Genomic DNA, 57,671 nt, shown 5'->3' on the forward strand with positions numbered 1-57,671 from the left:
GCTACAGATGTAAAGGCAGTAATGTCATAGTCGAGTAGTACTAATAACCCGTAAGCTTATGTACGATCCTCCGGGGAGTCCGCTCCCCGGAAGGCACTTTCTAATGCATGTTGTTTTCTTTATCCCAGTGTGTCGATAATATAATGTGACCGATATCCGGTCGCGTAACGGCTTAAGGTGGTTATTGCGGCGGGGCTCACCTCTTCCCATCCCGAACAGAGAAGTTAAGCCCGCCTGCGCAGATGGTACTGCAATCTTGTGGGAGAGTATGTCGCTGCCTTTCTTTTGAGAAGTCCTTTACTGAAAAAGTAAAGGACTTTTTTGTTTATGGGTGCAGCGCAGTTCGGCCGAAGGCCTCGGGCCGCTGCCTTTCTTTGGACCCGAGGCCTTGGGCCGAACCGGCGAAGCAAACCCTTCATCAACCGATGAGGGGTTTTTTGTTTTATGTGCCTTTCGGGAATCGGAGTTCCTTATCCGGGATACCGCGTGAGGGATGGCGGCATGTGTTTGAGCTCTTTTTGCCGCACGGTCGCCGCTTTCCACACCAAGTCCGCAGCAAAAAAGCGAGTGCCGACGGTCCGACGGCGGCTCCTCGACTGCGCTCGGAGCCGCAACCGTCTTCTTCCACCGCAAACGCCACCGGAAAAGGCCGCCGGCACGCCCAAATCAAATAAAATCCAATCCTATTTTTTGAAAAAGAGCGGAATTTTCGGGAGAATGGGTTCTTTTTGCTCTCGAGGGTCTTCGGCAAGAAGCCTTTGACCGAACCGGCGAACAAATCTTTTATAAACAGATTAGTAATTGCTGCCTTCATGACTCCCCGAACCGCGAAAAATACAAAGCATTATGGGGGAAGAAGTCTCTACAACGAATATGGGAAAGGAACGGGAGCTCCTCGACTGCGCTCGGAGCCAAAAAAGTGCTTAATCGTTAGATGTTCACTAGTTACATCTCTATAAAGTTTCATTCCTTATAACCAATGGTATAGGTGCAAAAAAAACCGGAGAAATCCGGTTTTCTTATCAATAAAATCTTTCGTTATTTACCCAGAATCAGCACGATCTTATTAAAGTCGGCAGCGGCGTTGATGACCGAGCGATATTCTTCGAAAATCGATAAAGGATAGTGGATTACATTGTAATATTCAATATTGTCGACAGTAATGATATTGTCTTTTAGTTCAAATTTACTTGTAAAGGCAGCTTCAGTTTTTCCATTTACCAATGCTTTATAGTCCATGTTGAACTTCTCAAGATTCTTGATGACCGTTCCTTTAGGTGTAATGATTTTAATAGTGCGCGTGTATGAATGTGGATAATCGATTTCGACAGGCATCAAGCGTTTCGTTTCTTGGTACAGCTCCATTTGCCTGCCTATGACCTGACCGGCCGAAAACAAGTAACTCTCTCCTGCTTTCTTTACCAAATCCTTTCCTTCGAAAGTCACATTCAGGACAAATGGTTTTTTGCCAATAAATTCCGTACCGTCATTTTCGGCAGTCAAGGTCTTGTATTGTGTGTCGACGGTATAGTTTTTAGCGATTTCCTTGAGTAACGTCTTGTAATCTTCTGCCGAACTGAAATCTTTTACGGGCTGGAAATTCATAGCCGAATATCCGCCAAACGAAATACGGTCGGTAATGATAGGATTTGATATATCTTTCGAGAAATCTATCGTAATCTCCATGACATCGTGTGTAATATCTGTACCTGGTACTTCTATGAAATTGATCTCCCCGATTCCGGTGTTCATGCCACCAAAACTTCGACTTTTAATGAACAGACCGTTGTTTGAAGCGAGTTCTGCCGGGAAAAGTGGGATGCGATATTCCACTTCAGTAGGAGTAAGGAATTTCTTTATTGAAGGAAAATAGAACAAAAGCTCGCTGAGATTCTCATAACTTTCGAATTCCTTATCAAATGGGACTTTATAACGGTTCGAGGTCATCACAAGTTGGTTTTCTATATCCATTTTTGAGAAAACGGCCACGTAAACACGCAAGAGATCCACTTGGTTGGCTTGCCGGCTTTTAAGGATGTCCTGGATTTCTTTTTGGTCGTCAATGTACCTGCTGTAATTTATGGTCTTTTTGAGTTTGTTTTCTATATTCCAGATTTGTTCCTGCGGATTCGTGGATTTCGGCATGTCTTTACAGAAATCATCGATAGCCTTGAGTTCCTTTTTACTGTATTCCGGATGCAGTCGATCATAGACGTTAGTGGCGAATTCCTTGAAGTTGTACATGTTCTTTGCACCACTGGCTAGGTTTGAATCAAGTTTGTATCGAAAGAGTTTCATCGCGGAATTCTGATTGGAATAACGCTCGCTGTCATCGAAGGCCGAAAGATTCTCGCCTTTTAGGGTAAGAATAGTGGTTTTGGTGTCGGTTTTTTCTTCTCGCGCTGCTTCGGCAAGACCATTGTAGCTTTTGGTCTTGAAAGTAAGATGACTCGGGAACGAAAGTTCGAAAGTGTTTTTTACGATAGGATATTCGCCTTGCATGTGTACCGTTTTGCCATTGAGCTCCGGAGATTCGGACAACAAGAAAATACGTTCGATCACAGCCCCTTTTTCCAGTCCGTTCACAGCAAAATAATTGTATTTCATCCCGCGCTCCTCATCGACTTCCTCTTTAATGTCGCCGGCATTCAATGTTACCGTTTTCCCGTTTTTGAGGATAACGCGAGCTTTGTTGAGCAAGACACTTTCGTCAAGACGGAATGGAAGGTATATCTTATTGTTGCGCTCTACCGCATCGTCGCTATTCAGGAATGTCTTTTCATGGAATAAATAATATTGTACACCCTTATTCTGTTCGGTGGCGATCTGTACTTTGGTATTGCGCTCCAAGATGACCTCCTTTTCGTTTTTGTATTGTTCGGGAACGTTTATGTAAGCGGCTTTTTCATCCCAATCGTACTTTTTGAGCGCCGAATCCTGTGCATTCGACATTAGGGTCAAAAAAAACGCGAGTAGGGATATGCCTGGTTTAAAAAAGCGGTGGACAATCATTTTTCAAGCAGAGTTAAAGTTTGTGAATAGATGTTTTTGAGTTGTTCGATACTTTGGTTCCATAAAGCGAAATCTTGCTTTTCAAGCAAAAGTTTCTTGGTTTGGATGTCTATAGAGACCGAAACCATTCCAGGCTTTTCAGAATAGGTGAAGCTGGCTGAGAACAGGTTGTTTTCAATTTTGGCATTTTCGGGCAGATGTTTTACAGTTAAGTTCTTCGGCAATTCGATTGTGTAAAATCCTTTATAAGAGGTGAGAAAATCAAATTCATACGAGTATTCGCGTTCGTCTTCAAGCGTGAACTTTTCAAAACGCGGATCCAAGATGAGTCCGATGTACATTTCTTTGTCGATTTTCACGGCATAATCGGCCAGGTCAAAACTATAGTCGATCTGGTAGGGCTTGTCACGTTCGGCAATGTTCGACTCCGTATATTCCTTGAGGTTGAATTTGTTGTTGCCTTTCAGTACGAGGCTCTTGATCATGTCGAAACGCGTTTTGTTCGACGCATCGCCTATTTGTGCCAAGTAGTTGCTGCGCGAATAACCGGAATAGCTCACGTTTCCTTTGCCGATCAACTTGTTTTTATCGATCGTCAGTGTTATTTTTTCGGATGTGTTGTTCGTTTCGGCCGGAACGACGGGAACCGGGATGATCTTATAGGTGTCGCCATCACCTACGAGTGCCTCTTTTCCTTGAATGAACGCCGTAGGAAGCCCGTAAAGTGTTTCGCGGTCGGTCGCGTCGAGGAAAACGAAGTTGCCCTTGTCGTTGAATAGCGCAATCATGTGGTTGTCAACAGCCGGCGTCGAAAGATCCTTATACGAATAAGGAATTTCACGCGTCCCGATCCAGCACACCGAAACGTTCGGGATTCCCGCATAATGGGCCATGCTGGTAATAATGCTCGCCATATCCTTGCAATCGCCGAACTTGCGTTCAAAAACCAAACTGGCTTCGCGCGGGATGAATCCCTCATAACCATTCTCGAATGCTATATATTTGATGTTGTCTTTTACCCAATAGAAAATCTTCTTCATTTTTTCGGCATCGGATGACAAACCCGAAGTGAGGTCGATACTCAGTGATTTAAGCTCGACATCTTCTTTTTTGTTCAAGTCTTTTACAAACGATTGGTAGTATTTGTAAAGCTTGTCGGTGTCATCGAGCACTTCCACTTTGGCACCGTTACACATATAATCTTTTACAAAAAAGTCGATGTGGGGCACGATATGTCTGAAACCCGGTATGTTCGATTCGTATTTGACGGCTTTAGAATCACGCAAAATCCAGCGGTAGACCCATTTGCCTTTTTTTTCGGTTTTAGAGAACTCGATAGAATTGTTGGGATCGTTGAACACGCGATACCCGATATTGATGTCCTTACTTGTTCGGACTTCAAGTACGCATTCTAGCGTAGGCAGGCTGTTTTCGAACATGAAACCCTGCAATAGATACGGATCGAGAAACTCTGTTTTGACGCTGTATACTTTCCGAGCTCCAGGTTGCAGGTTCGGAAAAATCAGTTGGCGTTCCTTGACGTCGTTGTGAAAAACGGAATTTTGACGCGATTGCTTCTCGTTCGATTGTGTCACCTTCATCTTACGTTCTTTGCCTTTGTCGCGAATCACGGAAAACGCATCATATTCCATGAGCTGAACCAACCCAGAATAGGAAAAACTCTCCTCGTTGTTAAGGATGCCATTCTCTGAAAGGATGATAGATTCGTGATAGTTGTCACGGATTACACGCAGTTTTTTCCCGTCGACAAAAATGTCGTACGAGTTTTTGTCTGTAAGGATGAGCTCGTTGGTATCTCCCCATTTCTTTTTATATTCCTCTGTCGACAAATCTTTCTCCTGAGCAAAACAAACTGCGCACAAAAGAGAAAAGATGAAAGCGGGCAGCGCTTTATTTGGTTTCAAGCAGTATGTCTGAATCATAAGTTTTGGTTATTATCGTTCCGTTAGCATACACTTTACACGGACCGTGCAATTCATCGTTCTTTGAAATGGCCGTTAGCCAAGGTTTGCCGTCTTCCTTGAAATACTCCGATAAGCCTTCTTCACGTCCGTCCACGAAATTCTCCTTTTTGTATATTTTTCCGTTCGCATAATAAGCCGTACGGATTCCATTGAGTTGGCCATTGTCGTAAATAGCCTCGAATTCCGGTTTTCCGTCGATTGCGTAAATCATCATTTTTCCGTCAAACTCGCCTTTCTTGAATGTCAGTTCCATTGCGGTTTTTTTGTTCGGATAGGCAGAAATGATCGTGGCCGTTTCTTTTACGACGGGTACTTTTTGGCTAAGTTTTCCCGATGGGTCGAGTGCGATGTAATATTTGAGGATGTCATAATCAAAACCCAATATCAAGATAGGCTCGCCTTTTAAGTTGTAATAGGTCGTTTCTCCTTCGCGGTTCTCATCGAATTGCTTGTAGGTACTCATTTTTGTTCCGTTGTAGAAGTAGTGCGACGAATTACCTGTTTCTTCTCCAAAAACAAAATCGGTTTCGAAGCGTAAAGTGCCCGCGAGATCATAATAACGGTTGAGTCCGTGTTGGACACCGTCGTGGAAATTGAGGTCTACATACAAGTCTCCCGTCGGTCCATATTTTTTATAATGGTTTTGCTTGTCGCCATTCGCATATTCGGCTACTATCCAAGGCTTTCCGGATTTCTCCTTTATGATATAAGCTCCTTGCAACATTCCGTTGACCAAATTGAGTTCGTGCAAGATGTTGCCGCCATAGAATGTGAGTGTCGTTTTTCCTGTTTTGTTTGAATAGTCGAACGAATTTTGCTTTTTTCCCGTTAAATCGAAACTTTCCATGCGTTCCGTAGTTCCTTCGTTGTAAGTGACGATGGAGTTTGGCTGTCCGTTTTGCCAATATTCTACGTTCTTGACCAGTTCACCGTCTTTGTAAAAAGAGACTGAGGAAACCGACCCGTCGGCATAATATGTGGTTGAAGGACCGTTACGTTCGTCCTTGCGGTAAGAAAAGCTTTGGTAGAGTTTCCCGTTTCTGTAAGATTCGTAAATACCCGAAAGGGAATCGTTCACATAATGGCTTATCGACATCGGTCTTCCGTTGCGTTCGTACACGTGTTGTAAACCGGTTTTGGCTCCTTTGTCAAAAATTTCTTTTTCCCTTAAATTTCCGTTGCTGTAGAAGTATTGCCACTGGCCGATTTTTTTACCTTTTTCATATTTACCCAAAGCGGTAGTAACGCCATCGAGGTTTTTAAGGTCATGGCCTTTTTTGGCGATGTCCATCGGTATCGGTTCGGCCTTTCCCGCCTGATACTGTAGCCCCGATTTTATCTGACCGTCCTTGAACAGTTCTTCATAAAATTTGTTTCCGTCGATGTCGAAATAAGTGTAGTTGGCGACTTCTTGCTTGTCATCGTAACGTGTTTCATAAGATTTGTCGCCATTTTCTAAGTAGTGTACGTCGTTTTTGAGGACGCCGTTAGCATAGGTGTAGTCTTCCTTCAATGAGCCGTCCGCATAAAATACTTTGTAGTGCGATTGGATTTTTCCGCCGGAATAATCGGTTTGTGTCTTTACCGATTTCCCATCGAAATATTCGGTATACGAACCTGAGACTTCTCCTGTTTTGTAAAAGGAATCCGAAATCAGTTCTCCTAGCGCATTGAAGGTTTTAAGCGACCCGTCTAATTTTCCCTTTATGTAAGTTGCCTCACTTTTTGTCTTTCCATTTTCGTAAAGACACGTCATTTTGCCGTCGCGTTCGTCGTCTATAAAATTGACTTCGCAGGCTTTTCCTCCATTGACATAATAGGAATTGCTCAATCCGTCCAATTTCCCATTTTTGTAATTCTCGATCGTTTTGATATTCCCATTCGGATAGTAAACCGTACGCTTGCCATCCAATACGCCTTTCGAATAACCTTTTTCTTCATAAAGGTTGCCTTTCTCGTCGTAATATTTTTGTACGCCATCAAGTTCATTGCCAACGAAATTCAATTCGCCTAAAAGGTTGCCGTTGGCATACAGCGATTTGGATTTGCCTTCGGTCAGCCCCTTAACTGTAGCTCCGATGAACGATGACTTGCCGGCTTTAAGATAAATCACCACCTCTTTTTTCTCGCCGAAAACATCTAGCGTCCGTTTTGCGAAAACCGGCCAAAAATCGGTCTCTATGAAATTGGCTTTAAAAGCGCTTATTTTTTTCTTTTGAGAAGTGATCTTGCTGCCAAGTTTCTGCTCCATGCTCAAAAGCATATAGTACGAAAATCCCTCAAACTGATTTTTTCGCGCCATTTCAGAAAGCCAAGGACCATAAGTAGTTTCGAAGAATCCTTCGCCGTATTTGTGCTCGGGAAAATACTCGATGAGTGCTTGCATCTGCCTGGTGATCACATCATCGATTTCAGACTTGACCTTATAGGCGCTTTTCAAAGCGAGTTGATTGCGCAAGATTTCCTGGATCTCGCTAAAATCATCACCTTTTTCCGAGAACACGAGATTGCTTTGGCTAAGGTAGTTCTCTCCGAATTTTGCATTGAGCTTCAGAATAGCCTGTTCTGCACCACCTCCATCGGGGGCAATCACGAGATACGACAACAACGCAAGTGAGCCTTCAACGACATGGCCTTCCTCGAGCGCTATGAGCCCCAAGAGATAATGCGACCCCGCGTGGTTGGGATTCAGCGTGACCGATTTTTTGAGTACATCGATGCTTTTTTGGCGTTCTTGCTTGCGAACATACAGCAACGCCATGTTGTACAATAACGGTCCGGCGTTGGGCGCAAGTTTCTCGCTTTCTTTGAATAGTTGTTCTGCTTTGTCGTATTCCTTGTGGTCACTAAGAAAACTCCCATAGCTCATGAGGAAATCGGTATCGTTGGCCATAAGCCCATCCGCATACGCTTTTTCATAGATTTTGCGTGCTTCGTCTTCTTTTTTCTGGTATGCATACGTCATCGCTTTTTCGTATAACGCATTTTTGTACAAAGGATCGATAGGATTTATCTGCTCGTATTTTCGAATGGCCTCCTCATATTTTTGAGCATCGTGAAGATCGTTTCCTTCGCGAATAAATTGGCTAGAATCGTAAACGAATGAATAGTCGGTTTGGGCAAAGCAAACGAAGCCAAGCCCAAGGAGTAGGGAAGAGAAGTACTTTTTCATGTAATGTTTGGTTGGGGTCAAATATAATTTTTTTGGAAATAACATCAAGCGATGCAAGCCAAAATCGAACAATCAGCCTAATGTGTCTTGCTACGGCAAAAAAGGATTGATAAGCGAATCGATTTTGGTCGAAATGATTTGTTTGTGGTAAGATGTAAAGCGGTCTCGGATTTTAACTTCTTAATATGCTGAATTTTAACCCAAAATCGATATATTTGGACTTCAAATTGTTTCACTCATGAAAAAATGTCTGCTTATAATTGCGCTTTTGGTAGGATTTCAGGGCTTTAGCAAAGAAATTCCGGGGCCATCGGTGTTGTTCAGTATTTCAGAAAAAATATTGACTCAGGCACAGCAATTGATTTTTCCTTCTTTCGAGAAGCCCGTGCAGAAGCCGATGAAAGTGAAACCAATCATCAAGGTGAAATCGAAAGTTCCTTTGAAAGTGGTAGATTCGGCGCCTCAAGAAAAACCAGCCGTTCAGGCTTCAACCGTTAAGGTAAAACGCGACGGTATGTTCATCACTACAGAATAAAAGATATCATATAAATAAAAATCCCGCCTTGTGAGCGGGATTTTTTATGGATTAAAGTTGGAGGTTAGGCCAACATCGTAACCGGATTTTCGATAAACTGTTTAAGCGTCTGTAGGAATTGTGCTCCAGTCGCTCCGTCAACAGTCCTGTGGTCGCAAGCCAACGTCACTTTCATGATGTTTCCGACGACGATCTGTCCGTTTTTCACCACCGGTTGTTCCTTGATCGCGCCTACCGATAAGATAGCGGAGTTCGGTTGGTTGATGATCGACGTGAATTCAGAAATCCCAAACATACCAAGGTTGGAAACGGTAAACGTACTTCCTTCCATCTCGGCTGGTTGTAGTTTTTTGTTTTTCGCGCGTCCAGCAACGTCTTTTACATTCGCGCCGATTTGCGTAAGCGTTTGCTGGTCGGCAAATTTCAATACCGGAACGAGCAAACCGTCCTCAACGGCAACGGCAACACCGATGTTCACGTGATGATGGATCAAAGTCACATCGTCTTTCCACTGCGAATTCACTTTCGGATGCTTTTTAAGCGCCATCGCGCAAGCTTTGATCACCATATCATTGAACGATACTTTGGTGTCTGGCAAACCGTTTATTTGGTTTCTCGCGGCGATCGCATTGTCCATATCCAACTCGATGGTCAGATAGTAGTGTGGCGCCGTGAATTTCGATTCCGACAAACGACGCGCGATAGTCTTGCGCATTTGCGAATTCTTGATTTCTTCGGTATACGTTTCCCCAGCCGGAACAAATGGCTTCACGGCAGCAGTAGCTTCGGCTTTCGGAGCTTCGGCTTGTGGTTGTGCTTGAGTTGCTTGAGCGGCAGGTTGGAAGTTTTCGATATCGGCTTTGACGATACGTCCGTTTTCGCCCGATCCTTTTACCTGTGCGATGTTGATACCTTTTTCCTCGGCGATTTTCTTGGCCAACGGGGAAATAAAGATGCGACGTCCGTCTGAAACCACTTCTACAGGAGCTTCGGTTTTTTCAGAAGAGTCTGCTTTACTTTCAGTTTTGGCTTCTTCTTGCTTATCTGCAGTCGGAGCAGGTGCAGCACCGCCTTTTTTGAAGTTTTCGGCAACTCCGCTTACATCGGTTCCTTCAGGCCCGATAACGGCCAAAAGGCTATCTACAGGAGCGGTTTCGCCTTCTTTCACGCCAACGAAAAGCAAAGTTCCCGCCTGGAAAGATTCGAATTCCATTGTCGCTTTGTCGGTTTCGATTTCGGCAAGGATGTCACCTTCTGAAACTTTATCACCTACTTTTTTAAGCCAGGTCGCAACAGTTCCGTCGGTCATCGTGTCGCTCAAACGAGGCATGGTCACTACGGTAACTCCGGCAGGTAACGATGTACTTGCTGGTTTTGCGTCTTCTTTTTTATCGTCAGATTTGGCTTCGGCCGCAGGCTTGCTTTCCGCTTCGGGCTTAGCTTCTTCTTTTTTCGGTTCTTCGGTTTTTGGAGCTGCAGATGCACCGCCTCCGGCCAAAAGAGCCGAAATATCTTCTCCCTCGTTTCCGATGATGGCCAACATGGCATCTACTGGAGCGGTTTCGCCGGCTTGGATACCGATATGCAACAAGGTGCCGGAATTGAAAGACTCGAATTCCATCGTGGCTTTGTCAGTTTCGATTTCGGCAAGGATATCACCTTCAGAAATCTTATCGCCCACTTTCTTGAGCCAGGTCGCCACAGTTCCCTCGGTCATGGTGTCGCTGAGGCGTGGCATGGTTATAACTGTTGCCATAATTAAAGTCTGTGAGGGATGAATGGATAATTTTCTTGCTCGTAAACCACGTCATAAAGCTGTTGTGCTTCCGGGAACGGAGATTCCTCGGCGAATTTTTCGCATTCGTCAACAAGGGTTTTCACGCGTTCGTCCATAGCTGCGATTTCTTCGTCCGTGGCGTATTTCTGGTCTTTGATCACGTCAAGCACTTGCGTGATCGGGTCGATTTTTTTGTATTCCTCGACCTCCTCTTTCGTGCGGTACAATTGCGCATCGGACATCGAGTGTCCGCGGTAACGGTACGTTTTCATTTCAAGGAAAGTAGGTCCGTCACCACGACGCGCGCGCTCGATGGCTTCGTGCATGGCTTCGGCAACTTTCACCGGATTCATTCCGTCAACCGGTCCGCAAGGCATTTCATAACCCAAACCAAGTTTCCAGATATCGGTGTGGTTTGCGGTTCTTTCAACCGAAGTTCCCATTGCGTAACCGTTGTTCTCTACGATGAAAACCACCGGAAGTTTCCACAGCATCGCCATATTGAACGCTTCGTGCAACGAACCTTGACGCGCCGCTCCGTCTCCGAAATAGGTCAAGGTAACGCCGCCCGTGTTGAAATATTTATCGGCAAAAGCGATTCCGGCACCAACCGGGATTTGTGCCCCGACGATTCCGTGACCGCCGTAAAATCCGTGTTCTTTAGAGAAGATGTGCATTGATCCGCCCATACCTTTTGAAGTTCCCGTAACTTTTCCGAGCAATTCGGCCATTACTTTTTTAGGATCTACGCCCATTCCGATCGGCTGGACGTGGTTGCGGTAAGCGGTGATCATTTTGTCTTTGGACAAGTCCATGGCGTGAAGCGCTCCTGCCAGAACGGCTTCCTGACCATTGTATAGGTGAAGAAATCCTCTTACTTTTTGTTGGATATAAAGCGCTGCGAGTTTGTCTTCGAACTTCCTCCAGAACAGCATATCTTCATACCATCTCAGATATACATCTTTAGTTACTTCTTTCATTTGAAAATTAAGCTAAATGATTAGTGTGTTTGTACTTTCTAAAGTCAACGCAAAAGGTTTCCTCACACGAATTTGCGAAGAGCAAAAATAAGATTTTCCGACCAGTCAGAAAAATTAAAAGAAGTGTAATTTTTTACCTCACAGGAAGTTTTTATCGAATGTGAAAGGAAGTAGGTTTTTTAGCGAATCCGACTTGAAAACGCCTCCCGTTTCGCCCATGAAATAAATCTCGATCGGGCTGTCCTGGCGGATTTCGTATTCGGCGATCGATTGCCTGCAGGCGCCGCATGGCGGAATAGGGGAAGTCGTCGGATTGGTATCCGAAGCAGCCGAAATCGCCATCTTGAGGATTTTCGCATCCGGATAGGTCGCACCTGCGTGGAAAACCGCGACGCGTTCGGCACAAAGCCCCGACGGATAAGCCGCATTTTCCTGGTTCGAACCGATCACGATCTTGCCGTTGTCGAGCGCAATCGCCACACCGACTCGGAAATGCGAATAGGGTGCATAGGCATTCTTTCGTGCTTCAACCGCTTTTGTCATAAGCTCGGCCACGTCTTTCGGAAGTTCGTCGGTCGATTCAAAAGCCTGAAACGATGTTGTAATCTTGATTTCTTTCATCCAAACGGTCTATTATCTTTTCGTCTAATTATAGCGGAAAAAAAATCCAAATCGCCTTTCGGAAATTTGGATTCGTTCATTGTTTTTATGCTGATTCTAGTTTTCTTCCCATTTCTCACCGAAGTTGAAACTAAGCGAGAAACGAAGCGTATTCTCGAGCGGGTTGCGCACTTTCGATGCAGAGAACAGATACGAAACGTCGATCTTTACGATGTTGTATCGGAAACCGGCTCCAAGCGAGAAGAACTTACGCGCGCCTTTTTCCTTGTTTTCGTTGAAATACCCGAGGCGAAACGCAAATGAATCCTGGTAAAGGTATTCGGCACCGACCGAATAGGTGACTTCTTTAAGTTCTTCGCTGAATCCGTCTGGTGCATCGCCGAATGATTGGAAAATACCCGAAACCCAGTTGATGTTGCGGTATTCCTCGTTGTTCGCGATTTCGGCGTTCGTGGCTTCGGTGTTGTCGATCTCACCGTCTCCGTTCGCGTCGAATTTCGCGTAATCGGGAATTTGCGGAGTCGGAACCAAAAGTTTCGTGAATTCCAATCCGACGCCTACTTTGTTGTATTCGTCAAGGATGAAATCGAAGCCTCCGCCGATTCTCATGTTGGCCGGAAGGAAGTTCGCGTTGGTATCGTCTTCAGAAATGTCGTATTTGATCTTAGGGCCCAAGTTCTGGAAGTTGAAACCCAATCTCCAACGGCCGTTGAAGTCGTTATAGGCGATTTCTTCCGATTGGTAATAACCGGAGATGTCGAATGCAAAAGTGCTTGCCGGTTTCACGTCGTTGTTTTCAGACGGAATCTTCAAAGCCGAGCGGATGTAACGGCCGGCGACCGACATGGAAAACCGCTCGCTGAGTTTCAACGCGTAGGCCACGTCCAAAGCCAGTTCGTTAGGCTTTACGACCTGAGCAGGATCGTCGAAGTTCTGACGCAATTCGATTTCACCAAGCGAAAAGTAACGCAAGCTTCCCGCAAAGGCGCTTCGTTCGCTGTATCGGTTGAAGTACGTGACTTGCCCTAATGAAATATCGTTCACCAATTCGGTCAGATATGGTGTATAGTTTACCGAAAAACCTTGCTTGTCCAGCGAGAAAGCGAATTTTGCGGGATTGTATTGCATAGAGAATGCGTCGGGCGAAGTCGCTACGCCTTGGTCGGCCATACCCGCAGAACGCGCATCGGCGGCAATCAAAAGGAACGGAACTCCTGTGGTGATTACCCTGTCGGTCTCTTCAATCTGTGCGGTGGAAATCTGTATGGCGAACAAACAAAGTAAGGAAATAGCAATTTTTCTCATTCTGAATTTTTGAATAGGATTAACAAATATAGTATTTTATTAAAGTATCACAAGTTTCTCGATCTTTTCAGACTTGGTGTTGGTCAGCGTCGATCGCACGGTCAATTTGTAGATGTAGACGCCCTTTCCGATGCGGTCGCCAAAATCGTCTTTTCCGTCCCAGGTCACTTCACGCGACAAAAATCCGTCGGTATTGACGACTTGGTTTTTAGTCCAGACGACTTTTCCGGTAACGGTCATCACCTGAACCTGTACGTCGAGCGGCTCGAACGGTTTGTTGTGCGAAAACCAGAATTGCGTATACGTCGTGAACGGGTTCGGATAATTTAAAACGTTGGTAAGCGTGATTTTATCGTCCCCGACGACCACAAATTGTATTTCGGCCACGATCGGATTGTTGTAAACGTCCCAAGCCTTGAACGTGATCGTGTGCAATCCCTTGGCCAAATTGCGGAACGGATAACGCACTTGTCCTTTTTTATAATTGTCGAGTTCGGCCTCGTAATAATCGTTCATGATGTAAGGATTGGCCTCGTCACCGTCGAGAATCGCGATGATGTCGTGTCCGATGCCACTCGCCGTATTGATACCGTTTTCGTCTTCGAGGAACGCGAGGAATATCGGATTTTCGTTCGTGATACCACCGTTGACGAACGTGCGGTCGTTCATGTAAAGTTGTACGGTCGGGCCGATGTTGTCTTCAGCCGCGCTCGTATTGATTCCGCCGACTTTGATCGTCGTGTCGTAACCCGTTTTGTCCAAAAGGATCTGGTTGCGTTTCGAATAGAAACTGATGCGCCCGTTTCCTAAAGGAATCCTGATGTCGCGAGGCACTACGAATCCGACCTGAAATTGGCCGTTAGCTACGGTCGCGTTTCCTCGGAAAATGGTTTCGCCCAACGTAATGAAGTTCATCACGCTGTTCATATTGTCGTTGTCGAGCGTGGTCCTTTGGATGTTCTTGTCGAAAACCGTTACCGAAATCTCGCCGTTGTAATTCGGCAACGGTGTGTTGAACTCGTCGGTCACTTCACCATTGAGCTTGATATGATCGAGCGACTGGAAATCATCGATCGGGCCTGTTATAGGCGCATCATTTACGGCGGTAAGCCTGATTTGCGGTTTCGGCACGGCAAGCATCATCGCCGGATCTCCCAAAAATGTGATGATATTGGTATTGATCGCGATACCTATCGAGGCCGATTTGGCCTGTCGCAACGCTTCCGCAATAGAAACATACGTGTTCGTGCTGTTGCCGTTTACATACGAAAGCAAATATTCCGATAAAGTATCGTTGAAATCCTGAGCGGCGCCTTGACCGATAGAGCGCACCGTCGTAATCATCGAAACCGCACCTCCTCTAGGATTCCAGAACGTGTATTCGCCCGCCGTCGGACGATACGGATTGTCGAAACGCGAGAATTCGCAAGTGATCGTAATGAAAAGCGGATACTTGTAGCGATTGCTCAAATTCTGTCCGTCTTCCTTGATCCAGACGCGCTCGGCTGAAAGTCCGTCCTCGCCGCCGTGACCTAAATAATTAAAGACAAGCGCTCCTTTTTCGAACGCGTTGAACATGTCCTGGCGCGCTTTCGGGTAACGTGCGCCTCCCGCGGCGGTTTCCTGTTCGTAAGAATCGAGATAGATTTTTTCAAGATTCAGGAAAGGTTTGGCTGCAGCGATGTCTGTAGCGAGTTGATTTTGACGGGTTTGGAGCTGGACGTCGGACTCTTTGTCGGCATCGTCGGAAATCAACACATAATTATTACGCCAGCCACCATAAGATTTAAGATCGTGGTAATCGATGACTTTCATCACCAATTCGTCGGCCTGGGAAGCATCGTTGGCAATGATGCGTCCGACGGCCACATCGATTCCGCCCAAGTCGAGCACGGGAGAGCCGTAAGCATCCAGAAGTCCTTCGTCGTCGTTGAGCATTCCGAAAAAGTCATCGGTCACAAAAGAACGTTCGCCCGTGTCGAAGCTGTAAAGCGCATGGTAGGCGGGAACGACGTTGGTGTTGTTCGGGATGCGGTTTTTGAAATCGAAAGATGCATCGCCGAAAATACAGATGTACTTGAGCCGGTTTGCCGGCGTCGACGGGTTGTTGTAAACGTAATAAGCGAGATTGCGGATGGCCGCGACGTCCTGTTTTCCGGAAGAAAATTCCTGATAGATCATCTCTGTCGTGACGACCTTGACGTTCAAATTTGAATAAGAACGATGGAAGGCAGCCAGTTTTTCGGCCTGCGTACTGAGTTTGGCAGGTGTAATGATAAGATAATCGACGTCGGCGAACTGTCCTTGCTGATTTTTGAAAATCGTCCCTTTAATATCCTGGTTGGCTACTTTGGACTTCGCTTCCTTTTTTGGAGTGTAATAATCGGAATTGTCCAAAACCACATATTTACGCGTGTCACCAAGCGTTGTATTGAATGAAAAAGAACCTTGGGAGGCGTTCGTGAATTTGGTCGCATTATATAGGTCGGTGATGTCCCAGACCTCGGGAATATTGTTGGCGTTCGTAATCTGGTATTGCCCGACCCCAGAAGTGGCCGAATTGTTGGCCGTGAAATGATATTGTTTGTTGTAACCTTTTAAGGTACGTCTTGCTTTTATGATGATGAAATCCAGATAACCAAGCGATCCGGGTACACCATTATTATTATAGGTAAGTTTGATGGTCATTTCCTCAGCGGCGGGAATCGAGGTCGTAAAAGGAGCTTCGACTGCTTGAGTGCTGCTCTCGAAGAAGATTTGCCCGATCGGAATGTTGCCTATGGTCTGTCCGTTCGATTGGACTTCGAAATTGGTTTGAGTGTAAGCCGCGGCGGCGGTCATGATCTGGATCGATGCCGGTGTCGATGTGACCACTCCCGGAAATTTGAATTCGAACTCCTGTTCGTTTTCTATGTTGAACTGCTCGCCGAACCATCTGCGGCCCAAACGCACGACGTTGACTTTGTCTTCTTCGTGATATTGATAATCTTCAAAATCGGTGAAATTCACAGTAGGCGAAGCGGGTTGTGGTGTTTCCTGTATGCGTTTGCCGTTGTCGCCTTTTGCCGTTACATAATAATAGGAGCGATCCGAAAACTGGTTGATGTGTGTTTGGCTGTCGGAATTCCAATTGTCGACGCCTTCCGCATAAAACAGGATGTAATCTCCCGAGTCGAACTGGCCGTCGGATTCGCCGACGAAATTGATCGCGTTTTCCTCGAGGTCGTAAGATGGCGTGTCGGAATTGCGAAGGCGCAGCATTTGTCCGCCATTTCCGTAAATCTTTATTTTGCGAGGATCCACATTGGTATTCATGCCCAAACTTTGCAGGAATCCTTTCGAAATCTTATAAACGCCCGATTTTTCTACATAGAAGCGATACCAGTCACCGGTAGCCAAAACCGAATTGGTGATTGCATTGACGGTATTCGCTGTTTGAGGACGCGAAGTATTTCCCGAAGAAAAAGCGTAATTGAAAGAGACTAGTTTTTTATAAGCGCCGTTTTCCTTAATAATAGGTGAAACTGTAATAATTGCATAATAGGAATCGCGCGCGTTCTTGTTTTGGAGTTTAGTCTTGACCGAAGTCGGGATTGAAGAGGTTTTTAGGTCGCCCAGTCCGCTTGCTGGTAAATTCTCGTAAACAAGATTGGTGATCTGAAGCGACGCGGGATTGACGGGGCCGTTCTGTGCAATGGATAAACTGTAGGTCAATGCCATGGTCGACTTGTCGAAAATCATGTTGCGAACGTCGAATTGCGGTATCCTTGCCTTGTACTCGCCCGAGACATAATCGCTGTTTTCGAGCCAATGCAATGTGGCTGTCCCGCTTTGTTGTGCGACGCAGTAGTTTGATATGAAAACAATTAGGAAGAGTACGGCTTTTTTCATCAGAAATAGTAACGCGCGGAGCCTGCAATTATTACGGAGCGTAAAAATAATTTATTTGAAGGCATCGGATATAATATTTGAATTAAATTTCCGTTTTCAACGATTATGCGGCAGAAAATGTCGACGAAAAGGGATTATTTTTCAAATAGTGTTGCAGTTTAACGATTTGTTGCTATATTGCGCCACGAAATTTACACCTACTAAAGTATGAAAGTAAACAAAATTATGGCTATCAGACTGTTACTCTCCGTAGTAATAGTGGTCGGGTTTGCTTCTTGTAGCAAGAAGGGGAGTTCTAAGAACACTTCGAGCGCTACAGGATGGAAAATCAACGACAAAAAAGGCGGCTTTCAGTACAATTCAAAGTTCAAGAAGCAGGCGACTGCTCCGGGCCTTGTAATGGTTGAAGGCGGGACTTTTACCATGGGTAAAGTTCAAGACGACGTTATGCACGACTGGAACAACTCCCCGAATCAGCAGCACGTACAATCTTTTTACATGGACGAAACTGAGGTTACCAACCTTATGTACATGGAATACCTTGATTGGTTGAAGCGTGTTTTCCCGCCTGACCAAGAAAACTATCAACACATTTACGAGGGTGCTTGCCCCGATACATTGGTTTGGAGAAACCGTTTGGGTTACAACGAAACCATGACCAATAACTATTTGCGTCACCCGGCTTATGCTAACTATCCTGTAGTTGGTGTTAACTGGATCCAGGCTGTTGAATTCAGTAAATGGAGAACAGACCGCGTGAACGAAAAAACGCTTGAAGACCAAAAGTATCTTAAGAAAGACGCGAAATTGGCTTCGACTCCGGAAAGTTCATTCTCTACAGAAACCTATCTTGCCGCTCCAACCAAAACGTATGGTGGAAACGAAGAGCTTGTTTTGAAAAGAGGTGCAAACGGTCGCTCAAAACCGCAAGGGACGAAAGCTGCCGACGGAACTACTTCTGAGCCGAAGAACGTTTACGCTCAAAGAACTTCAGGTCTTATACTTCCTGAGTACCGCCTTCCAACCGAAGCGGAGTGGGAATATGCAGCTGCAGCCGATATCGGACAGCGCGAGTACAACATCTACAAAGGACAAAAGAAATATCCTTGGTCTGGAAGCTACACACGTTCTGGCAAGCGCCAGGTGCGTGGTGACCAATTGGCTAACTTCAAACAAGGAAAAGGTGACTACGGCGGAATCGCTGGTTGGTCAGATGACGGTGCCGATATCACTAACGTAGTGAAATCATACCCGCCGAACGATTTCGGTCTTTACGACATGGCTGGTAACGTGGCCGAGTGGGTTGCCGACGTTTACCGTCCGATCGTTGACGACGAGGTGAGCGACTTCAACTACTACCGTGGTAACGTCTACATGAAAAATAAAATCGGTGAAGATGGCAAAGTAGAAATCGTTTCTACGGAAAACATCAAATACGATACTTTGGCTAACGGTAAAATCATCGCTAGAAATTTCCCTGGAGAGATCGCAAGAGTTGCAGTTGACGAAAAAGAAACGTACCTACGTGTAAACTTCGACAAGAGCGACAACCGTAACTATCGTGATGGTGATCGTCAATCGACTCGCTACTTCGACTTCGGTGCCGAAGATGCTGCAGCCGATAAAGATCCGACCAAAGCTGCCGACAGCCGTAAAATGTATGATTCACCAGATCACAACGTATCTGCCGATAGCTTGGGTAACATGGTGCGTGAGTACGACAAGTCTAACAAAAGAACGACTTTGATCAACGACGACGTGCGTGTGTACAAAGGAGGTTCTTGGAGAGATCGCGCTTACTGGCTTGATCCTGCACAAAGAAGATACTTCCCGCAGGATATGGCGACAGACTACATCGGATTCCGTTGTGCGATGTCTAGAGTCGGTCCGAAATCAGACAAAAAGAAAAGAGCCAGAAATTAATTTTGGTAAATAATACTTCGAAAAGCCCTATTTTAGGGCTTTTCTTTTTTATAGCATGAACATACCCGAAATCCATAAGCTTTTCCTGAGTTGTAACTCCGTCTCGACAGACACACGTAAAATTGCTCCAAACTCAATGTTTTTTGCGATTAAAGGCGAAAGATTTGATGCCAATACCTTTGCGTCCGAAGCGCTTGAAAAAGGAGCGTCATTCGTGATTCTCGACAATTCCGACTATAAGGTTGATCAAAGAACGATCGTGGTTGAGGATACGCTTACGGCTTTACAACAACTCGCGGCCTATCATCGTCTTTACCTCGGAATTCCTATTGTTGGATTGACGGGCAGCAATGGCAAAACGACTACCAAAGAACTGATCAATGCAGTGTTGTCGCAGAAGTTTAAGACTGGCGCAACGGTAGGCAACCTGAACAATCACATCGGTGTCCCGCTTACGTTGCTTTCTTTTACCGGCGAAACCGAACTAGGAATCGTAGAAATGGGCGCGAACCATCAAAAGGAAATCGAATTCTTGTGCGGCATTGCCCAACCTGATTTGGGCTACATCACCAATTTCGGAAAAGCACATCTCGAAGGTTTCGGTGGGACTGAAGGCGTCATCAAAGGCAAGAGTGAATTGTACGATTATCTGAGAGCGAATGCAAAGAAGGCTATCGTCAATGTCGAGGATGACATCCAAAACGATAAGACAGCCGATTTCGACAGGTATACATTTGGTGTCAATACGAAAGCCGATGTGGTTATCGATGACGTTTCGGCCAACCCTTTCGTAATAACAGGTTATAAGGGAGAAACCATCCATTCGCATCTTATCGGTCTTTACAATTCGAACAACATCAATGCCGCTATCTGTATCGGTCAATATTTCGGGATTTCCGCAACAGCGATAAGGGAAGCGATAGAAGGTTACGTTCCCGCCAACAACAGATCGCAAATCATCACAAAAGGCACAAACGAGATCATCCTCGATGCCTATAACGCCAATCCCAGCAGTATGGCGGCTGCCATCGCGAATTTCGTTCAGATCGAAAAGTCTTCCAAAGCCATGATTTTAGGAGATATGTTCGAGCTAGGGCAAGAATCTGCACAAGAACATAAACAATTGGTGCAATCGCTCGAAGGTCGTGGGATTCCGACGTATTTTATCGGAAAGGACTTTTTCCAAAACCGCATTGATAACACCAATCTACATTTTTATCCCGACTTCGACGCTTTTGTGGCTTCCGGCATCATTTCCGGTTTGATCGGTAAAGTCTTGCTCATAAAAGGCTCGCGCGGCATGGCGCTTGAACGATTGCTCGAATATTTGCCCGTTTAGATTCGCATCAAATATCCGGTAAGGTTTTCCTTTTTGGCTAGATTGAGTTTTTTGCGAAGGCGATAACGCGCCAATTCGACGCCTCCGCCCGAAATGTTCATGATTTCCGCGATTTCCTTGGTCGACATGTTCATAAGCAGATAGGTCGATAGATCGAGTTCTCTTGGCGTAATATCGGGATGGATGTCTTTGAGGCGTTTCAGAAAGTCGAAATGCACGTTCCGGATGTGCTTCTCGAGATCGTTCCAGCTTTTGTCGGCGTTGACTTCCTTGATGATGCTCTTGTTGAGTTTGGTAAGTTGGAATTTGGCGGCTTCATCTAGCGTTTCCGTATCAATTTCCCTCATCTTGTGGATGATGCCGTTCAATACTTTATTTTTCTTGACGACTTGTAAAGAATTGTTGACCAGTTCTTTATCTTTTGAAAGAATCTTGATTTTCAATTTTTCGTTCTGCAGCCGTTCGATTTCCTTTTCGAGTTCATATTGTTCCTGACGGATGCGTGCTTCTTTCTCGAGGTAAATCTTGCGTTGTTCGATCGTTTCGAAGTACTTGTTACGCCTAATTTGCAATCGGACGCGTCGTCGGATGAGATAAATCGATAAAACGGCCAAGCTCAGATAAAGGATATAAGCCAGCCAATGTCTGTACCACGGTGGAGAAACCGTAAAGGTAAAAGCCGAAGGCTCCGATAACACGCCATAGGCATTGCGTACTTTAACGAGCATTTCATAGTCGCCCTCTCGCAAGTTCGTATATTCCTTGACCGACATATTTGTCCAATGGCTCCATTTTTCGTCAAAACCTTTAAGCATATACGAATACTCGACGTTTTCAAGGTTGTCATATAAAGGAGAGGAAAAGACGAATTTCACTTTATTCGACCGATATGGGATTTCATAGGCTATTTTTCCTTTGAGATTGGCGACTTGCAACGTGTCTTCGGGATTTGAAAACGTCCTGATAAAAGCTTTCGGACGTTTGTTTTCGGTTCCCGGCAAATTCGAGTCGAAGTGGGCCAAGCCTTCGGTAAGTCCTATGAGGATGTCGTTCTGGTCGATCGCATTTATAGAAAAATAGTCGTTGACTAAAAAACCTGTAAGGTTTGACAGGCCGGAAACGTTGCTTTGATACGAGCCGTCTGGTTTTTTCTGCAAAAGTCCCATCGACTCATTGAAAACGTACCAAATGTTGCCCAGTTTGTCCTGTTGTACATAACGCGCCGATGGCAGGTTCCTGAACAATGCCGTGTAGTGCTTTTCAGGCGTGAATCCGTCCAAATCGAAAGCATAGGTGTAGAATTTGTTGCCGGTCTGGAAAAATATCTTTCCGTCAAGACGCTGCATACTGCCGATTCCCTTTTTGTCCTTCGCGAGATTCTCGTAGGTTTTAACGGAGCTGAATTTTTTGAAATCGCTGCTGAGCTTCATCCTATAGACCAGATTGTCCTTTTTGAGCCAAACCGTATTGCCGTCCACTTCAAAAGTATTGGCCGATTTGTTCATGCCTTCTATATTATTCACGAAACTCCAATTTCTGCCTTGTTTTCTAAAAATGGCAAATCCTTGGTAATTCGATCCGACATAAAACCCGTCCGTACCCGGAATTTTTTTGATTCCCCAATAGCCGTTCGGATTTAGGTTTTTTACGACTTTGTTGCCTTCGATTTGAAGCAATCCGCGGTTGTGTCCACAAAATAACTGGCCTTCAACTACCTGTATGTTCCAAGCTTGTCCCGTAGTTCCGGGAATGAGATTAAACGAGTCTTCCTGAAAAGGTTTGTTCCATTTGTGACAAAAAAGGCCCTGGTTGGTGGCTACGTATAAATATCCGTCAAAAACAGCCGATGCATAAACGGTACTCAAATCGTAACTCGACCCGAAATAGGTGAATGGGGAACTTTCGTTGATGAAAGCGATCCCGTTGTCGAGACCGAGCCATAAATTGTTTTTGTTGTCTACGAAAGAAGAAAGCACCGTATTGTTCTGGACTCCTTTTTTTCGGTTGATGTGTTGGATGATCTTTCCATTCTTATCGCAAATGATCATGCCGTCGAGGACCGAATTCAATACGATAAAGTTCTTTTGGATAATTTCGCCGCCGAGACAACTGTTTTTTCTCATGAAGGAGTCAGCTTCGGTATCCCAATGTGTAAGTTGTTGATTCTCGTAAAGAAAAAGGCCTTCGTCAATGGTTGCGATGAGCCAACGATTAGGCGACAAAGCGATGATACCCCATACTTCGGTACCATTGAGTGCTTGAGTATTCGGAAGTGTGGTGAACTGACCTTCGTCATATCGCAAAAGGCCATTGATCATATCCTGAAAAATCAAAGCGCCGTTCACCTCGAAAGAGAATTGGAAGCGGTTTGGAGCTTCGGCTTGGCGCAATTGTTTGCCGTCGTAGATGTAATTCTTTTCAAAAGATTGAAAAATCACCTTCCCTTTTATCTCGTGTATTTTCCAAACCAAGTCGATTTGACTCCTATGGTTTTCATTTACCTGCAATGCAAGCGATGTATAGGTAAGCCTGCCTTTGCTGTTGGGCTCGAAGTATCCGAATTCATTATAGCCGCCAACGAATATCTTGTCGCCAATAATTTTTAAACTCCTGATAGCGGCCCTGTTCGGGAGTCGATGCGTGCGCCACGATGAACCATCAAACTGCAGCAGCCCGTCGTTGTTTGCAAAATACATAGTGCCGTTCTTGTCCTGTCCTATACACCAGTTTTGAGTTCCTGCGCGATAATCGGTGCGTTTGAAGTTCGCTATGTCGGGAAGTCCCGTGTTTTTGATTTGGGAAATGCCAATAATTGAATAAAAAAACGCGAAAACGATGTAAATTTTTGAAATCCGACTTTCTACAAACGACATGTTTAAATAAGTGATTTTAAGAGGATTATTTACTACAACGTTGTATTGAAAGGGAATCTATTTTGTAAGGGTGAAACCAATCAATTAACATTTTTGTAACAAGGTAAAAATAAAAATAAATATTTGAAAAACAATTAATTGTCAAAAAAATGATAAGTTTTTGTAGTGGTAAAATTTCTTTTATGATGTGTTTTTGTAAGGATTTGGGTTATGAATGTGAAAAAATTATAACTAATATTGTAACAAATCAATAATTAACTAACCAAAAAATCAGAAAAATGAAATTTAAAAAAGTACTATTTTTTTGTATTTCGGCTCTTCTGTTTTCCTTTATCGGTTACGCCCAAAATATTACGGTGAGCGGTAAAGTTACTGACGAGACGGGTTTGCCGGTTCCGGGCACAACCGTAACAGTAAAAGGAACACAAACGGCGTCCTTGACGGATATCGACGGGAATTATCAAATTTCCGCTCCATCCAATGGAACGTTGGTGTATTCTTTTATAGGATACAAAACATTAGAGTTGGCAATTGCGGGCCAAACGACGGTGAATGCGAAGATGACATCGTCATCCGAAGCATTGGATGAAGTAGTCGTCGTAGGTTACGGCACACAAAAGAAAAGCGTCGTAACAGGTGCGATTTCCCAAGTCAAGGGTAAAGATTTGGAAGGTCAGCCAGTTACGCGTATTGAACAAACCTTGCAAGGTAGAACTTCGGGTGTTTACGTTGCGGCGAATGCAGGTCAACCTGGTTCTGCTGCAACAGTGCGTATCCGCGGTATAACTACTACGAACGACAGTAATCCATTGTATGTTGTCGATGGTATTATCGTAGATGCAAGCGGTGTGCAATACATCAATCAATACGATATCGAATCAATCGAAGTGCTTAAGGATGCGTCTGGATCCGTATACGGAACACGTGCAGGTAACGGTGTAATCCTGATCACCACCAAAAAAGGGAAATCGGGAAAAATCACGGTAAGCTACAACGGTTTTGCCGGCTTTTCTGAAGAAAGTCGTCGCGTAGGCCTTTTGAATGCCACGCAATATGCGACTTTGATGAACGAACGTTCGGTCAACGACGGTAACGGAATCAGATATGACAATCCTTCTTCTTTCGGAAGAGGAACTGATTGGCAGGATGTCATTTTCCAAAATGCCTCACGTGAATCGCACGATGTGAGTATTAGTGGAGGTACAGAGAATTCTCGATTCTATGCCTCTTTCAGCTTATTGGATCAGGAAGGAATCGTTCTTCCGTCCATTTCGCGTTACCAACGTAAAACGATCCGTTTGAACTCAGATCACAAAATCGGAAAATATGTTACGGTAGGTCAGACTGCTGCGTACTCGAACGAGAAAAACCTTGGCGTAGGAAACACAAACAGTGAATTTGGTGGTGCTTTGTCTTCTGCATTGAACCTTGATCCGCTTACTCCGCTAATCGTTACAGATCCTACGGTTATCAACGATCCGCAACAACCATACTCGACCCAAAACGGGATCTTTACCAATGCACAAGGATTTCCTTACGGAATTTCTCCGCTTGTGACAAACGAAATGTCGAACCCTTTGGCGTATGAGGCTTCACGTCAAGGCGGATATGGTTTCGCGGATAATTTCACGGGTAATGCCTTTGTCGAAATCGCACCTATCGAAGGTCTTAAATGGAGAACTTCTGCTGTTGGAAAACTGGCGTATTACGGCAATCAGTCGTTTACTCCTGAATATTATTTCAACAACGGGCCTCCGGGAAACAATGACACCAACAGATTGTCACGCACCAATGCGAGTAATTTTTCATGGAACGTAGAGAATACCATTACGTATTCAAAAACTATCCAGGATCATAACTTCAACATTCTCCTAGGTCAGGGAGCGTATGTGCAGGAAGGTGAAACAGGTCAAACGACTACTTATTTCGGACTTCCGGTAGATACTTGGCAGGAAGCGTCATTCAACTTCAATCTTCCCGACGCTCAAAAAACCACGAATGCCTACAGAGCAGCAGATAACAAAGTATCGTCGTTGTTTGCACGTCTTACATATGATTACAAAGGGCGTTACTTGTTGCAAGGATTCGTCCGTAGAGATGGTTCAACCCAATTCGGGGCGAACAAGAAATACGGAAATTTCCCGGCATTATCACTTGGTTGGGTTCCTAGCAAGGAATCATTCTGGCCAGAGAACAATATCGTAACTCAGTTGAAATTCCGCGCAAGCTGGGGTGTAACAGGTAACGACAGAATTGGGTCATTCGGTTATGCATCGTTGATCAGCGGTGGATTTAACTACACATTCGGTCCTACAGGAGCTCCAATTATCGTTACAGGTAGTACCATCACACGTCCGCCAAACCCAGACTTGGAGTGGGAAGAAACTACAAAGAAAAATATAGCTGCCGATATCACATTGTTCAGAGATCTAACGCTTACGGTTGATTTGTGGCGTAACAAAACCACAGGAATTTTGAAACCGTTCCCAATTCCGGGTTACGTAGGTCTTGACCAACCTTTGGCCAACTTGGGTGAGGTAATCAATAACGGTATTGATTTCGAACTTGGTTATCGCAAAAAACTAGGCGATTTCACGCTCGGATTCAACGGAAACATCTCTTTCTTCAAGAATGAAGTTACAGCCTTGTCTCCAAACATCGAATTTGAAACAACTGCCGGAGTACAATCTCTAGAAGGTGGTGTGCAACGCAATCAGGTCGGACACAGTGTAGGAGCATTCTACGGATTCCACCATTTGGGTATTTTCCAAAACCAAGCGCAAATCGACTCTTATGTAGGTGCCAGCGGATCCCCAATTCAACCGGATGCCCGTCCTGGTGACTTCATCTGGGAAGACGTAAACGGAGATGGATCGATTAGTGATGACGACCGTAAATTCATCGGAAAATCATTACCAGATTATACGTATGGCTTTACAGTGAGCTTGGAGTACAAGAATTTCGATTTGAATTTCATGGCTCAAGGAGCGGCTGGAAACCAGATTTTCAATGCGCTTAGAAGGCTTGAGTTGCAAGACGCTAACTTCCAGACGAATGCATTGAACCGTTGGACCGGTGAGGGAACGTCGAACACGTATCCGCGTTTGACAGCGGATGATCCAAACAAAAACTACTCACGTCCTTCAAACTTCTATCTTGAAAATGGTGATTATCTAAGACTTAAAACGACACAAATCGGTTATTCGCTTCCAAAAGACGTGATTGGCCAAGCGGGTCTGTCTAGAGTTCGTATCTACTTGATGGGTGAAAACTTAGTGACATTTACGAAGTATACAGGATATGATCCTGAGATTGGTAATGGTAACAACCCAGGCATCGACCGAGGTTATTATCCGCAAGCACGAAGCTATATGCTAGGTGTTAACTTACAATTTTAAAATTATTGACTATGAAAATGTCTAAAAGAAAAATTTTATTAGGATTTGCCGGAGTGGCACTCATTGCAGTAGGTTGCAGTGAAGATTTTATTTCAGAGACCCCGAAAGGGCAGTTCTTTGAGGAGAACTATTACACGAACGAAGAGCAAAGTTTCTCCGGATTGGTGGCTGTTTACGATGTGCTTCGAAAAAATTCGGGTGGATTCGAGAACATGATTACCATGATGAACGCAGGGTCAGATGACTTTTATGCTGGTGGTGGTAGTCCATCCGATGGAGCGGGGATCCATGGTTTCGATAACTTCACGATCAATGCATTGAACGTACCGAGAAGTTATTTCGGGGATTATTATCGTGGCATTGCACGCGCAAACTCATTGATTTTGAAACTACCGGATGCTCAGTTCAGCAACGAGGCGACAAGAGCGCGCTTTATGGCCGAAGCTCGCGTATTGAGAGCGTTTTATTATTTCCAATTGGTGAATCTTTTCGGAAATATTCCGCTCATTACCGAGCCGGTTAACACCGCGAATGCTTTCAACATTCCTCAGACTCCTAAAGAAGAGGTATATGCTTTCATCGAATCCGAAATTGCAGCTTCATTGAATGATTTGCCGATTACGCTTCCAAGTGCAGAACTTGGTCGTCTGACGCAAGGTTCGGCAAAAGCGATTTTGGGTAAAACGTATCTGTATGAAAGTAAGTGGGCAGAAGCTGCAGCTCAATTTGCAGATGTAAACGGCACGCCGGGAACAACTAGTATGTATGGTTATTCTTTGGTAGCTGATTTTGCAAGTTTGTGGAGTATCAACAATAAATTCAATTCAGAATCTATTCTTGAAGTCGCCCATACGAATTTGAGTAACGCAGGTTGGGGTAACTGGGGTTCTTCTTCAGACGAAGGAAATTCGGTCAACCAAATGGTAGGCCCTCGCGGATTTACAAGACCCGGTGGCTCACCTGTACCGTCTTATATTTCGGGATGGAGTTTCAATCCTGTGACAGAAGACCTTTACAACGCAATGGTAGGAGATCCGCGTTTTAGCGCGACCATCCTGGATATGCCGGCTCTTGTGGCTGCAGGTCAAGCCAACTATGCTCCAGCCGATCAAGATACAGGTTATTTCCTAAAGAAATTCATGCCTTTGACGTCTGAAAGCTCTACAGGAGGAGGAAATACAGAATTGAATTATCGCCAAAATACGTATTGGATCCGTTTGGCCGATACGTATCTTATGGAAGCCGAGGCTCTTGTCCATACAGGAAACACGGTTCGTGCGCAAGCATTGCTTGATGCGGTTCGTGCCCGCGTCGGCTTGACTCCGATTCCAATAAGCCTTGAGGCGGTATACCAAGAGCGTCGTTTGGAACTTGCGGGCGAAGGACAGCGTTTCTTTGACCTTGTGCGTACAAATAGGACAAACCTATTGGTTCCGGACGGTTTCGTTGTGGGTAAGAATGAAGTTCTTCCTTTGCCTTTCGAAGACATTTCCAATACATTGCTTGAGCAAAATCCTGGTTATTAATCTTTAATACATCATAGAATGAAAATCAATAAGTATATATATCCAGCCACTTTTGGACTTCTGGCCATGTTTTCGGCATGTACGCCTAATGAAGAAGATTCAAATGGTTTGACCAACGGGGAATTCGATGCCTCGTTTACCGTAAGTCAGGTTGACGGGTCTGTAAACCGTCTCCTTCTTAACGGAAGCACCGATGGGCTTACACATTCTTGGAATGGCGTTCAAGGAACCGATTCTAAAGTTGTATTTTTTCCATTGGCAGGTGATTACGAAGTGACGCACACGATTTGCGGAAAAGGCGGAGTCGATTGCGTATCTGCAACCCAAACCATAAATGTCCCTTCAGACGATCCGATCGCGTTCAACCGCATCGAAGGAGGTTCTTTCGATACGGCCGAAGATATCGCACAGTGGACAACGTTTCCAGCCAGCGTAAACGGCGCGGGATGGGTTTTTGAAAATGGCAAAGCGACATTTACCGGTACTCAGAACTGGGCACTCCAAAATCTTTATCAAACGATAGAGGTAGAAGCGGGCCATACGTATATGTTCGATATGACCGTTTCCGGACAAGGTTCAGACCAGACATATTTAGAATGGTATGCAGGTTACAATCCTCCTGTTGCGGGTGTAGATTATAACGAAGGAGGCCAAATTCTCGCCTTGAACACTTGGGCCGGATGTGCTACATCGCCTTTCCAAGGTCAACTTTCCGATGTTGGTTGCGGTGACACGATGCACGGTTTAAAGACTTTCGATCAGACCGGAACCGTATACGTTTTGGTTCGTACAGCTAGCGGGGTTGCAAGTTCCACTCCGTTTTCAATAACAATTGATAACGTAGAAGTACGAGCTATCAATTAATATTTTGTTTGGGTTAGTTTTAAATAGCCTGTATTCATTGCGATTACAGGCTATTTTTTCAAATTTCATCGCCAAAAGGCACACACAACTTCTTTTTCGGTGATCCGTCGCCGGCAACCAAATTTTCCAGAAATGAAAAAACCAATTTTATTGCTGATGCTGTCAGCCTTACCCGCCATTGCCTTTTCCCAAGTCGGCAAGAGCGCCACGGTCTACACGACGGCCGAAAACACGAACATGAGACTTGCCAAATCGGGAGAGGTCAGTTTTGGTCCTTCCAAGCAACCTCTGGAAACCGAAATCTGCGTTTTTGTAGAACCAAAGAAGACTTTCCAGTCGCTTTTGGGAATAGGTGGAGCGATTACCGATGCAAGTGCCGAAGTATTCGCCAAACTTTCACCTGACAAACAAAAAGAATTCGTCGATGCGTATTACAGCAAGGAAAACGGTATCGGATATTCACTTATCCGAACTAATATCCACAGTTGCGATTTCAGCAGCGGCAGTTACACGTATATCAAGGAAGGCGATAAAGAACTCAAGACGTTCAACATCGACCACGATCGAAAATACAGATTGCCATTGATCAAAAAAGCGTTGGCGACGGCTGGCAACGTGCCTTTGTACGTGAGTCCGTGGAGCCCGCCGGCATTTATGAAAGACAACAAAACCATGCTCAAAGGCGGCAAGCTCCTTCCTGAATACATGCAGCCATGGGCAAACTATTACGTAAAATACATCCAGGCACTCGAAAAAGAAGGCGTTCCCGTTTGGGGATTGTCGGTGCAAAACGAGCCGATGGCCACACAAATTTGGGAATCCTGCATTTTCACGGCCGAAGAGGAACGCGACTTTTTGAAGAATTTCCTCGGACCTACGATCAAAAAACAACTCGGAGACAAAAAAATCATCGTTTGGGACCACAACCGCGATTTGATGAACTACCGCGCCAACGTGATCTTCAACGATCCCGAAGCATCGCAATACGCATGGGGAATGGGCTTCCATTGGTACGAAACCTGGACTACCTATCAACCGTTGTTCAACAACGTACAAAAAGTAGCCGAGGCCTATCCGGATAAAAAACTCATATTCACCGAAGGTTGCGTAGAAAAATTCGATGCGGCCAAATATCAATTCTGGGCGAACGGCGAACGCTACGGCCTTCAAATGATCAACGATTTCAACAACGGAACCGTTGGCTGGACAGACTGGAACATCCTGTTGGATGAAAAAGGCGGACCGAACCACGTGGGCAACTTCTGTTTTGCTCCGATCCACGTCGATACGAAATCGGGCGATATCATTTACACACCATCGTATTACTACATCGGACATTTTTCGAAATTCATCCGTCCCGAAGCCAAAAGAGTTAGTACTGTCGTAAGCCGAAGCAACCTTTCGAGCACATCGTTCAGGAACGCCGATGGCAAAATGGTCACCGTGGTCATGAACCAAAGCGATGCCAAAGTAACGTATAACCTTATCGTGGAGAATTCCAAAACCGTTGTCGAGATCCCGGCTCACGCGATCCAGACAATCGTCTACTAAGACACACCTCTAAAAATCAAAAAGACAACGACAATGAAAAAAATGTTTAATCTGTTGCTGCTCGCGATGTCGGTTACGGCTTTTGGCCAATACGTACACCGCGATGGGCAACAAGTGATCGATCACAACGGACAACCCATCGTCTTTAGGGGAATGGGGCTCGGAGGTTGGATGGTCCAAGAGGGATACATGTTGCAGACCGATGCTTTTGCGGGTCCGCAGCACAAGATCCGTGAAAAAATAACGCAATTGGTAGGAACGGCCAACGCCGAAACTTTTTATCAGGCGTACCGCGACAATGGCGTCACCAAACGCGACATCGACTCGCTTAAAGCTTGGGGTTTCAATTCCGTGAGGCTTCCGATGCACTACAATTTGTATACGCTTCCGATCGAACAAGAAACCGGAGGTGGCAACACCTGGCTCGACGAAGGATTCGAACGTACCGATGCGTTGCTCGAGTGGTGTGCCCAAAACCAAATGTACCTGATTCTCGACATGCACGCCACACCGGGCGGACAAGGAAAAGACGCGAACATTTCCGATTACGACGCCACAAAACCGTCGCTTTGGGAAAGTGAAGCCAACAAGACCAAACTGATCGCGCTTTGGAGAAAGCTCGCCGACCGTTACAAAAACAGTCCGTGGATCGGAGGTTACGACCTTATCAACGAGCCGAACTGGGCGTTTACGGGAACCAACCAGAACGGTTGCGACGAAAACTCGAATGCGCCTTTGCGTCAGCTGTACATCCAGATCACGAACGCGATCCGCGAAGTAGATACGAACCACATGATCATCATCGAAGGCAACTGTTGGGGGAACAATTACAATGGCATGCTTTCTTCGAGCAACGGACTTTGGGATGCCAATATGGCTTTGAGTTTCCACAAGTACTGGAATTACAACACTCAGGGTTCTATCCAGGGAATTTTGAATCTTCGCACCACATACAACGTCCCGATTTGGCTAGGCGAAAGCGGTGAAAACTCGAACGTTTGGTTCAAGGATGCCATTTCGTTAGTGGAATCGAACAACATCGGATGGGCTTGGTGGCCGCTCAAAAAAATCGACAACATTGCCGGCCCGGCTTCGGTTACCAAAACGGCAGAATACCAAACCTTGCTCAACTATTGGCAAAACGGCGGTACGCAACCGACACAGACGTATGCGTTCAACGCGTTGATGCAAATTGCCGAGAATTATAAAATGCAGAACGTGACGTTGCATCCCGATGTGATCGACGCCATGTTCCGTCAAGTGCAGACCGCCGAAACCAAGAAATACAAGAACCACCCGCTTCCCGGAAAAGTTTTCGCGACCGAATTCGACATGGGGTACAACGGAGTCGCTTATTACGACAAAGATGTGGCCAATTACCGCACCGATACCGGAACTTTCGAGGCCTGGAACGAAGGTTGGGCCATGCGTAACGACGGTGTCGACATACAAGGTTGCTCCGATACGGTAAACAATGGTTTTCAAGTGGGTTGGACCGAAGACAACGAGTGGTTGACCTATTCGCTGACGGCGCCTTCGCTCATGGCTTACGACATCGACATCCGTTACAGCGGAAGCGGTAAATTGTATTTTGAAGATGCCGACGGCAAGATTTCCGAAACCATCACTTTGCCAAATACTGGAGGCTTTACCACTTTCCAGACCGTTACCGTTACCGATGTGTTGCTCAATGCAGGCGCGAATCACGTCAAAGTGTTTTTCGAGACCGGCGGTTTCAATTTCAACTGGTTCGAACTGAAAAATCCGCATGCCTCGACAGCTGCGGCGTTCAAGGTAATCGACGCGTCCACTTCTATTTTGGGCGATAAGGTCAACGTGATTTTCAACAAGCAACTGCAGACCGGAATCAATTTCGGGGTGAGTAACTTCACGTTGAAAGTCAATGGAAATACAGTTGCGACGACAGTAGCGTATTCGACTTCAGACAATAGCGCTCTTGTGTTTACGCCGGCAACCGCGATCAATCCGTCCGATGTCGTGACTTTGACGTATGCCGGAACCAATATCATCGCTACAGATGCGACTTCCCAAGCGGCCTTTACCAATAAGCCGGTTACCAACCGAGTCGGAAACATCCTCGGTATTTCAGGAACGGTCCAGGCCGAGCAATTCTATGCGAACAACGGGCTTCAACTCGAAACTACTTCCGATGTAGGCGGAGGTCAAAATATCGGATACACCGATGCCGGCGACTCTCTTGAATATCTCGTGAACATAGCAGCGACGGGAAACTACAACATCGAATACCGCGTTTCAGGCGAGAGCCAGACCGGTTCGGTTCTTTTGCAGCTTATCGCAGACGGTTCATCACAAGACGTGCAAACCATCAATTTCCCGCCGACAGGAGGCTGGCAGACCTGGCAAACGGTTCACGCCGATGCCATACTTCCCGCAGGCCGTTACATCCTTAAAGTCAATGTGGTCAATGCGGGTTTTAACTTGAATTGGATTAGGTTTACTTATCAACTGCCTGATACAGATGGAGACAATGTAAGCGACAACCTCGATTTGTGTCCGAATACGCCAGCCGGAGACGTCGTCGATTTCAACGGCTGTACGATTTTCAGTCTTGCGTCGAACAATTTTTCTGTGATGACAACGTCCGAAACCTGTCGCAGCTCAAACAACGGAAAAGTGTCGATTACCGCACAAGCCGATCACGATTACGTGGCTACGCTTACCGGAAGCGGCGTCAACCAGACCAATCCGTTTTCCGATTCGGCCACATTTTCGAATCTTGCAGCCGGAAATTATCAACTTTGCGTGACGTTGCCGATTGCGCCAACCTATCAGCAATGCTTCAACATCGCGATTTCGGAACCACAAGATTTGAGCGTGCTTTCTCGTGTGCTCGATGAAGATTTCAAACTTCGCATCAATCTTGAAGGCAGCAATACGTATAGAATCGAACTCAATGGTGTGCAATACCTCACCGACCAAAATTCTATCGTACTTGACCTTGTAGCCGGGAAAAACGACCTTGTCGTCAAGACGGACGCAGAATGCCAAGGTATTTACCGAGAAACGATCGTGATGAACGATGCGATTATCCTATATCCGAATCCAGTCAAACAAATGGTCTATGTCTCTTTGCCATCGGTCAAGGCCGGAAACGTATCGCTTGAGGTTTTTTCGATGCTCGGCAAAAGAGTGATCGTACAAAACCTGATGAGCCAGGACAGGTCGGTCGCATTCGACGCATCGCCTTTATCTGCCGGAACATATGCTGTCAAAGTCATTTCCGAAACCGGAACGTATAACAGTAAATTCGTCAAATTATGAAAGCGCGATATTTATTTTACGCATTGGCGTTCCTGGCGATTTCATGTGGCGACAGCGGAGGAGATGGAGACGGTTCGGGCGGTGCGCCTACAGCCGCGCTTCTCATAGGCCCGATCAACAATTCTGAATGTATTACGGGGACTTCGGTTTCGCCTACTCAATCATCGGTTACTTTCGAATGGAATCCGGCGCAAAACGCAGACGGCTATTTCCTTTATTTGAAAAACCTAGCTTCAGGTACAACGGCCCAATTCAATGTTGGCGCAAATGTGACGTATAGCACGACATTGCAAAAAGCGACACCTTATTCGTGGTATGTAAGTTCGCGAAAAGAAGGACAGACGTCGGTCTCGAGCCAGGTTTGGAAGTTCTACAATGCCGGAGACGGCGTGACCAATTACGCGCCTTTTCCTGCCGAAGCCGTATTTCCTGGAATGAGCGCCACGGTTGACGGGCCTCAAATTACCTTACAATGGTCTGCGGATGATGTAGATGACGATATAGTCGACTACAAAGTCTATTTCGGAACGGCTTCGAACCCGACGACCTTGTTGTCGACCGTAACCCAACCGCAATTGGCAAACGTAGCGGTAATCGCCGGGAATACGTATTACTGGAAAGTCGTCACCACAGACGCACAAGGCAACAATTCGAGTTCGCAGGTGTTCCAGTTCAAAGTTGATTAATACCCGTTTAAGTTAGATTTGTTAAAGACTCCCTTGATTGGGAGTTTTTTTTATGGCATTGGATCGATGACTTGGCGTCAGTCGAGTACGGTAAGCGTAATGTCGATGATGTCGTCAAAGAATTTTGGGTCGTCTGTAGATTTGGCCGATACGCGAATCCCTTTGACAACGTTCAAGATAAAACGCGCGAGCGCTTTGGCGTCTTTGTCGTTGGCGATTTCACCATCTTCCTGACCTTTTCGGATCGCTTTGAAGAAAGCATCTTCTATAAGTTGCTCATTTTTACAAATGATTTCCTTTACCTCGGTGTCGTGAGAAGCGACTTCGACTTCGGCATTGACCAGAAAGCAGCCCTTTGCCTGTTGTTCGTTCGAAATGTCCAACGTCACGAGTTCCAACAAACCTTTAATAGCTTCGCGCGCGGTTTTGGCATTCGAAACGATATTGCACATTTTGCCTGTGGACGAATTCTGGTAAAACTCCAACGCTTTTAAGTAAAGCGTGTGCTTGTCCACGAAAGTGTCGTAAAGGCTCGATCTGCTGATGCCCAAATGATCGACCAGTTCCTGCATGGACGTACCGTTGTAGCCCTTGTGCCAAAACAGGCAAACGGCCTTTGCGAGTACTTCTTCCTGATCGAAATCTTTAGTTCTTGCCATAATAGGAAATAGCTTTGCCTTTGGTGGGCAAAGCTATTCATTTTTTAAGAGAGTATGAATGGTCGCCCTTTATTTAGGAGCGAAAACGAATATCCGATTAACGGACGCCGCCGCTTGCGATGATCGTTTCTCCCGTAAGCCATCCGGAATCGTCCGAGGCGAGGAAAACGGCTACAGGTGCGATGTCGTTCGGTTGCCCGATGCGTCCCAGCGGTGTGGTGCTTTCGATTTGCGTCTGGAAATCGCTTCCGATGAAACCTGCTGTGTGTGTGCCTTCGGTTTCGACCATTCCAGGATTGATCGCGTTTACACGGATTTTTTTAGGTCCGAGTTCTTTGGACAATACTTGTGTGATCGAGTCTACCGCGCCTTTCGTTCCGGTGTAAACCGAACTTCCCGGAGGCGTGATACGCGTAACGGTCGAACTGATGTTGATGATGCTTCCGCCTTTGTCGCCAAAACCTTTCACGGCGCCTTGTGTGGCAAGCAAAAGCCCGAGTACGTTCGTGTTAAACTGACGATGGAATTCTTCGGCCGTTATTTCTTCGATCGTGCCGAATTGATACACACCTGCATTGTTGACCAGAATGTCGGCGTTCCCGAACGCTTTTTGGGTTTCGGCAAACAGTTTATCGACATCGTCTTTTTGGGCGACATCGCCTTGTATCGCAATGGCACGTCCGCCGTTTTTAATGATTTCGTCTACGACTTTGTCTGCACCAGCCTTAGAAGATGCATAATTGACTACGACGGCTGCGCCTTCCGAAGCCAAAGCTATGGCGATACTGGCACCGATTCCTTTAGAAGCTCCGGTCACGACAGCAACCTTGTTTGTGAGTTTTTTCATGTTTGATTGATTATTTAAATTTATATTGGAACAATCGTTCCGTAAAGGTAAATAGCAATACGGAACAATCGTTCCTAAATTAACATTGTTTTTGCTTTTGCTCATTCAAACGCTGGAAATCCTCATTGTATGTAAGAAAATACCACTCGTTTATTTAGATTACAATCACAACGACATATATCACATGAAAACATTTTTACTAAGTATTTCCGTATTGATCGGAATGACGGCTTCATCGCAGGATCTGGAATGGCAATGGGCCAAACGCGGAGGCGGTACAAAACCGTCCGCAGATGAAACCGAGACTTCTTTCGGATATGAAGGCGAGCAGATCATCGATATCGCCATAGATGCCGACAACAACTATTATTTTCTGGCATTCATCTCTCAAGACCATACGGAATTTGACGGAACGCCCGTCACGGTTTACAATACCCAGGTCATGAATACGGGCTACACCGATGTCGTCCTGATATCGACCGATTGTTCGGGTGAATTGAGATGGATTCAGACCATAGGCGGCGCGGACAGGGATTTTGCGTATAAAATCGTGCTCGACAACAACGGAGGTTTGTACCTGGGAGCGAGCGTCATCAATATTTCAGGACCCGGACAGCCTTATCTGCCGCCTCATTTCAGTCCCGACGACAGTATGCCGGTTTTGGGTGACTTCGGCAACGGCGAACCGCAACCCGGATACAAAACGTTGGCATTGCTCAAATACAATACGGACGACGGTTCGCTTGCGTGGCGCGTCATGCCGCAGGGCGATGTTACGCCTTACCTTCGGCATGGGAATATAAACGAAGTGGTGTTGGATTCCCAAGGTATATTGCACGTGCTTCTCGGATTCTATGCCGGAAGCCATCTGAACGGACAGATTACCGTTCCCGATACGTTTACCAACAAATACCAATATCATCTTGTAAAATTCGATACCGACGGGAATTTCATCAGCACGATGCCGTTGTCGCTCGAAGGCAAACTTTTGCAGAGCCATACCGATTTCAGGTACGATGAGGCCCTAGGACGTTATTATTTGGCTGGTTTTAGGAATAATGGAGGCGCAGATCCGTTGGTTGACTTGTCGTTTAATGGCGTGCCGTTTGTGCAACAAGCGTATATTTTGGCGTTCGGCACTTCGGGTAATGAAATTTGGCGAAAGGAAGTCAGTTCGAGTTCTTCATTTAAAGATGCTCAATTCCACGACATGGAAATTGACGGCGATTCGAATATTTATTTGTGCGGAAGATATCTTCTCGATCCGGCAAGCCCGAACGTGAGTATGAACGGTTACCAGTTTCCGAACGACATTGGCGCCAATCTCGCATTCGTGATGAAAATGAACGCGGATGGAAATGTGCAGTGGTTCAGGAAACCATCGGGATACACCACGAATTTCGGTATTTATACGGGAATGACTATTTGTCACGATCTCGTCGTGAATGGCGATGAGGTTGCGGTGGCGACCCAGGTTTCGAATGAAATTTGGGGTAGTATTGCGATCAACAGGCCTGTGAACCACAAAACCGATCCGGCGATTTTGCGTCTCGACAAAACCACGGGAACGCCGATTGCGGTAAATGACATCATGGGATATCCGAATTATGACGATGCTTTTACGTCCATTACGGTAGACAACGATGGAAATTACGTCGCTGGTGGCTATTTCCACTACGACATTTTTACGGCAGCGGACGACAATATACCTACTTTGGCGAAAGTTTTCGGACAAGCGATCTACACCGATTTTTTCATGTCGAAATTAGGTGCGAATCCTTGCGGCGAATTGGGAACGAAAGATTTGGTCAAAAACGAGATCCGCATGTTTCCGAATCCTGTGCATAATATCGTGAACATCCAAACCGATGAGCAGCTCGTAGGCTATCAAATATCGAATATGATAGGGCAGGTGGTGTTAAAAGGAAATCTGCTTGACGGAGAAAATAGTGTTGATGTAAGCGATCTGATGTCGGGTACATACATCATAAAACTTGAAACGGCCGAAGGAATGGCGATAAGTCGGAAAATTGTAAAGAAGTAATTGTTCTGTGAGGACGAAAATTTACAATCGAACAAAATGAAAATAAAAAAGCAAGACAAATGTCTTGCTTTTTTTGTGGGCGATGAGGGGTTCGAACCCCCGACCCCCTCGGTGTAAACGAGGTGCTCTGAACCAGCTGAGCTAATCGCCCTGTTGTCGCTTTCAGTATTGTTCCTGATTGCGGTTGCAAATATAGGATGGTTTTCTGGATATGCAAGCGAAAACGAAAAAAAATTACAAAATTTCTGCGACCACAAAAGTGCTTCCGCCGACATAGACGAAGTCGTTGCTACCGGCGTTTTCCAAGGCGGCTTGATAAGCTTCTGGAACAGAGTTGAATGTATTTCCGGTCAAACCGAAAGCAGCTGCTTCCGCTTTGAGAATGGCCTGGTCAAGCCCGCGCGGAATATTTGGCTTGCAAAAATAATAAATGGCATTTTTTGGAAAAATCGGCAGGATGTCGCCCAGATCTTTATCGTTCACGACGCCCAAAACGATGTGAAGTTTGTCGAAATTTTCATGAAAGATCTGTTTCATCACGATTTCCAGACCATGTCGGTTGTGCGCCGTATCGCAAATCACTTTGGGATTTTCGCCGATTTGTTGCCAACGTCCCATCAATCCCGTGTTTTTTACGACATTGAGGAAGCCGTCTTTTATATTGTTGTCCGAAATCGCGAATTTTCCCTGATTTTGGATCAAACGCAATGTGGCCAAAGCCGTTTTCTTGTTGCTGAACTGATAATCGCCTATCAAATCCGAAGGCCAATTTTCTTCGACGGTTTCAGAAGCGAATACGATTTTCGATACCGTTTCCTGTGCTTTGTGCGAAAACACCTTTTTCGTTTCGGGTGTAGTTTCTCCGATTACCACGGGAATTCCGGGTTTGATGATTCCGGCTTTTTCCGAAGCGATCGCCTGCAAAGTATCGCCTAAATACTGCACGTGATCGAATCCGATATTCGTGATTACAGAAACCAGAGGTGTTGCGATATTCGTCGAATCCAATCGTCCGCCCAAACCTGTTTCGATTATGGCGATATCGACGTTCTGCGCTACGAAATACTCGAATGCCAATCCGACCGACATCTCAAAAAAACTGAGGTTGTTGGCTTCGAAAAAAGCCCTGTGTTTCGCTATGAAGTCGATGATGTACTGCTCGGAGATTTCGTTCCCGTCAATTTTGATACGTTCGCGATAATCTTTCAAATGAGGTGAAGTGAAAAGTCCGGTCTTATAACCCGATTGTTGAAAAACCGACGCGAGCAGGTGAGAAGTCGAGCCTTTCCCGTTTGTTCCCGCTACATGGATGCACGTGAGTTTTTTTTCGGGATGACCGAGGTATTCGGCAAGCAAATGCGTGTTGGTCAAATCCTTGCGGAAAGCTGAAGCGCCTTGGGTTTGGTACATAGGCAATTGGTTGAACATCCAATCGACCGTTTGCTGATATGTCATGTGTGATGCAAAAAAAAGACGGAGGTTAGTCCGTCAATTTGAAACTGTAAATGATTTTTCCTATTTGTGTTTCGGGAGCATCGTTGTCGGGCTCCCATTTGGTGTCGAGCGCGGCTCTTTCGGCTTGATCCGCTAGACATCGTGCGCCGTTAGTAGTTCCACGGTCACCGGCTTGGGCGCGCGTTACTTTTCCGTTTCGGTCAACCCAGATTTTGACGGCGACTTGACCTTCTTCGTTACAAGTATATGCTGGTTTTGGTTTGCTTTGTGCTTTTCTGTTGCCTAGAAAATAATTTCCCGGACCGTTTCCATTTCCGCGCCCACTTCCGCTTCCACCACCATATCCAGAGCCAGAACCGATGCCTTCGCCTGTTCCTTGTCCGCCGCCTTTACCGCCGCCGCTTCCGCCGCCGCCGTTATATCCGTTCGAATACGGGTCGCCGTTGGCTTTACCTTTGTTGCCTGCGCGATTGTCGTTTCCGTCGCCTCCGGTGCTAGTGCCGTTAAGCAAATCCGAAATGGCGTTCGTAGTCGCTTTCGAGGGTTTCGGAGCAGGTTTCTCGACCGGTTTTAGCGGTTCTTCCTTTTTGGGTTTTTCTGTCGTTTTTTTCGTTTCGGCTACAACCGGTGCGTCGTCAAGGTCGCTCGCGAGGATTTCACTCGATGACGCTTTTGGCTGAGGTGCGGCTTTTGCCGTTTGCTTTACGGGCTCAAGGTTCTTGAAATCGTCACCCATACCGTAATCGCTGTCGCCGAAATTCACGGCCACATCGCCACCGCCGCCACCGCCTTCTTCCATAAGTTCCGGATTCAGGATCATCGAATCGGTAAAACGGATCAAAAACAGCGTCAGGAACATCAAAACGAAAAGGATCGAAGTGATGCCTAACGACTTTTTCTGGTTATTCGTCATGCTGATTGCCATAGCTTTATTGTTAGTCCTAATAACGAAAATAGCAAAAATAAATTGCTTCAGACGAGTTGCTTGAGCGCTATCTCGAACGCACGCGCGCTGATTCCGGTTTTGGAATCGCTTGACTGGTGCGTTTTCTCGAGTCCTTTTCGGATGGTTTTCGAGATGTCGGCAAAAATCGCCTCGTCGGTCATTTGTACGCGTTTTTCCATGAAATAAGCGAATACGCGAGCCATTCCGCAGTTGGAAATGAAATCGGGCACAAGGCTTACTTTGCTGTCTACGTTCTCCATAATCGGGCCAAAAAAGATTTCCTTGTCGGCAAAAGGCACATTCGCCCCGCAAGAGATCACTTCGAGTCCCTTCGCTGCCATTTTGTCGACCTGTTCCTGGGTGACCAAGCGTGACGCGGCACATGGCGTGAAGATTTCGGCTCCGATTTCCCAAACTTTTTCATTGAGTTCGGCAAACGGGATCATATTGTCCGCAACGAGTTTGTTTCCGTCTTTGTTGAGGAAAAGCTTGGTGATTTCTTCGTACGAGAATCCTTCGGGGTTCAAAAGTCCGCCGTCGCGATCGATGATTCCGACTACTTTCACACCCATTTCTGCCAAATAGAAAGCCGCAGCCGAACCTACGTTTCCGAAACCTTGCACGATGGCTCTTTTCCCTTTGATTTCTCCGCCGTAAATGTCGTAGAAATGACGCACGGCTTCGGCGACTCCGTAACCTGTAATCATGTCGGCGACGGTGTATTTGCGCGCCACATCGGGAGAGAATTTAGGATTTTCGATTACCTTGATCACGCCTTGGCGCAATTGTCCGATGCGGTTGATCTTGTCGGCTTCGGTCGGTTTGAAATGGCCGTTGAACACGCCTTCCTGCGGATGCCAAACGCCGCATTCCTCGGTCATCGGGATCACTTCGTGGATTTCGTCTACGTTCAAATCGCCTCCGGTGCCGTAATAGCTTTTCAAAAGTGGCGATACCGCTTTGTACCAACGGCGCAACACTTCGTCTTTTCTCGGATCGTTCGGGTCAAAATTGATTCCCGATTTCGCGCCTCCGATTGCCGGGCCCGAAACCGTAAATTTCACTTCCATCGTCTTGGCAAGCGAAAGTACTTCGTTCATATCGAGGCCTTTTCGCATACGGGTTCCGCCACCGGCCGCACCGCCTCGAAGCGAGTTGATGACCGTCCATCCTTCGGCGTCGGTTTCAGAATCTTTCCAGTTGAATACGATTTCAGGATTTTTATTCTCGAATTTCTTGAGTAGCTCTTTCATTATGGTTGTAGTTGTAAAAGTTGGGCAAATATAGATGTTTCAGTATTTAATTTTCGTAGGATTTCCCTGAGCTGTGGTCGCGTTTGGCACCTGTGACGCTGGCTAATACATTGGTTTCGTTGCGCATTTTAAGCACACCGAGTAATGCGAAAATCAGCGCTTCCTTAAACTCCAGGATTTTCTTTTCGGGGATTTCGATTTTGATCTGCGGCAGTTGTTCCTGCATACGCGAGATCAAAAAACGATTGTAGGCGCCGCCTCCGGTTGCCAACAATTTCCCGCTTTTTTTGGGCAAGGCCGATGCGATCTGGACGGCGATATGCTCCGTAAAAGTGCGCAGTTTGTCTATATCGGAAACGTCAAAAGATTCGATCAGCGGCAAAACAGTATTCTTCACGAATTCGAACCCAAGCGATTTCGGAAACGATTGTCGATAGTACGCCAGATTGTTAAGGCTTGACAACAGTTCATGGTCGATTTTTCCCGATTCGGCAAGCTTTCCTTTATCGTCATACTCAAATCCGAGCCGGTTCGCATAGAAATTGAGTACGGTGTTAACGGGTGAAATGTCGAACGCAAGCCGCAAGCCGTGGTTTTCGAATGAGACGTTCGAGAATCCGCCAAGGTTGAGGCAATAATCGTAATCCGAAAACAGAATCCTGTCGCCAATCGGAACCAAAGGCGCGCCTTGTCCGCCAAGAGCGACGTCCTCGACACGGAAATCGCAAATCACTTTTTGACCCGCAATCTTCGCGATTTTGGGCAAATTCCCGATCTGTAAAGTGAATCCGTTATGCGGTTGGTGCAAAATCGTGTGGCCGTGCGAACAAACGGCGTCAAGATTCCCGATGCCGTGTTTTTCGATAAAACCGCGAATCGTTTCTCCTAATAATATAGTGTAGTCCGAATTGAGTTTTTCGAGTTCATCTTTGTGGAAATTGACCGCGATCTTGAGTTTTTGTAACCAAGCGTCCGAATAGGAGATCGTTTGCGATTCCTCGATGTCGAATGTCCAATTTCCGTCTGAAACCTCAAAAACGACATGAGCCAAATCGATACCGTCGAGAGAGGTTCCCGACATGACTCCGATAACGTTGTAGGATTCTTTTGGCACGCGTCAAAATTAAGGATTGCGATTGAGAATTTCCCAATTAAAAATTTATCTTTGGGCAAATTTTTACACAAACTTTAATTTTTATTTACTGTTGTTATGGATTTTAATCTAACCGAAGAACATTTGATGATTCAGCAAGCGGCCCGCGACTTTGCCCAAAACGAGTTGCTTCCGGGTGTGATCGAAAGGGACGAAAAACAGCAATTTCCGACCGAACAGATCAAAAAAATGGGCGAGCTAGGCTTCCTGGGCATGATGGTCGATCCGAAATACGGCGGCAGCGGACTCGACACGATTTCGTATGCGCTCGCGATGGAGGAAATCTCTAAGGTCGACGCCTCGGCTTCGGTTGTGATGTCCGTAAACAACTCTTTGGTTTGCTGGGGTTTGCAAACATTCGGAACCGAAGAGCAGAAACAAAAATACCTGACCAAACTCGCGACGGGCGAAATCATCGGTGCGTTCTGTCTTTCTGAGCCGGAAGCCGGATCGGACGCGACTTCACAAAGAACTACAGCCATCGACAAAGGCGACCATTACCTGCTAAACGGTACCAAAAACTGGATTACGAACGGAAGTACGGCTTCGGTTTATCTGGTGATCGCCCAAACCGATGTAGATAAAAAACACAAAGGCATCAACGCGTTGATCGTAGAGAAAGGCATGCCCGGATTCGAGATCGGCCCCAAAGAACAAAAACTCGGCATCCGCGGAAGCGACACGCATTCGTTGATGTTCACCGACGTGAAAGTCCCGAAAGAGAACCGCATCGGTGAAGATGGTTTCGGATTCACGTTCGCGATGAAAACCCTTGCGGGCGGACGTATCGGAATCGCATCACAGGCTTTGGGAATCGCTTCCGGAGCTTACGAGTTGGCACTTAAATATTCGAAAGAGAGAAAAGCGTTCGGCAAAGAGATTTCACAACACCAGGCGATCGCATTCAAATTGGCCGATATGGCTACGGAAATCGAAGCGGCGCGTTTCCTTGTCCTCAAATCGGCTTGGGACAAAGACCAACACAAAAACTACGACTTGAGCGGTGCGATGGCAAAATTGTACGCATCTCAAGTGGCTATGGATACGACGATCGAAGCCGTCCAAATCCACGGAGGAAATGGTTATGTCAAGGAATATCACGTGGAGCGTTTGATGCGCGATGCGAAAATCACACAGATTTACGAAGGAACTTCAGAAATCCAGAAAATCGTGATTTCCAGAAGTATACTTACCCAATAACGCATTTGCTTGCGAATTTTTTAAGGCTGCCTAAAAAGGCTGCCTTTTTTTTAACATTTTTCTATGTTAAACCGCCGCAACCAAAAGCGCTAAGCTGAATCTACGTGGTGTAAACCGAGGCGAAAATTGGCTGATTCGCTTTCAGTTTCTGCCCGATAGCTGTAATTTTGACAGATAAAATGCTCAGAAAGAACAACTTTACATCATCGGGAAAATGTCTAACCCAATTTGAAGTTATGAAATTCAGGATTTTCAGAAATTTATTTTTAGCCGTTGCCGCAATTTTTACCATATCATCGTGTAGTATCGACGATGACGGTACATATTACTATGATAATGCCGCCCATGGGATCATCGGCAACGCAAGTCCTAACTCGGGCGATCTGTATTTTTTTGCAGACAGCAATCAGGTGAACATGAACGGGCTTAATTACGGAAGCGCTGTCGGATACTACAATTTTTATCCGGGCGACCGCGTACTGACGCTTAAAAACGGAAATGGTGTCGTTCTTGACACATACGAAATCAGTCTCGCCATCGGCAATTTCTTTTCGGCTTTTGCGGTCAATACGTTCGACAATGTAGAATTGGTGGTATATCAGGATGTGTTGGCAAAACCTGCCGGAGGAAATGCGCGTGTGCGATTCATCAACCTTTCTCCGGATGCCGAAGGAATCGATGTTTTCGACAATAGCGTAGAATTGACCTCGGGACTTACGTTCAAACAGGCGACGCCTTTTATGGAATTGCCTGCCGGAAATTACGATTTCGACTTCAGGCTTTCTGCCGACGATTCGCACTTGTACACCAAAACGGTCAGCCTGCATTCAGGTAGGATTTACACTATTTACACCAAAGGCTTTGTGACGCCCGAAACCGGAAGCAACGATACGTTTTCGGCCGAAGGGATTTACAATTACTAGATTATGTTTTGTTTTAATGCGGCCTCATCCGGAATTTTCGGGTGAGGCTTTTTTTATGCTTTTCCAGCTTTTTTGACGTTAAAGACTTATCGCAAAATCCCTATCTTTAATTCATGAGCCAACAACCCAAAGCTATCAAAGGAAAAGTCCTGCTGGGCTATTTGCTGCTGTTTTCGATCGCCGTGATTTCGGTTTGGTTCATTTATACCGAAATCCTCAAGATTGCCAATCCGGCCGGAGCCGAAAGTACAGACAACAACAAAATCATCAAGATCAGCGATGCCATCGCCGGATTGTATGCGGCTGAAGCCGTGGGCCGAAATTCGATCCTGACCGGTTCCGAAAAGGATTTCTTGCTGTATAACCGCATGCTCGACAGCATCAACATCGGCCTAGAGGAAATCAAGAAAGAAAGCGACGAGACGCAGTTGGGAAAGTTCGATACGATCCAGAGTTTGCTCAGGCGTAAAAAAAGCAGCATTGCCGAAATCATCATATTCCGCAAGAAAAACAATGTAGAGAACACGTTCGACAAGGCCGTTAGTCAAGTGTATAAAGTCAAGGATTCGCTGAGTCAAAAGGTCAAACCCGTACAATTCGACAACGGCAACCAAATGTACCAGTTCATGCGAAACGTCTTGCCAAAAAAGCAACTCGATTCGTTGAGCAAATTGCCCGTTTCCAACGACGAACTTACTGCCGGAATTGAGCAAATGCTCACCAAACTCATCGTGCGCAACAACAAGATGAAGTACGACCTGTTCCGAAAAGAGCAAAAACTTCAGGACGAGAACCGCGTGCTATCCGACCGTTTGCGCGTGGTGCTTTCTTCGCTCGAAAAGGAAATCCTCGAAAAATCGTACGCCAAGATCAACCGATCGCGCAATGCCTTGGACAATACTGTGAGTACGATGGCCTGGATCGGCGCGATCACGTTCCTGTTGCTCGTGGTTTTCGCGTGGATCATTATCCGCGACTTGAGCATCAACCAGCGTTATCGCCAACAACTCGAAGTGCTTAACAGCGAAAATGAGAACCTGTTGCGAAGCAAAACGATGCTTATGGCCACGGTCACGCACGACATCCAGACGCCACTGGGAAGCGTGATCGGGTTTACCGATTTGCTTACCGAAACCGATCCGAATTCGCGACAGAAACAATACATAGAGAACATCAGGCATTCTTCCCAATACATCGTGAAACTCGTCAACGATCTCGTCGATTTTTCGCGTCTCGAAAACAATAAGATCACGATCGAGAAAGTATCGTTCAACTTTCGCGACCTGATCGAAAATACCTGCCGTCCGCTCGAGCCCAACGCGACCAACAAACACATCGAGCTCAATTGGGACATAGACGACGAGCTCGATGATAATTTCATTTCCGACCCGTATCGCCTGCGTCAGATTTTGACCAACCTCATATCGAACGCGATCAAATTCACCCAGGAAGGTTCGGTTCAGGTGAGCGCGGCTGCGCTTGACGATACGATCGAGATTTCGGTCATCGACACCGGAATCGGCATCGCCAAAGACCAACAACGACATGTTTTCGAAGAATTTACCCAAGCCCATGCCGGTATAGAAAAGAAATTCGGAGGTACGGGATTAGGGCTTACGATCGCCAAACGCATGCTGCAATTGCTCGGAGGCGACATCAGGCTTGAAAGCGAGGAAGGTCAAGGCTCGATTTTTACGATTCACATTCCTAAAATCCGTTCGGAAGTCAAAGCGCCGTCGTTTGCCAAAGAGCAGCGCGAGTCTGAAAACGATTTTCTCAAAGGCAAAAAAATCCTGATTGTGGATGACGATGCGATGCAACTCACGCTCATGAACGAGATTTTTGCGAATTATCCGGTAGAAGTCGTGACCGAATCCGATTCGGGAAATGTGCTGAAATTGCTGGGCGAACGCGATTTCGATCTCGTCATGAGCGACATCCAAATGCCCAAAATAGACGGATTCGAACTCGTAAAACAAATTCGCGATTCCGATGATGCCATTTCACAAATTCCCGTAATCGCACTTTCGGGGAAAAGAGATTTGTCGCCCGAAGATTTCACGGGTAAAGGCTTTACGGCCTCGCATCCGAAACCGTTGCAGTTGAAAGGACTGCTTGCGTTGATGCGCGCCATTTTCGCCAACGAGGAAATTCCCGATTCCCAAACGGCAAAAACAACCACATCGACTCAAAAACTGTTCGATCTCGAAACGTTAAACCAATTCACCCAGGACGATCCCGATTCGCTGCGGTTGATCATCGATACGTTCATCGAGAGTTCAAAAGAGAATTGCGCGTCGCTTACCGAGGCCGCATCTCAAAAAGACTATGTGAAAATGACTTCGATCGCGCACAAAATGATTCCGATGCTCAAGCAGATGGATGTGTTTTCGATCGTAAAACTACTCGAACCGATAGAAGACGCAAAGTTGGATGCCGATACCGATTTGGTCAGCTACACGAGCGAAATCTGCCGCAAAATGGACGAATTGTTCATCGAACTGCGCCTTCAGGTGCAAAAGAACTGATTACAGATCGATGTTGTACAACTTGAGTTTGTTGTACAGCGTTTTGCGATCGATGTCGAGCAGACGCGCCGCCTTGCTCTTGTTGAAGTTGGTTTTGTCGAGCGCATTGCGGATCGCCGTTTCCTCGTCTTCCTTGTACAAGGCTTGGGAATCGTCTTTGTTTTCGGACATCATTTCATGAGGCAGTACAGATGTCGTGATCAGTCCCGAAGGCGTCAGCAAAACCGAGCGTTTGATCGTATTCTTCATTTCGCGCAGATTCCCGGGCCAATCGTAATTGAGGAAAAGTTGCGAAACCTGCTCGTCGAATCCGGTTACGTTTCGTTCGAGATCGTCGTTGGCTTCGGCCAAAAAATGATGCGCGAAAATCATGATGTCGTGCTTGCGCTCTGATAATCTCGGTGCCTGGATCGAGAATTCGTTGAGCCTGTGGTATAAATCTTCACGGAAATCACCTTGGCGCACGGCTTCGGCCAAATCTTCGTTGGTGGCGGCGATCACGCGGATGTCCACTTTGATCTCGTTGTTGCTTCCTACGGGTTTCACTTTGCGTTCCTGAAGTGCGCGCAATAACTGCACCTGCACTTCGTAAGACAAGTTTCCGACCTCGTCGAGGAAAATCGTGCCTCCGTTTGCCGCTTCAAAATGGCCGGTCTTGTCGTTTACCGCGCCCGTGAACGAACCTTTGATATGGCCGAAGAATTCGCTCGAAGCCAGATCTTTCGGGATCGCGCCGCAATCTACGGCGATGAACGGTTTGTCGGCACGTTTGCTTTGTGAATGGATGGAATGGGCGATGTATTCCTTGCCCGTCCCGCTATCGCCCATAATCAAAACCGACATGTTCGTCGGGGCGACAAGCGTAATGTATTCATGCAGTTTGTTTGCATGGCTGCTGATACCTTTCACAAAAGAAACGGACGCAGTCGCAACGGTTTTTTGAGCTTTAGATTCAGTTACCGCAACATCGGTTTTCGCCGATTTTTTGAGCGATTGTTGTATCGTATGCAGGATTTCGTCTGGGTTTATCGGTTTTCCGACATAATCGAAAGCACCGAGTTTCATCGCGTTCACGGCGGCCTTGATATCGGTATAACCTGTCATCAAGATGACCTGAGTCTTTTGGGAAACCGATTTTACGAGTTCGAGTATGTGCAGTCCGTCGCTGTCAGGCAGCCTGATATCGGTAAGCACGACGTCGAAAGTCGTCGAGCGGATCAAATCGCCGGCTTCCATCGCATTGAATGCATTGGTGACTTCAAAACCTTTCTTCTGCAAGAAGGTCTTGAGCATGATGCAAAACGAAGTGTCGTCGTCTATTACAAGGATTTTCGGAGTCATTTGTGACAGAATGGAAGCGGCTTCTGACAAATTTAACCTTTAAAGCGTATCCGAAATGTTAATGAATGTTATAATTAGACTTTTAGATTTTAAGACTTTTAGACTGCAAGACCGCAGAATACGATCCGATAATTGACCGGTCTGATTATTTACAGTCTTGCAGTCTAAAAGTCTAATAATCTAATCTTCTGAAAACAAAAAGGAGGCACCGAAAAATGCCTCCCTTATGCGAAGAAAACGTGTCTTCATTCACTCAATTTAACTAAACTAATCTTATTCTTCTTTGAGGAATTCGCCCGTCGAAGTGAAGTAAGCGGTACTTTTCTTGTTGTCTTTGCTTACTACGAGTTTGTATTCGCCATCGGTCGCCTGATAGGCTTCGAGAATCGAATAACCTCCGTATTTCGTGCCGATTTTTTCAAGGGCCGAAGGAGCGACGGTGTTCCTGTCTATGGGTTTATACTGTTTCGTGGTTGTGGTTTCTGTGGTCGTTTTGGTCGTTTTTTCGGTCTGGGCGTTCGCGCTTACGGCAAATCCTAGAACCAGTGCCGAAATAAAAAGTAACTTCTTCATAATTATATAGTGTGGTTGTTGCGTTGATGTACGGAACTAAAGTCAGAATCGTGCCAAGTCGATTAAAGATTGTTCTTTTTGGAAGTAATGCCTTTGTTTTAAAGGGATGCGATGAGGTTCGGAAGTTATCGGCCGAATCTGCAGATTTCGACTTTTGATGTGGATTCCACGAAAACTGTTGTGGAAATTCCACATTCCGATTGCGGAAATTTCTACTTTTAACCTGTGTACGAAGAACTCAAATATTGGTATTTGCGCGACCACAAGTTGTTTCGCGTGTTGAGTTTTTCCCAAATCAAGCAATTGTGCATCATCGTCGGGTTCAAGAAAGCGGCAAAAGGCGAGATCATTTACTTTTCGGATTCCGACGTGCCCAGGATTTTCCTGCTTAAAAGAGGCGCGATCAAAATCGTTTCGGTCGACGCCGACGGCAACGAAATCATCCGCGAGATCATCCAGAAAGGCGATCTGTTCGGCGAGTTGGAATTGGATTCGCAAAAATCGGCCAACGAATACGCCAAAGTGCTTTCCGACGAGGTTTCGATCTGCAGTTTCCTGATGTCCGATTTCGAGGATTTGTTGCTGCGTCATCCGCAACTGGCCTTGACCTATACGAAATTCGTGGGCTTGAAGATGAAGCGCATCCGAAACAATTACACCAATCTGGTTTCGAAAGACGCCAAAAGCAGGTTGCGCCAATTTCTGCTCGATTGGATAGAAAAAGAGGGCAAGATTGAAGGCGATTCGGCCACACTCGAAAATTACCTCACCCAGAACGACATCGCTCAGATAATCTGTACCTCACGCCAAACGGCCGTCCAGCTTTTGAACGAGCTCGAATCGGACGGCATCCTGAGTTACAGCCGCCGGGAAATCCACTTCCCGAAACTGTCGCTGCTGTAAATTGCACCGAACTGTCAGCTAGCCGACATTTCTGTTTTTGGTTGCGTCCTAGCTTTGCCTCATAACATAAATCCAATTCTTATGAAATCACGTATGATTATGATGTGGGCGGCAATTTTGATGTTCTCGGCGGTTTTCGCCCAAACGGAAAACAAACGCAAAGCGGAATTCAACCTCGAAAACGGGCTCGCGATCCAGGGTTACGATCCGGTTTCATATTTCAGCCAGCAAAAAGCCGTAAAAGGAAAACCGGGAATTGCGGCTTCGTATCAAGGCGCGACGTATTATTTTTCGTCCGAGGCGAATAAGGAAGCCTTCCGCAAAAATCCGGCGGGATATGAACCGCAATATGGAGGTTGGTGTGCGTATGCGATGGGCGATTACGGAAAAAAAGTCGAAATCAATCCCGAGACGTTCAAAATCATCAACGGAAAGTTGTACCTTTTCTATAACGCTTACCTGAACAACACGCTCAAGACCTGGAACAAGAATGAGGTTGTGCTTAAAAAGCAAGCCGATGCGAATTGGGGCAAATTCATCGGAAAGCCATGAAAAGGATAGGAATAGCATTTTTGGCGTGGATTCCGGCTGTGATATTGCTGCAGACGTTGTGGTTCAAATTTTCGGCGAGTCCCGAGTCGGTATACATATTCAGTAAGATGGGAATGGAGCCATGGGGACGGATCGCTTCGGGAATCGTCGAATTGATCGCCGCTGTTTTGCTGATCGTGCCCAAAACGAGATGGATAGGCGCAGGAATAGGTTTCGGAGTAATGTCCGGAGCCATCCTTTCGCACATTTTCGTACTTGGCATCGAAGTCGAAAACGACGGCGGATTGCTTTTTTTGCTGGCTTTGGTCACCGCCGTTTGCTGTTTTGCGCTCATGGTTGTCGACAGGAAGCGCCTTATCGGACTATTCAACAGATAACATAACAACCGCGAACTATGCTTCTGACCGCCATCAAAGAAAATTTCAACGAATTGTCAAGCCTGATCCGACAGCTTTCAGACGATGAATTCACGCGTCCTTGTACCGAACTCAACGGTTCTACGATAGGCGAGCACATCCGACATATACTCGAAATGTATATATGTCTGGAAAAAGCCTATATTTCGGGCGTGGTCGAATACGATAAACGCGAACGCGATTTGTTGTTGCAAACCCGATGCGAGGTCGCCCTCGAGACGATTGCCAGTCTCTCAAGCCGCCTCGACAAACCGAACAAACCCATGAAACTGAAATTTATCCTCGACGGCCAGGAGCTTGTGATCCCGAGCAATTTTGAGCGCGAACTGCTGTACAACCTCGAACACAGCATCCATCATCAGGCTTTGATAAAAGTCGGGTTGCGCCAGATAGGAGCTGCGGTAGACGAGAATTTCGGTGTGGCAAAATCAACCATAGCGTATCGCAACAGCCAATGTGTACAGTGACTTTCGTGGCTTCGGCCGACCGGAAAATAATCACCTCGAACCGCGATGAGCAAACCAGCCGTCCGGCATTGGTGCCCGCCGTTTATGAGGTGAACGGCAAAAATATATTGTTTCCGAAAGACCCGAGAGCAGGCGGCACGTGGTTCGCTTCCGACAAGAACGGCAACGTATTGGTTTTGCTCAACGGCGCTTTCGAGGCCCACGAGCACCATCCGCCGTATAGCAGAAGCCGCGGTCTGATCGTACTCGATCTGCTTTCTTCTCAATCGGCCATCGCCAAATGGGACGATATAGATTTGGACGGTGTAGAACCATTCACGATCGCGCTTTTCGAGAATCCACGATTGTTTGAATTGCGTTGGGACGGGAAGTCGAAATTCCGAAAAGATCTCGATGCTTCGAAGCATTACATCTGGTCGTCATCTACTTTATATCCGAAGGAAATCCGCGACAGGCGAGAGGCTTGGTTCGCAGATTTCCTTTTAAGGAACCCGAATCCCGACGCCGAGGCTATGTTCCGTTTCCATCGCTATACCGAAAACGGGGATTCCCAAAACGGCCTGATCATCGACAGGAAAGGCATACAACTGCAAACCTTGAGCATCACCCAGGTCGATCTGCAGGGCAACCGGCTTGAATTCCGCCACAGCGATTTATTGGATAATTCCGTAACCAAAACCACTTGTATAACCGTTTGAATTTGAGTCTTTTTCTTCATAAACTGCTGCATTGGGAATATTGGCCGTACCAATTGGTATATGTGCCGGTTTATTTCCAATGGGCTTGGTACAGCTTTAGGGCGCGTTCGCTTTTTTTCTTCAACGCTTCGAATCCGTCGATCAAGAACGGCGGTTTTTTCATGGAGTCGAAAAAAAGCATTTACGATTTGATTCCGCAGCAGTATTATCCGAAGACCGAATTGATAAACGCTTGTGCTTCGATGAACATCATCCGGCAAAAAATCGAAAAGTCGGGTATTCAATTCCCGCTTATCGTAAAACCGGACATGGGCCAACGCGGAACGGCCGTCAAGAAAATCAACACCCTGGAGGAATTGCTCAAATATGCGGGAAAAGGCGAGTTCGATTTCCTGATCCAGGATTTGATTCCGTACGAAAATGAAGTCGGGATTTTTTACGTGCGTTATCCGGACGAGGCGCAAGGCCACATTACGGGTATCGTTTCCAAAGAGTTCCTGATCGTGACCGGAGACGGGATTTCGACCCTAGAGGATTTGCTCAGAAAAGACCCGAGATACGCCATACAGATCCCGAAACTCAAACGCGAAATGGGCAAAAGGCTCGCAGAAGTGTTGCCTCAAGGCGAAAAACGCAACGTAGTGCCTTATGGGAATCATGTGAGAGGCAGCAAATTTCTCGACGCAAGCCATTTGGTCACGCCCGAAATCACGAAAGTCATCAACGATATCTGCATCCAGATTCCGGGATTTTACTTCGGACGTCTCGACGTGATGTACGACAATTGGCTTGATTTCGAAAAAGGAGAAAACTTTTCGATCGTAGAAGTCAACGGCGCGGCAAGCGAACCCACGCACATGTACGACCCCAAGCATTCTATTTTCTTCGGATGGAAAGAACTCATGCGCCATCTGAGATTCATGTTTGAAATCAGCGTGATCAACAACAAAAAAGGCGCGCCTTATCTGTCGCACAAAGCCGGGTTGAAGGAATACCGTGATTTTGTCGAGCACAACAAGAAATTCGCGCGCTTTTGAAGGCTTGGCGCAATCTTGCCGTGGGTTTCGGCATCAGTTTTATCGGGTCGGTGCCTTTAGGGTATTTGAACGTTGTGGGTTTCGAGATTTTTTCGCTTCACGGATACGCACGACTTTTTCCGTACCTGATCGGTGTGATCGCCGAAGAATCCATCGTGATTTATCTTACGTTGGCTTTTGCCGAAAAATTGGCCAAAGGCGGAAAATGGGTCAGGACGACCGAAATATTGTCCATTTTATTTTTACTCGTTTTGGCCGCCTATTTCTTTTTTCGACAACAAGGCGATGAGGTCAAAACACCCACTTACGTACACTATTCACCTTTTGTGGCGGGCGCGGTGCTGAATGCGATAAATTTCATGCAGTTGCCGTTTTGGACGGGTTGGAACATGTATTTGATCAACGCCAAATGGATCGTCATAAACGGCAGAATCAAGTATTTGTACATCTTAGGCGCGCTCGTCGGCACTTTGGTGGGCATGCTCGCTTTCATTTTGGGATTGCATTATCTGGCGCAGAACGTGAACGGATTGTCGTATTACCTTATGAAGTTCATCATCCCATTGATTTTTGTCGGGATGGCGCTTTGGCAAGCCTATAAATTCTACGAGAAATACAGAAACGATTAACGGTTCTCTTGGCGCACAATCGTTATATTTACGCACTCGAATCCTATTCATGAAAAACATTATCGTCACCGGAACAAGCCGCGGCATCGGACTCGAACTCGCGCTTTTGTTCGCCAATGCCGGACACAACGTTTTGGCGCTTTCACGGAATCCGCATCCCGAATTGCTCAAAAACGGGAACATCACTTTCCTATCGGTAGATCTTGCCGATGAAAACGCGCTCAACGGCATCGTCGATTTCCTCCACAACTGGAAAACCGTAGACGCGATCGTGCACAATGCGGGCGCTTTGGTGCTTAAACCGTTCCAACATCTGACCACCGAAGATTTCGAACGCGTGTACCGTGTGAACGTTTTCGGGGTCGCCGCGTTGAACCGCATCTGTATCCCGTTTATGAAAAAAGGCAGCCATGTGGTCACGATCAGCAGTATGGGTGGCATTCAAGGCTCGATGAAATTCGCCGGATTGGCCGCTTACAGTTCGAGCAAAGGCGCGGTGATTACATTATCGGAATTATTGGCCGAAGAATACAAGGAACAAGGTATTTCGTTCAATGTTCTGGCGCTCGGATCGGTGCAGACCGAAATGCTCGCCGAAGCGTTCCCGGGTTATCAAGCTCCGCTCAAAGCACACGAAATGGCCGAATATATTTTTGATTTCACGCTCAAAGGCAACAAATATTACAACGGAAAAGTGCTTCAGGTCGCTTTGTCCACACCATGAACGAAACGTTAGCCAAATATTTGCCCGAATTCGCCGTAAAGCCCGTTTACGATTTGATCGTGTCGAACGAAGTGCATCTCAAGGTCGTCAACGAGCGGGTCACGCGTCATGGCGATTACCGCAAGGCACATACGGGGAAACATGAGATCACCGTCAACGGCAGCCTCAACAAATATCGTTTTCTGATGACGCTCGTACACGAGATCGCGCATTTGGTGGCTTTCGAAAAATACGGGCGTGACATTAAACCGCACGGCGCGGAATGGAAACATACATTCCAACGTTTGATGGTGCCGTTCATCCGCCCGGAGATTTTCCCGCAGCAACTGCTTCCGCTTTTGGCGCGGCATTTCAGGAATCCGTCGGCGAGCAGCGATACAGATACGACGCTTTCGCTCGCCCTCAAGCAATACGACCAAAAAGAAGACGATAAACACTATGTTTTCCAGTTGCCTTATGGCGCTTTGTTCCGCATACACAATGGCAAAGTGTTCCAGAAAGGCGCTTTGCGCACCAAGCGGTACGAATGCATAGAAGTGCGTTCGGGACGCATGTATTTGTTCAATCCGAATGCCGAAGTCGAAATCTTACCACAATTGTTAAAGCAGGATTAAATAATTTTGTTTTTCTTGCGGCAATCCAAACCTTTAGGGTCAATAAAATCGAAATGAACAAGAATTACTACGCTATACTTATGGCCGGCGGCGTCGGATCACGGTTCTGGCCTGTGAGCACGACAGAATTCCCAAAGCAGTTCCACGATATGCTCGGGTCGGGCGAGACGCTTATCCAAAAGACGTTCAGCAGGCTCACGCGTATCATCCCGAAGGGAAACATCCTGATCCTGACCAACGAAAAGTACAATGATCTGGTATTGGACCAACTTCCCGAAGTAAATCCGGCACAAATACTGCTCGAGCCCGCGATGCGAAATACCGCGCCTTGCATACTTTATGCGTCCCTGAAAATAAAAAAACAGAATCCCGACGCACTCATGGTCGTCGCGCCAAGCGATCACTGGATCGAAGACGAACAAGCGTTTACCGACAACCTTCAAAAGTGTTTCGATTTCTGCCAAACCAACGACGCGCTGATGACTTTGGGCATACAACCCACGTTTCCGAATACAGGTTACGGCTACATTGAATTCGACAAATCGGATGTGAATGAAGTCAAGAAAGTGCGCCAGTTCCGTGAAAAGCCCGATTACGAAACGGCCAAGCAATTCCTCGAAAGCGGTAATTTCCTTTGGAACGGAGGCATTTTCATTTGGAGCGCGAAATCGGTGCTCGAGGCTTTTGCCAAATTCCAACCACAGATGCTCGCGCTTTTCGAAAAAGGCAACGACGCTTATAATACGTCGGACGAAAAACGATTCATCGAGGAAAATTACGCCGATTCCGAAAACATCTCGATCGATTATGCACTCATGGAAAACGCCCGAAACGTATTTGTGCTTCCGGCCGCTTTCGACTGGAACGATTTGGGTACTTGGGGTTCGCTGCATGAAAAACTTCCGAAAGACGACAGCAACAACGCCGTCGTGAATGCGAAAGTTATTTTGGAAAACGCGAACAACAACATCATCCGTTCCGATGCCAAAAAACTGATCATCGTTGACGGACTCGACGATTTCATTATTGTAGACCGCGAAGACGTTTTGCTGATTTACCCGAAAAACAAGGAACAGGACATCAAGAGAATTACGGGATTGGCCAGCGAATTATAAGTCATTTCTTGCATTTACTCATTTTGACGCGCAACCTTTTCGCCCAATCCGTATCTTGGCTATAAGCCAAAAGACCAGACGATGCGAAACCGTTACCCGAGATTTTTCCGTTTTTATTTTTTACTGATTTGCTTCTGTGCGACTTCGGCTTTCGGCCAATTGTCCGACTTTGATTTCGACATCACGCATACTAACGAAACCTGTACGGGTAACGGGTCGATGACGTTTTCCGTATCGGGGACACAGCCTGGTTCGTCGATGTTGTACAGCATCTATCTGTTGCCGAATACGACCACGCCTGTGAGTGTTACATCAGCTGCGACATTTTCGGGTCTTACCGCAGGGAATTATCAGGTTATCGCCACCCAGACGTTAAACGGAAATACGGGTACGCAACAGGAAAACGTGATCATTACCGATCACGTGGAAGACCTGCAATATTCGATCAACCATACTTATGGGGAATGTTACAAGACGGCCGTTCTTCATGTGAACATAACTTCGGGAAACCCGATTTCTTATGAAGTTATGTCCGGGCCCCAGACTTTTCCTGCGCAGGCTTCCAACGAATTTGTGGTTACCCAAGGCGGGACCTACACGATTCGAGTATTCGATGAATGCGGTGAAGCCCTTGTGCAAACGTATACGTTCATTTTCGATCCCGGGATTTCGCTTCCTTTTTCGGCCAATGCCACTACCGAAGTGGTTGGCTGCAATCTGATGGCCGTGAACCAAACTTTTGAGACTACCGGGGTTTTTGCGTATCCGTTGCAAGTAACCTATACCATCAACATTCCGGGAAGCGATCCCATCACATCGTCGTTTACGGTCGAAAGTGGAGGTGCGAATTCGG

41 protein-coding genes, 1 tRNA gene and 1 rRNA gene (1 of these 43 running past the window's edge) are annotated in these 57,671 nt (G+C 46.2%); 25 read left to right on the forward strand and 18 right to left on the reverse strand.

The window, feature by feature from the left end; genetic code table 11:
• The first annotated feature begins 173 nt into the window (after positions 1-173).
• A 5S ribosomal RNA gene (gene rrf, locus HZF10_RS07365) occupies positions 174-283 on the forward strand.
• 755 nt (positions 284-1,038) lie between these two features.
• On the opposite strand, the gene HZF10_RS07370 is transcribed toward rrf, so the two are convergent.
• The 3 genes from HZF10_RS07370 to HZF10_RS07380 all read right to left on the reverse strand — a co-directional run bounded on the left by HZF10_RS07370 (position 1,039) and on the right by HZF10_RS07380 (position 8,169).
• On the reverse strand, positions 1,039-2,952 hold the full coding sequence (locus HZF10_RS07370) for a DUF3857 domain-containing protein (protein WP_176005557.1): 1,914 nt from the start codon (positions 2,950-2,952) through the stop codon (positions 1,039-1,041).
• A 56-nt stretch (positions 2,953-3,008) separates the two neighbouring features.
• Positions 3,009-4,862 (reverse strand): DUF3857 domain-containing protein, encoded by a 1,854-nt coding sequence (locus tag HZF10_RS07375; RefSeq protein WP_176005558.1) that lies wholly within the window; start codon positions 4,860-4,862, stop codon positions 3,009-3,011.
• Between the two features lie 61 nt (positions 4,863-4,923).
• Positions 4,924-8,169, reverse strand: a complete 3,246-nt coding sequence (locus tag HZF10_RS07380) for a toxin-antitoxin system YwqK family antitoxin (RefSeq protein WP_176005559.1) — start codon at positions 8,167-8,169, stop codon at positions 4,924-4,926.
• 238 nt (positions 8,170-8,407) lie between these two features.
• On the opposite strand from HZF10_RS07380, the gene HZF10_RS07385 reads away from it, so the two are divergent.
• A complete protein-coding gene (locus tag HZF10_RS07385) occupies positions 8,408-8,704 on the forward strand; it encodes a hypothetical protein (RefSeq protein WP_176005560.1) in 297 nt (98 codons plus the stop codon).
• 64 nt (positions 8,705-8,768) lie between these two features.
• Here HZF10_RS07385 and HZF10_RS07390 read toward each other — a convergent pair whose 3' ends face one another.
• From HZF10_RS07390 to porU, 5 genes are all read right to left on the reverse strand, one after another.
• Entirely contained in the window at positions 8,769-10,460 is a 1,692-nt protein-coding gene (locus HZF10_RS07390) for a pyruvate dehydrogenase complex dihydrolipoamide acetyltransferase (protein WP_176005561.1), read from the reverse strand.
• A 2-nt stretch (positions 10,461-10,462) separates the two neighbouring features.
• Complete coding sequence (gene pdhA, locus HZF10_RS07395; RefSeq protein ID WP_176005562.1) at positions 10,463-11,461, reverse strand: pyruvate dehydrogenase (acetyl-transferring) E1 component subunit alpha; 999 nt, start codon at positions 11,459-11,461, stop codon at positions 10,463-10,465.
• A gap of 138 nt (positions 11,462-11,599) precedes the next feature.
• A complete protein-coding gene (cdd, locus tag HZF10_RS07400; RefSeq protein WP_176005563.1) occupies positions 11,600-12,082 on the reverse strand; it encodes a cytidine deaminase in 483 nt (160 codons plus the stop codon).
• 96 nt (positions 12,083-12,178) lie between these two features.
• Complete coding sequence (gene porV, locus HZF10_RS07405; protein WP_176005564.1) at positions 12,179-13,387, reverse strand: type IX secretion system outer membrane channel protein PorV; 1,209 nt, start codon at positions 13,385-13,387, stop codon at positions 12,179-12,181.
• A gap of 39 nt (positions 13,388-13,426) precedes the next feature.
• Positions 13,427-17,278 (reverse strand): type IX secretion system sortase PorU, encoded by a 3,852-nt coding sequence (gene porU / locus HZF10_RS07410; RefSeq protein ID WP_176005565.1) that lies wholly within the window; start codon positions 17,276-17,278, stop codon positions 13,427-13,429.
• A gap of 207 nt (positions 17,279-17,485) precedes the next feature.
• Between porU and gldJ the strand changes: the two genes are divergently transcribed.
• Positions 17,486-19,201, forward strand: coding sequence for a gliding motility lipoprotein GldJ (gene gldJ, locus HZF10_RS07415; protein ID WP_176005566.1), 1,716 nt, complete (start codon positions 17,486-17,488; stop codon positions 19,199-19,201).
• Between the two features lie 55 nt (positions 19,202-19,256).
• Positions 19,257-20,540, forward strand: a complete 1,284-nt coding sequence (locus tag HZF10_RS07420; RefSeq protein ID WP_176005567.1) for a UDP-N-acetylmuramoyl-tripeptide--D-alanyl-D-alanine ligase — start codon at positions 19,257-19,259, stop codon at positions 20,538-20,540.
• Here HZF10_RS07420 and HZF10_RS07425 read toward each other — a convergent pair.
• Entirely contained in the window at positions 20,537-23,413 is a 2,877-nt protein-coding gene (locus HZF10_RS07425) for a helix-turn-helix and ligand-binding sensor domain-containing protein (RefSeq protein ID WP_176005568.1), read from the reverse strand. The two genes, HZF10_RS07420 and HZF10_RS07425, sit on opposite strands and share 4 nt — an antisense overlap.
• A 278-nt stretch (positions 23,414-23,691) precedes the next feature.
• On the opposite strand from HZF10_RS07425, the gene HZF10_RS07430 reads away from it, so the two are divergent.
• From HZF10_RS07430 to HZF10_RS07455, 6 genes are all read left to right on the forward strand, one after another.
• The gene (locus HZF10_RS07430; RefSeq protein WP_176005569.1) at positions 23,692-26,811 is read left to right on the forward strand and encodes a SusC/RagA family TonB-linked outer membrane protein; all 3,120 of its coding nucleotides are present in this window, start codon (positions 23,692-23,694) and stop codon (positions 26,809-26,811) included.
• Positions 26,812-26,822: 11 nt separating this feature from the next.
• Entirely contained in the window at positions 26,823-28,337 is a 1,515-nt protein-coding gene (locus HZF10_RS07435; protein WP_176005570.1) for a RagB/SusD family nutrient uptake outer membrane protein, read from the forward strand.
• An 18-nt stretch (positions 28,338-28,355) separates the two neighbouring features.
• Positions 28,356-29,201 (forward strand): hypothetical protein, encoded by an 846-nt coding sequence (locus tag HZF10_RS07440; RefSeq protein ID WP_176005571.1) that lies wholly within the window; start codon positions 28,356-28,358, stop codon positions 29,199-29,201.
• A gap of 132 nt (positions 29,202-29,333) precedes the next feature.
• Positions 29,334-30,752 carry a glycoside hydrolase family 30 protein gene (locus HZF10_RS07445; protein WP_176005572.1) on the forward strand — a complete coding sequence of 473 codons (1,419 nt, stop codon included), beginning with the start codon at positions 29,334-29,336 and terminating at the stop codon, positions 30,750-30,752.
• A 33-nt stretch (positions 30,753-30,785) separates the two neighbouring features.
• Positions 30,786-34,055, forward strand: a complete 3,270-nt coding sequence (locus HZF10_RS07450; RefSeq protein ID WP_176005573.1) for a carbohydrate-binding protein — start codon at positions 30,786-30,788, stop codon at positions 34,053-34,055.
• Positions 34,052-34,741 (forward strand): fibronectin type III domain-containing protein, encoded by a 690-nt coding sequence (locus HZF10_RS07455; protein ID WP_176005574.1) that lies wholly within the window; start codon positions 34,052-34,054, stop codon positions 34,739-34,741. Before HZF10_RS07450 ends, HZF10_RS07455 begins: the two co-directional genes overlap by 4 nt.
• A 77-nt stretch (positions 34,742-34,818) precedes the next feature.
• On the opposite strand, the gene HZF10_RS07460 is transcribed toward HZF10_RS07455, so the two are convergent.
• Together HZF10_RS07460 and HZF10_RS07465 are read right to left on the reverse strand one after the other, a co-directional pair.
• Positions 34,819-35,400, reverse strand: coding sequence for a TetR/AcrR family transcriptional regulator (locus HZF10_RS07460; protein ID WP_176005575.1), 582 nt, complete (start codon positions 35,398-35,400; stop codon positions 34,819-34,821).
• A 97-nt stretch (positions 35,401-35,497) separates the two neighbouring features.
• A complete protein-coding gene (locus HZF10_RS07465; protein WP_176005576.1) occupies positions 35,498-36,247 on the reverse strand; it encodes an SDR family NAD(P)-dependent oxidoreductase in 750 nt (249 codons plus the stop codon).
• Positions 36,248-36,431: 184 nt separating this feature from the next.
• Between HZF10_RS07465 and HZF10_RS07470 the strand changes: the two genes are divergently transcribed.
• Positions 36,432-38,291 carry a T9SS type A sorting domain-containing protein gene (locus HZF10_RS07470; protein ID WP_176005577.1) on the forward strand — a complete coding sequence of 620 codons (1,860 nt, stop codon included), beginning with the start codon at positions 36,432-36,434 and terminating at the stop codon, positions 38,289-38,291.
• Positions 38,292-38,367: 76 nt separating this feature from the next.
• Here the strand turns inward: HZF10_RS07470 and HZF10_RS07475 are convergent.
• The 5 genes from HZF10_RS07475 to HZF10_RS07495 all read right to left on the reverse strand — a co-directional run bounded on the left by HZF10_RS07475 (position 38,368) and on the right by HZF10_RS07495 (position 43,059).
• A tRNA-Val gene (locus HZF10_RS07475) sits at positions 38,368-38,442 on the reverse strand.
• A gap of 83 nt (positions 38,443-38,525) precedes the next feature.
• A complete protein-coding gene (locus HZF10_RS07480; protein ID WP_176005578.1) occupies positions 38,526-39,746 on the reverse strand; it encodes a bifunctional folylpolyglutamate synthase/dihydrofolate synthase in 1,221 nt (406 codons plus the stop codon).
• A 25-nt stretch (positions 39,747-39,771) separates the two neighbouring features.
• On the reverse strand, positions 39,772-40,671 hold the full coding sequence (locus tag HZF10_RS07485) for an energy transducer TonB (protein WP_176005579.1): 900 nt from the start codon (positions 40,669-40,671) through the stop codon (positions 39,772-39,774).
• Positions 40,672-40,718: 47 nt separating this feature from the next.
• A complete protein-coding gene (locus HZF10_RS07490) occupies positions 40,719-41,945 on the reverse strand; it encodes a Glu/Leu/Phe/Val dehydrogenase dimerization domain-containing protein (protein ID WP_176005580.1) in 1,227 nt (408 codons plus the stop codon).
• Between the two features lie 46 nt (positions 41,946-41,991).
• Positions 41,992-43,059 carry an anhydro-N-acetylmuramic acid kinase gene (locus HZF10_RS07495; protein WP_176005581.1) on the reverse strand — a complete coding sequence of 356 codons (1,068 nt, stop codon included), beginning with the start codon at positions 43,057-43,059 and terminating at the stop codon, positions 41,992-41,994.
• A gap of 96 nt (positions 43,060-43,155) precedes the next feature.
• On the opposite strand from HZF10_RS07495, the gene HZF10_RS07500 reads away from it, so the two are divergent.
• From HZF10_RS07500 to HZF10_RS07510, 3 genes are all read left to right on the forward strand, one after another.
• Positions 43,156-44,298, forward strand: a complete 1,143-nt coding sequence (locus HZF10_RS07500) for an acyl-CoA dehydrogenase (RefSeq protein ID WP_176005582.1) — start codon at positions 43,156-43,158, stop codon at positions 44,296-44,298.
• Positions 44,299-44,534: 236 nt separating this feature from the next.
• Positions 44,535-45,221 (forward strand): DUF4397 domain-containing protein, encoded by a 687-nt coding sequence (locus tag HZF10_RS07505; protein ID WP_176005583.1) that lies wholly within the window; start codon positions 44,535-44,537, stop codon positions 45,219-45,221.
• 113 nt (positions 45,222-45,334) lie between these two features.
• Positions 45,335-47,749: a hybrid sensor histidine kinase/response regulator gene (locus HZF10_RS07510; RefSeq protein WP_176005584.1), complete on the forward strand. Its 2,415-nt coding sequence runs from the start codon at positions 45,335-45,337 to the stop codon at positions 47,747-47,749.
• Here the strand turns inward: HZF10_RS07510 and HZF10_RS07515 are convergent, their stop codons facing one another.
• Together HZF10_RS07515 and HZF10_RS07520 are read right to left on the reverse strand one after the other, a co-directional pair.
• Positions 47,750-49,090, reverse strand: a complete 1,341-nt coding sequence (locus HZF10_RS07515; protein ID WP_176005585.1) for a sigma-54-dependent transcriptional regulator — start codon at positions 49,088-49,090, stop codon at positions 47,750-47,752.
• Between the two features lie 273 nt (positions 49,091-49,363).
• Positions 49,364-49,663 carry a hypothetical protein gene (locus tag HZF10_RS07520; protein ID WP_176005586.1) on the reverse strand — a complete coding sequence of 100 codons (300 nt, stop codon included), beginning with the start codon at positions 49,661-49,663 and terminating at the stop codon, positions 49,364-49,366.
• A gap of 225 nt (positions 49,664-49,888) precedes the next feature.
• Here HZF10_RS07520 and HZF10_RS07525 point away from each other — a divergent pair, with 225 nt between their 5' ends.
• The 11 genes from HZF10_RS07525 to HZF10_RS07575 all read left to right on the forward strand — a co-directional run.
• Complete coding sequence (locus HZF10_RS07525) at positions 49,889-50,566, forward strand: Crp/Fnr family transcriptional regulator (protein WP_176005587.1); 678 nt, start codon at positions 49,889-49,891, stop codon at positions 50,564-50,566.
• Between the two features lie 81 nt (positions 50,567-50,647).
• The gene (locus HZF10_RS07530) at positions 50,648-51,118 is read left to right on the forward strand and encodes a YHS domain-containing (seleno)protein (RefSeq protein ID WP_176005588.1); all 471 of its coding nucleotides are present in this window, start codon (positions 50,648-50,650) and stop codon (positions 51,116-51,118) included.
• Positions 51,115-51,495, forward strand: coding sequence for a DoxX family protein (locus HZF10_RS07535; RefSeq protein WP_176005589.1), 381 nt, complete (start codon positions 51,115-51,117; stop codon positions 51,493-51,495). The genes HZF10_RS07530 and HZF10_RS07535 overlap by 4 nt, the downstream gene beginning before the upstream one ends.
• Positions 51,496-51,512: 17 nt before the next feature.
• The gene (locus HZF10_RS07540) at positions 51,513-52,001 is read left to right on the forward strand and encodes a DinB family protein (RefSeq protein WP_176005590.1); all 489 of its coding nucleotides are present in this window, start codon (positions 51,513-51,515) and stop codon (positions 51,999-52,001) included.
• Positions 51,989-52,699, forward strand: coding sequence for an NRDE family protein (locus HZF10_RS07545; protein WP_176005591.1), 711 nt, complete (start codon positions 51,989-51,991; stop codon positions 52,697-52,699). Before HZF10_RS07540 ends, HZF10_RS07545 begins: the two co-directional genes overlap by 13 nt.
• 2 nt (positions 52,700-52,701) lie before the next feature.
• A complete protein-coding gene (locus HZF10_RS07550) occupies positions 52,702-53,736 on the forward strand; it encodes an ATP-grasp domain-containing protein (RefSeq protein WP_176005592.1) in 1,035 nt (344 codons plus the stop codon).
• Entirely contained in the window at positions 53,733-54,365 is a 633-nt protein-coding gene (locus HZF10_RS07555; protein WP_176005593.1) for a hypothetical protein, read from the forward strand. Before HZF10_RS07550 ends, HZF10_RS07555 begins: the two co-directional genes overlap by 4 nt.
• A gap of 49 nt (positions 54,366-54,414) precedes the next feature.
• Complete coding sequence (locus HZF10_RS07560) at positions 54,415-55,089, forward strand: SDR family NAD(P)-dependent oxidoreductase (RefSeq protein ID WP_176005594.1); 675 nt, start codon at positions 54,415-54,417, stop codon at positions 55,087-55,089.
• On the forward strand, positions 55,086-55,703 hold the full coding sequence (locus tag HZF10_RS07565; RefSeq protein ID WP_176005595.1) for a SprT-like domain-containing protein: 618 nt from the start codon (positions 55,086-55,088) through the stop codon (positions 55,701-55,703). The genes HZF10_RS07560 and HZF10_RS07565 overlap by 4 nt, the downstream gene beginning before the upstream one ends.
• A 53-nt stretch (positions 55,704-55,756) precedes the next feature.
• Positions 55,757-56,818 carry a mannose-1-phosphate guanylyltransferase gene (locus HZF10_RS07570; RefSeq protein ID WP_176005596.1) on the forward strand — a complete coding sequence of 354 codons (1,062 nt, stop codon included), beginning with the start codon at positions 55,757-55,759 and terminating at the stop codon, positions 56,816-56,818.
• An 81-nt stretch (positions 56,819-56,899) separates the two neighbouring features.
• Positions 56,900-57,671 carry the 5' portion of a T9SS type B sorting domain-containing protein gene (locus HZF10_RS07575; RefSeq protein ID WP_176005597.1) on the forward strand. It continues 2,426 nt past the right edge of the window, so only the first 772 of its 3,198 coding nucleotides appear in the window; its start codon is at positions 56,900-56,902; the stop codon falls past the right edge of the window.

Source organism: Flavobacterium agri (genome assembly GCF_013401995.1).
GTDB lineage: Bacteria > Bacteroidota > Bacteroidia > Flavobacteriales > Flavobacteriaceae > Flavobacterium > Flavobacterium agri.

Excerpts from the sequence above, each read along its gene's own strand:
- HZF10_RS07370 (WP_176005557.1), bottom strand. The coding sequence starts at position 2,952 with ATGTCGAATGCACAGGATTCGGCGCTCAAAAAGTACGATTGGGATGAA.
- HZF10_RS07380 (WP_176005559.1), bottom strand. The coding sequence starts at position 8,169 with ATGAAAAAGTACTTCTCTTCCCTACTCCTTGGGCTTGGCTTCGTTTGC.
- HZF10_RS07385 (WP_176005560.1), top strand. The coding sequence starts at position 8,408 with ATGAAAAAATGTCTGCTTATAATTGCGCTTTTGGTAGGATTTCAGGGC.
- HZF10_RS07390 (WP_176005561.1), bottom strand. The coding sequence starts at position 10,460 with ATGGCAACAGTTATAACCATGCCACGCCTCAGCGACACCATGACCGAG.
- pdhA (WP_176005562.1), bottom strand. The coding sequence starts at position 11,461 with ATGAAAGAAGTAACTAAAGATGTATATCTGAGATGGTATGAAGATATG.
- cdd (WP_176005563.1), bottom strand. The coding sequence starts at position 12,082 with ATGAAAGAAATCAAGATTACAACATCGTTTCAGGCTTTTGAATCGACC.
- porV (WP_176005564.1), bottom strand. The coding sequence starts at position 13,387 with ATGAGAAAAATTGCTATTTCCTTACTTTGTTTGTTCGCCATACAGATT.
- porU (WP_176005565.1), bottom strand. The coding sequence starts at position 17,278 with ATGAAAAAAGCCGTACTCTTCCTAATTGTTTTCATATCAAACTACTGC.
- gldJ (WP_176005566.1), top strand. The coding sequence starts at position 17,486 with ATGAAAGTAAACAAAATTATGGCTATCAGACTGTTACTCTCCGTAGTA.
- HZF10_RS07420 (WP_176005567.1), top strand. The coding sequence starts at position 19,257 with ATGAACATACCCGAAATCCATAAGCTTTTCCTGAGTTGTAACTCCGTC.
- HZF10_RS07425 (WP_176005568.1), bottom strand. The coding sequence starts at position 23,413 with ATGTCGTTTGTAGAAAGTCGGATTTCAAAAATTTACATCGTTTTCGCG.
- HZF10_RS07430 (WP_176005569.1), top strand. The coding sequence starts at position 23,692 with ATGAAATTTAAAAAAGTACTATTTTTTTGTATTTCGGCTCTTCTGTTT.
- HZF10_RS07435 (WP_176005570.1), top strand. The coding sequence starts at position 26,823 with ATGAAAATGTCTAAAAGAAAAATTTTATTAGGATTTGCCGGAGTGGCA.
- HZF10_RS07440 (WP_176005571.1), top strand. The coding sequence starts at position 28,356 with ATGAAAATCAATAAGTATATATATCCAGCCACTTTTGGACTTCTGGCC.
- HZF10_RS07445 (WP_176005572.1), top strand. The coding sequence starts at position 29,334 with ATGAAAAAACCAATTTTATTGCTGATGCTGTCAGCCTTACCCGCCATT.
- HZF10_RS07450 (WP_176005573.1), top strand. The coding sequence starts at position 30,786 with ATGAAAAAAATGTTTAATCTGTTGCTGCTCGCGATGTCGGTTACGGCT.
- HZF10_RS07455 (WP_176005574.1), top strand. The coding sequence starts at position 34,052 with ATGAAAGCGCGATATTTATTTTACGCATTGGCGTTCCTGGCGATTTCA.
- HZF10_RS07460 (WP_176005575.1), bottom strand. The coding sequence starts at position 35,400 with ATGGCAAGAACTAAAGATTTCGATCAGGAAGAAGTACTCGCAAAGGCC.
- HZF10_RS07465 (WP_176005576.1), bottom strand. The coding sequence starts at position 36,247 with ATGAAAAAACTCACAAACAAGGTTGCTGTCGTGACCGGAGCTTCTAAA.
- HZF10_RS07470 (WP_176005577.1), top strand. The coding sequence starts at position 36,432 with ATGAAAACATTTTTACTAAGTATTTCCGTATTGATCGGAATGACGGCT.
- HZF10_RS07480 (WP_176005578.1), bottom strand. The coding sequence starts at position 39,746 with ATGACATATCAGCAAACGGTCGATTGGATGTTCAACCAATTGCCTATG.
- HZF10_RS07485 (WP_176005579.1), bottom strand. The coding sequence starts at position 40,671 with ATGGCAATCAGCATGACGAATAACCAGAAAAAGTCGTTAGGCATCACT.
- HZF10_RS07490 (WP_176005580.1), bottom strand. The coding sequence starts at position 41,945 with ATGAAAGAGCTACTCAAGAAATTCGAGAATAAAAATCCTGAAATCGTA.
- HZF10_RS07500 (WP_176005582.1), top strand. The coding sequence starts at position 43,156 with ATGGATTTTAATCTAACCGAAGAACATTTGATGATTCAGCAAGCGGCC.
- HZF10_RS07505 (WP_176005583.1), top strand. The coding sequence starts at position 44,535 with ATGAAATTCAGGATTTTCAGAAATTTATTTTTAGCCGTTGCCGCAATT.
- HZF10_RS07510 (WP_176005584.1), top strand. The coding sequence starts at position 45,335 with ATGAGCCAACAACCCAAAGCTATCAAAGGAAAAGTCCTGCTGGGCTAT.
- HZF10_RS07515 (WP_176005585.1), bottom strand. The coding sequence starts at position 49,090 with ATGACTCCGAAAATCCTTGTAATAGACGACGACACTTCGTTTTGCATC.
- HZF10_RS07520 (WP_176005586.1), bottom strand. The coding sequence starts at position 49,663 with ATGAAGAAGTTACTTTTTATTTCGGCACTGGTTCTAGGATTTGCCGTA.
- HZF10_RS07530 (WP_176005588.1), top strand. The coding sequence starts at position 50,648 with ATGAAATCACGTATGATTATGATGTGGGCGGCAATTTTGATGTTCTCG.
- HZF10_RS07535 (WP_176005589.1), top strand. The coding sequence starts at position 51,115 with ATGAAAAGGATAGGAATAGCATTTTTGGCGTGGATTCCGGCTGTGATA.
- HZF10_RS07540 (WP_176005590.1), top strand. The coding sequence starts at position 51,513 with ATGCTTCTGACCGCCATCAAAGAAAATTTCAACGAATTGTCAAGCCTG.
- HZF10_RS07545 (WP_176005591.1), top strand. The coding sequence starts at position 51,989 with ATGTGTACAGTGACTTTCGTGGCTTCGGCCGACCGGAAAATAATCACC.
- HZF10_RS07560 (WP_176005594.1), top strand. The coding sequence starts at position 54,415 with ATGAAAAACATTATCGTCACCGGAACAAGCCGCGGCATCGGACTCGAA.
- HZF10_RS07565 (WP_176005595.1), top strand. The coding sequence starts at position 55,086 with ATGAACGAAACGTTAGCCAAATATTTGCCCGAATTCGCCGTAAAGCCC.
- HZF10_RS07570 (WP_176005596.1), top strand. The coding sequence starts at position 55,757 with ATGAACAAGAATTACTACGCTATACTTATGGCCGGCGGCGTCGGATCA.